Source organism: Clostridia bacterium (assembly GCA_026414765.1).
In the GTDB taxonomy this organism is placed as follows: domain Bacteria; phylum Bacillota; class Clostridia; order Acetivibrionales; family DSM-27016; genus SKW86.
Window position 1 is genome coordinate 57,672 of sequence record JAOAIJ010000039.1, and the last position, 57,671, is coordinate 115,342.

General features: G+C 38.7%; 51 protein-coding genes and 1 riboswitch (2 of these 52 cut by a window edge). Of the genes, 26 read left to right on the forward strand and 25 right to left on the reverse strand.

All coding sequences use genetic code 11. The annotated features are described in order from the left end of the window. The 3 genes in view from N3I35_14265 to N3I35_14275 are tightly spaced (at most 18 nt apart) and all read left to right on the forward strand, a layout consistent with a single transcriptional unit that may run on beyond the window. Positions 1-1,026: the 3' portion of a glycosyltransferase family 39 protein gene (locus N3I35_14265; GenBank protein MCX8131248.1), read on the forward strand. 228 nt of this gene lie to the left of the window's left edge; 1,026 of the gene's 1,254 nt are visible here — the last part of the coding sequence; the start codon falls outside the window, past its left edge; the stop codon is at positions 1,024-1,026. A gap of 18 nt (positions 1,027-1,044) precedes the next feature. Then, positions 1,045-1,737: a glycosyltransferase family 2 protein gene (locus N3I35_14270; GenBank protein ID MCX8131249.1), complete on the forward strand. Its 693-nt coding sequence runs from the start codon at positions 1,045-1,047 to the stop codon at positions 1,735-1,737. 18 nt (positions 1,738-1,755) lie between these two features. Then, on the forward strand, positions 1,756-2,115 hold the full coding sequence (locus tag N3I35_14275; protein ID MCX8131250.1) for a DUF2304 domain-containing protein: 360 nt from the start codon (positions 1,756-1,758) through the stop codon (positions 2,113-2,115). Between the two features lie 2 nt (positions 2,116-2,117). On the opposite strand, the gene N3I35_14280 is transcribed toward N3I35_14275, so the two are convergent. From N3I35_14280 to N3I35_14320, 9 genes are all read right to left on the reverse strand, one after another. Beyond that, on the reverse strand, positions 2,118-3,497 hold the full coding sequence (locus N3I35_14280) for an O-antigen ligase family protein (GenBank protein ID MCX8131251.1): 1,380 nt from the start codon (positions 3,495-3,497) through the stop codon (positions 2,118-2,120). Positions 3,498-3,510: 13 nt separating this feature from the next. Then, positions 3,511-4,038, reverse strand: coding sequence for a hypothetical protein (locus tag N3I35_14285; protein MCX8131252.1), 528 nt, complete (start codon positions 4,036-4,038; stop codon positions 3,511-3,513). Positions 4,039-4,049: 11 nt separating this feature from the next. Further along, positions 4,050-4,541: a DUF4330 domain-containing protein gene (locus tag N3I35_14290; GenBank protein MCX8131253.1), complete on the reverse strand. Its 492-nt coding sequence runs from the start codon at positions 4,539-4,541 to the stop codon at positions 4,050-4,052. A gap of 96 nt (positions 4,542-4,637) precedes the next feature. Continuing rightward, the gene (locus N3I35_14295) at positions 4,638-5,840 is read right to left on the reverse strand and encodes a CDP-glycerol glycerophosphotransferase family protein (GenBank protein MCX8131254.1); all 1,203 of its coding nucleotides are present in this window, start codon (positions 5,838-5,840) and stop codon (positions 4,638-4,640) included. A 28-nt stretch (positions 5,841-5,868) separates the two neighbouring features. Then, the gene (locus N3I35_14300) at positions 5,869-7,383 is read right to left on the reverse strand and encodes an oligosaccharide flippase family protein (protein ID MCX8131255.1); all 1,515 of its coding nucleotides are present in this window, start codon (positions 7,381-7,383) and stop codon (positions 5,869-5,871) included. Between the two features lie 31 nt (positions 7,384-7,414). Continuing rightward, positions 7,415-8,086: a phosphocholine cytidylyltransferase family protein gene (locus tag N3I35_14305; protein ID MCX8131256.1), complete on the reverse strand. Its 672-nt coding sequence runs from the start codon at positions 8,084-8,086 to the stop codon at positions 7,415-7,417. A 34-nt stretch (positions 8,087-8,120) separates the two neighbouring features. Then, entirely contained in the window at positions 8,121-9,086 is a 966-nt protein-coding gene (locus N3I35_14310; protein MCX8131257.1) for a glycosyltransferase family 2 protein, read from the reverse strand. Between the two features lie 147 nt (positions 9,087-9,233). Continuing rightward, positions 9,234-10,334 carry an acyltransferase gene (locus N3I35_14315; protein ID MCX8131258.1) on the reverse strand — a complete coding sequence of 367 codons (1,101 nt, stop codon included), beginning with the start codon at positions 10,332-10,334 and terminating at the stop codon, positions 9,234-9,236. A 170-nt stretch (positions 10,335-10,504) separates the two neighbouring features. Beyond that, entirely contained in the window at positions 10,505-11,581 is a 1,077-nt protein-coding gene (locus N3I35_14320) for a hypothetical protein (GenBank protein MCX8131259.1), read from the reverse strand. Positions 11,582-11,956: 375 nt separating this feature from the next. On the opposite strand from N3I35_14320, the gene N3I35_14325 reads away from it, so the two are divergent. The 8 genes from N3I35_14325 (at position 11,957) to N3I35_14360 (ending at position 19,679) form a co-directional block, all read left to right on the forward strand. Further along, positions 11,957-12,484 (forward strand): acetyltransferase, encoded by a 528-nt coding sequence (locus N3I35_14325; protein ID MCX8131260.1) that lies wholly within the window; start codon positions 11,957-11,959, stop codon positions 12,482-12,484. Positions 12,485-12,512: 28 nt separating this feature from the next. Further along, positions 12,513-13,145: a hypothetical protein gene (locus N3I35_14330; protein MCX8131261.1), complete on the forward strand. Its 633-nt coding sequence runs from the start codon at positions 12,513-12,515 to the stop codon at positions 13,143-13,145. A gap of 74 nt (positions 13,146-13,219) precedes the next feature. Next, on the forward strand, positions 13,220-14,782 hold the full coding sequence (locus N3I35_14335) for an NAD(P)H-hydrate dehydratase (protein ID MCX8131262.1): 1,563 nt from the start codon (positions 13,220-13,222) through the stop codon (positions 14,780-14,782). Positions 14,783-14,858: 76 nt separating this feature from the next. Beyond that, positions 14,859-15,314 carry a CBS domain-containing protein gene (locus N3I35_14340; GenBank protein ID MCX8131263.1) on the forward strand — a complete coding sequence of 152 codons (456 nt, stop codon included), beginning with the start codon at positions 14,859-14,861 and terminating at the stop codon, positions 15,312-15,314. A gap of 96 nt (positions 15,315-15,410) precedes the next feature. Next, on the forward strand, positions 15,411-16,580 hold the full coding sequence (gene alr, locus N3I35_14345) for an alanine racemase (GenBank protein MCX8131264.1): 1,170 nt from the start codon (positions 15,411-15,413) through the stop codon (positions 16,578-16,580). 269 nt (positions 16,581-16,849) lie between these two features. After that, positions 16,850-17,128 carry a ribbon-helix-helix protein, CopG family gene (locus tag N3I35_14350; protein ID MCX8131265.1) on the forward strand — a complete coding sequence of 93 codons (279 nt, stop codon included), beginning with the start codon at positions 16,850-16,852 and terminating at the stop codon, positions 17,126-17,128. Beyond that, the gene (locus tag N3I35_14355; protein MCX8131266.1) at positions 17,128-17,478 is read left to right on the forward strand and encodes a type II toxin-antitoxin system PemK/MazF family toxin; all 351 of its coding nucleotides are present in this window, start codon (positions 17,128-17,130) and stop codon (positions 17,476-17,478) included. The genes N3I35_14350 and N3I35_14355 overlap by 1 nt, the downstream gene beginning before the upstream one ends. 377 nt (positions 17,479-17,855) lie before the next feature. Further along, the gene (locus N3I35_14360) at positions 17,856-19,679 is read left to right on the forward strand and encodes an FAD-dependent oxidoreductase (protein ID MCX8131267.1); all 1,824 of its coding nucleotides are present in this window, start codon (positions 17,856-17,858) and stop codon (positions 19,677-19,679) included. A gap of 27 nt (positions 19,680-19,706) precedes the next feature. On the opposite strand, the gene N3I35_14365 is transcribed toward N3I35_14360, so the two are convergent. From N3I35_14365 to N3I35_14390, 6 genes are read right to left on the reverse strand one after another with little or no spacing between them, the layout of a single operon-like run. Continuing rightward, entirely contained in the window at positions 19,707-20,450 is a 744-nt protein-coding gene (locus N3I35_14365; GenBank protein ID MCX8131268.1) for a WecB/TagA/CpsF family glycosyltransferase, read from the reverse strand. A gap of 16 nt (positions 20,451-20,466) precedes the next feature. After that, entirely contained in the window at positions 20,467-22,695 is a 2,229-nt protein-coding gene (gene csaB, locus N3I35_14370) for a polysaccharide pyruvyl transferase CsaB (protein ID MCX8131269.1), read from the reverse strand. 10 nt (positions 22,696-22,705) lie between these two features. After that, positions 22,706-23,644, reverse strand: a complete 939-nt coding sequence (locus N3I35_14375) for an NAD-dependent epimerase/dehydratase family protein (GenBank protein ID MCX8131270.1) — start codon at positions 23,642-23,644, stop codon at positions 22,706-22,708. 36 nt (positions 23,645-23,680) lie between these two features. Then, entirely contained in the window at positions 23,681-25,060 is a 1,380-nt protein-coding gene (locus tag N3I35_14380) for a polysaccharide deacetylase family protein (GenBank protein ID MCX8131271.1), read from the reverse strand. Next, positions 25,061-25,882, reverse strand: coding sequence for a PHP domain-containing protein (locus N3I35_14385; protein MCX8131272.1), 822 nt, complete (start codon positions 25,880-25,882; stop codon positions 25,061-25,063). Beyond that, entirely contained in the window at positions 25,879-27,090 is a 1,212-nt protein-coding gene (locus N3I35_14390) for an ATP-grasp domain-containing protein (protein MCX8131273.1), read from the reverse strand. Before N3I35_14390 ends, N3I35_14385 begins: the two co-directional genes overlap by 4 nt. A 223-nt stretch (positions 27,091-27,313) precedes the next feature. Here N3I35_14390 and N3I35_14395 point away from each other — a divergent pair, with 223 nt between their 5' ends. From N3I35_14395 to N3I35_14420, 6 genes are all read left to right on the forward strand, one after another. Next, positions 27,314-28,219, forward strand: a complete 906-nt coding sequence (locus N3I35_14395; GenBank protein ID MCX8131274.1) for a YitT family protein — start codon at positions 27,314-27,316, stop codon at positions 28,217-28,219. A 200-nt stretch (positions 28,220-28,419) separates the two neighbouring features. Next, positions 28,420-29,265 (forward strand): transketolase, encoded by an 846-nt coding sequence (locus N3I35_14400; GenBank protein MCX8131275.1) that lies wholly within the window; start codon positions 28,420-28,422, stop codon positions 29,263-29,265. A gap of 1 nt (position 29,266) precedes the next feature. Beyond that, a complete protein-coding gene (locus tag N3I35_14405; protein MCX8131276.1) occupies positions 29,267-30,205 on the forward strand; it encodes a transketolase family protein in 939 nt (312 codons plus the stop codon). Between the two features lie 378 nt (positions 30,206-30,583). Continuing rightward, the gene (locus N3I35_14410) at positions 30,584-31,174 is read left to right on the forward strand and encodes a LemA family protein (GenBank protein ID MCX8131277.1); all 591 of its coding nucleotides are present in this window, start codon (positions 30,584-30,586) and stop codon (positions 31,172-31,174) included. A gap of 22 nt (positions 31,175-31,196) precedes the next feature. Continuing rightward, positions 31,197-32,006, forward strand: coding sequence for a TPM domain-containing protein (locus N3I35_14415; GenBank protein MCX8131278.1), 810 nt, complete (start codon positions 31,197-31,199; stop codon positions 32,004-32,006). Between the two features lie 18 nt (positions 32,007-32,024). Next, positions 32,025-32,504, forward strand: a complete 480-nt coding sequence (locus N3I35_14420; protein ID MCX8131279.1) for an LURP-one-related family protein — start codon at positions 32,025-32,027, stop codon at positions 32,502-32,504. Positions 32,505-32,681: 177 nt separating this feature from the next. On the opposite strand, the gene N3I35_14425 is transcribed toward N3I35_14420, so the two are convergent. Continuing rightward, complete coding sequence (locus N3I35_14425) at positions 32,682-33,719, reverse strand: peptidoglycan-binding protein (GenBank protein ID MCX8131280.1); 1,038 nt, start codon at positions 33,717-33,719, stop codon at positions 32,682-32,684. 438 nt (positions 33,720-34,157) lie between these two features. Continuing rightward, positions 34,158-34,268: riboswitch (NiCo riboswitch) on the forward strand. A gap of 47 nt (positions 34,269-34,315) precedes the next feature. Between N3I35_14425 and N3I35_14430 the strand changes: the two genes are divergently transcribed. From N3I35_14430 to N3I35_14440, 3 genes are all read left to right on the forward strand, one after another. Beyond that, positions 34,316-35,725, forward strand: coding sequence for a cation-efflux pump (locus tag N3I35_14430; protein ID MCX8131281.1), 1,410 nt, complete (start codon positions 34,316-34,318; stop codon positions 35,723-35,725). Positions 35,726-36,317: 592 nt separating this feature from the next. Next, on the forward strand, positions 36,318-37,130 hold the full coding sequence (locus tag N3I35_14435; GenBank protein MCX8131282.1) for a hypothetical protein: 813 nt from the start codon (positions 36,318-36,320) through the stop codon (positions 37,128-37,130). A 534-nt stretch (positions 37,131-37,664) separates the two neighbouring features. Beyond that, positions 37,665-38,261, forward strand: a complete 597-nt coding sequence (locus tag N3I35_14440) for a hypothetical protein (GenBank protein MCX8131283.1) — start codon at positions 37,665-37,667, stop codon at positions 38,259-38,261. 85 nt (positions 38,262-38,346) lie between these two features. Here the strand turns inward: N3I35_14440 and N3I35_14445 are convergent, their stop codons facing one another. The 9 genes from N3I35_14445 to argB form a co-directional block, all read right to left on the reverse strand. Then, positions 38,347-40,929, reverse strand: a complete 2,583-nt coding sequence (locus tag N3I35_14445) for a DUF4825 domain-containing protein (protein MCX8131284.1) — start codon at positions 40,927-40,929, stop codon at positions 38,347-38,349. Between the two features lie 5 nt (positions 40,930-40,934). Then, the gene (locus N3I35_14450) at positions 40,935-41,306 is read right to left on the reverse strand and encodes a BlaI/MecI/CopY family transcriptional regulator (GenBank protein ID MCX8131285.1); all 372 of its coding nucleotides are present in this window, start codon (positions 41,304-41,306) and stop codon (positions 40,935-40,937) included. Between the two features lie 285 nt (positions 41,307-41,591). Continuing rightward, entirely contained in the window at positions 41,592-42,068 is a 477-nt protein-coding gene (locus N3I35_14455) for a GNAT family N-acetyltransferase (GenBank protein MCX8131286.1), read from the reverse strand. 20 nt (positions 42,069-42,088) lie between these two features. After that, a complete protein-coding gene (gene argF / locus N3I35_14460; protein MCX8131287.1) occupies positions 42,089-43,009 on the reverse strand; it encodes an ornithine carbamoyltransferase in 921 nt (306 codons plus the stop codon). Positions 43,010-43,073: 64 nt separating this feature from the next. Further along, positions 43,074-46,295: a carbamoyl-phosphate synthase large subunit gene (gene carB / locus N3I35_14465; GenBank protein MCX8131288.1), complete on the reverse strand. Its 3,222-nt coding sequence runs from the start codon at positions 46,293-46,295 to the stop codon at positions 43,074-43,076. A gap of 13 nt (positions 46,296-46,308) precedes the next feature. Beyond that, a complete protein-coding gene (gene carA / locus N3I35_14470) occupies positions 46,309-47,379 on the reverse strand; it encodes a glutamine-hydrolyzing carbamoyl-phosphate synthase small subunit (protein ID MCX8131289.1) in 1,071 nt (356 codons plus the stop codon). A gap of 2 nt (positions 47,380-47,381) precedes the next feature. Further along, positions 47,382-48,587, reverse strand: a complete 1,206-nt coding sequence (locus N3I35_14475; GenBank protein ID MCX8131290.1) for an aspartate aminotransferase family protein — start codon at positions 48,585-48,587, stop codon at positions 47,382-47,384. 261 nt (positions 48,588-48,848) lie between these two features. Then, positions 48,849-49,508 carry a PilZ domain-containing protein gene (locus tag N3I35_14480; protein MCX8131291.1) on the reverse strand — a complete coding sequence of 220 codons (660 nt, stop codon included), beginning with the start codon at positions 49,506-49,508 and terminating at the stop codon, positions 48,849-48,851. 253 nt (positions 49,509-49,761) lie between these two features. After that, positions 49,762-50,676 (reverse strand): acetylglutamate kinase, encoded by a 915-nt coding sequence (gene argB / locus N3I35_14485; GenBank protein MCX8131292.1) that lies wholly within the window; start codon positions 50,674-50,676, stop codon positions 49,762-49,764. A 484-nt stretch (positions 50,677-51,160) separates the two neighbouring features. Here argB and ugpC point away from each other — a divergent pair, with 484 nt between their 5' ends. The 6 genes from ugpC to N3I35_14515 all read left to right on the forward strand — a co-directional run. Further along, complete coding sequence (ugpC, locus tag N3I35_14490; protein MCX8131293.1) at positions 51,161-52,273, forward strand: sn-glycerol-3-phosphate ABC transporter ATP-binding protein UgpC; 1,113 nt, start codon at positions 51,161-51,163, stop codon at positions 52,271-52,273. Positions 52,274-52,427: 154 nt separating this feature from the next. Continuing rightward, positions 52,428-53,519, forward strand: a complete 1,092-nt coding sequence (locus tag N3I35_14495; protein MCX8131294.1) for a helix-turn-helix domain-containing protein — start codon at positions 52,428-52,430, stop codon at positions 53,517-53,519. Between the two features lie 166 nt (positions 53,520-53,685). After that, positions 53,686-54,393, forward strand: coding sequence for a cell division ATP-binding protein FtsE (gene ftsE, locus N3I35_14500; GenBank protein ID MCX8131295.1), 708 nt, complete (start codon positions 53,686-53,688; stop codon positions 54,391-54,393). Continuing rightward, complete coding sequence (gene ftsX / locus N3I35_14505; GenBank protein MCX8131296.1) at positions 54,362-55,264, forward strand: permease-like cell division protein FtsX; 903 nt, start codon at positions 54,362-54,364, stop codon at positions 55,262-55,264. The genes ftsE and ftsX overlap by 32 nt, the downstream gene beginning before the upstream one ends. A 52-nt stretch (positions 55,265-55,316) precedes the next feature. Continuing rightward, positions 55,317-56,444, forward strand: coding sequence for a peptidoglycan DD-metalloendopeptidase family protein (locus tag N3I35_14510; protein ID MCX8131297.1), 1,128 nt, complete (start codon positions 55,317-55,319; stop codon positions 56,442-56,444). 141 nt (positions 56,445-56,585) lie between these two features. Further along, positions 56,586-57,671: the 5' portion of a S41 family peptidase gene (locus tag N3I35_14515; protein ID MCX8131298.1), read on the forward strand. The gene runs 126 nt beyond the window's last position; the window shows 1,086 of its 1,212 coding nt (coding positions 1-1,086); its start codon is at positions 56,586-56,588; its stop codon lies off the right edge, out of view.

The following is a 57,671-nucleotide window of genomic DNA, read 5'->3' on the forward strand; positions in this document are numbered from 1 at the left end:
TTTGTGACACCTGTATATCCTCTGTTTCTGAGTGGGATATATGCTGTTTTTCATGACCCTTATCTTCAGATAACTATAGCCCGTATGATCCAGGTAGGCGTAAGCGGCCTTATAACTCCGCTTCTGGCGTTTTTACTGGTCCGCCGTCTTTTTAGACGCAATGATATAGCTCTCCTTACCAGCTTGCTTACTGCAATCTATCCTACTTATGCAATGTCCTCCGTAGACATTTTAACAGAGGTGTTTTCCCTGGCTACCATGCTGCTTTACTTCTATCTTACAACAGTTGGACTGCAAACCAGAAAAGCAGCTATGAATGTATTAGCGGGAATAGCCTTTGCATTTCATATTCTCGTACGACCTCCGCTGCTTCCGCTTTTTATACTGCCGTTTATTTATATTTATTTTGCATGGGGTAAAAAAGAGAGAAAGGCAGTATTCAGAGTGTTTTTTCAAACCTGTGGGGGTTTTGTGCTATTAATGCTTCCCTGGTGGATACGGAACATAGTTTCGCTGCACACTTTTATCATAACATCAACTAGTGTAGGGAACCCTTTACTGGCCGGAACATATCCATATATGGAAAATCTTATGTGGGATGTTACGGAGCAAATAAGGGGAAATTCTGAGCGGCAGGCGAAATTGGCCAGAGAGAGAATAATTAATGGCTTTTTGACACAACCTTTACTATATATTAAATGGTATACTCTGGGCAAAATCCAGATTATGTTCGGAACTCCCTGGCAATATTATAAACTTCCGGGTACACAGATTATCCATAATATAATTCATAATACAATAGTTTTTGTAGGTGCTGCCGGTTTGATAGCCAATTCGGTTATCAACAGAGTAAACCGTTTTATTAATATATACGGGCTTTTGTTTTTGGGATTGTATTTGATTTTTATTCCTTTGAGCAGATACGCATACCAGCATATGTTCTTTTTAATGCTGTCTGCTGCATACCTCGTTTGTCAGGTATCAGATGTTGTAAAACATAGATTTGTTCACAAAATAAATAATTAAGTAGGCTGAAGGGGTTTTATGAAGGTTTTGATTATTATTCCTGCATTTAATGAAGAGAAGAGCCTGACTAATCTGTTTAATGAACTGAATAGCAAATGTCCCCGGTATGATGTAGTGGTGGTCAATGATTGCTCTTTGGACAAAACCCGTAAGATTTGCAGGGATAATAATGTTGCGGTTATAGATTTACCGGTTAATCTCGGGATAGGCGGCGCAGTACAGGCCGGCTATAAATACGCCCTGTATAATGATTATGATGTCGCCATACAGGTTGACGGGGACGGGCAGCACAATCCGCAATATATAGATACTCTGGTTGGAGAGATAGGAAAGGGATTTAATTTATGTATAGGTTCGCGTTTTATAGAGAAGGAAGGATTTCAGTCCACATTTACAAGACGTGTGGGGATAAAGTATTTTTCAAAACTCATAAAACTGCTCACAGGCAAGCTGATTACTGATCCTACTTCAGGCTTCAGAGCTTGTGACAGGAAGGTGATAGAGTGCTTTGCCAGAGAATACCCCAGGGATTATCCCGAACCTGAAACCATTGTATTGGCTACGAGAAGAAATTTTAAAATATCGGAAGCACCGGTAATAATGAATGAAAGGGATGGGGGCAGGTCTTCCATTACCAGTATTAAGTCGATATACTATATGATAAAGGTAAGCCTGGCAATAATAGCTGCATCCTTTTCAAAAAGCAGGTAAAGGTACGGAGGGATTGTAATGAATAAGGTTTTACAGGTAATTCTGATTATTTCCTCTACTTTGTTCTTTGTTTTCATTTTTAACATGGTAAGAAATAAGAGACTGGAACTAAAATATGCTTTGACATGGATGCTTACAAGCTTCAGCTTTATTATATTATCCGTATTTCCGGAAGTGCTGTACTTTGTTTCGGCGGTACTCCATATCGAACTGCCGGTAAATACCCTGTTTTTGTCGGTTATATTCTTTCTTCTTGTAATAGTGTTTACATTAACAATTGCATTATCCAGAAATGCTAACAGGGTAAAGACCCTTACACAGGAAATAGGGATTTTGAAACTGAAGATAGAAAAGCTGTCTGAAGTGAATAAAGAGTGATGCTAAACAGCATCACTCTCTTTTAATGTACCTTTATTATTCATGTAAGCCAGAAACATTACAATACCTGCCATTACCCAGAAGTAAACCGCCATCATCGGAACCTCAAACACATTCTCCGCGGCACTGTGGACTAGAACTCCACACATACCTGCAAATGCGCCGTGGGCAATATTTACATACCGTGTATTCTTAAGATTTCTTATAGCTCTGATATTCCAGATAACTAAATTATATATAAGAACCAGAAATGCCGATAGTCCCACTATACCTGTTTCAACTGCTGTCTTAACGTAATAATTGTCCATATAGAAAGCACCCGGGATCTTGTTATTTACTGCTACTGCTCCGCCGAAACGTCCAAGGCCCATACCGAATAACGGATTTTGTTTCAGCATATACAAGCCTTCTATCCATCGCTTGACACGGCCGCCCTTTGAGCTGCTGACCATGTACTCCGGACTAATAAGGTATGCAATCCTGTCGGCTACTGAAGGAACAAGGAAGCTTATTATGACACCTCCTACAGCCATACCTGCCAGTGCCGGTATCAGCATACGCCTGTTTTTTACGAAAACATATACTATAAGTGCAAATATGAAGCCGATCCAGGCTGCTCTTGTAAAGGTAAAGACCAGACAAGCCAGCATTATAAGGGCTATAGCACCAAATAAAACCTTTTTCCCCAGTTTCTTTTCAAAAAACACGAGCGATATGCTTAAGGGTGTCAGAAGCACCATCAGGCTGGCTAGGGCGTTAGGATTACCCGCTATTGAAAACACCCTCGTGCGTACTGCCACTTCAGCCTTATCAACCCAATTTCCCGGCATTTCTACCCCTACTATATATTGATGTACACCATCAAGTCCAAGCAAGCCGCCTACGAATACCAACATGTATACGAGACGTTTAGCACCTGTAGGTGTCCTTAAAAGCTGTACAGTGACAAAAAACCATAGGAGATACTCAAAAACAGCTCTGAAGCCTTCCAAGCCTATTCTCATATCCGGAGAATTTACAAGCAGGAGTAGAATCCCAACCCCTATAAAGAAAATCAGTGGAAATTCCAGAGGTGTCCAGAAATAAGCTTTTTGCTTGCGGTATACCAGCCATTTATAAAACCACAGCATCACACATACAACAAATAGCAGTTCGTCCCAGTTGCCTCCCAGAAACGGAACCTGCATTACATACCTGAGGATAAAGTCAATAATAATATAGAAAGCAAGGAGGTAGGTGACTCTCTGATAATCAAGCAGGATCAGAACCCCCATGGAAACTGCAGCAATAATGCCTACAGGGAGAAGTACATGAGTAAATGCGCCTATTATTCCCAGCAATATTCCTGCTAAACCTATTAATATATAAAGTAACTTTTTCACAAGATATCACATCTCATTCCCAAATATAATGAAGTACTTTGTAAATTCTACTGCTCAGCACCCAGCCCTTTAAAGTCTTAACAGGAATAATCAATAACAGGCATATAATGCCTAAAACAGAAATATATAAAAGTCTTGCTGTATTCCAGGTGCCAAGAATTGAGGTTACCAAAGCATATACGCTAAGAAATGTAACCAGAGCTGTTAATAACAACGCATTCGGATTACTACCCGACTCTGTTTTTAGGGTATCAATCAAAGTTTTGACCTTGCTGGAATTTATTGCTGAAGCCAGCTTTGTATGGATTTTTCCGGCATGAATATCCAGCTTTTTACCCATAAAACTTAAGATTCTATAGAATACAGAGTTTTCTGCAAAAGACTTTCTGTTAAAATATCTGATTATTCCTTTATATATTGTACTGTTTTCAGTCCATCTACCCAAGGTTTCCATAAACCTGTTGAGACAACTTGACCGATAAACAAGAATAGACCATGAAATAAACCTGTATGCCAGGCTGTTTTCAATATAGGATCTCACAGGACACCCTCCTATTTCTCGACAACATCTCTGATAATTCCCGGTACATCTGCATTTTTTGTTTTTACAACAAATTGCTTAGCTATAGCTATATCCTGACTGCCCAGTTTTGTTATGGCAGAACCTGCATCCACAGTCATTTTGATTGTTATAAGGATATCCTTCGATATTGGTTTGGTTGCTATGATATATGATCCGTCCTCTTTTTTTACTTCTTCTATTGCAGGTTTATAGGATACGGATTCGATATACGCATTAACAGTATTTGTAAGTGACAGGAGCTGATCACCCTTTTTGAAGGCTTTAGCTACAGCTTCAGGTCTGGACAGGCACTCAACTGTAACAATAAGTTCTTTTGTTCCTGCATTGGGGGCGATATTAAGTTTGCTGCCCACCGTCTTATAACCAAGTACTCCAATAACCAGTAATAATAATGCTACTACTGCAAGGTCAATTATATTAATAACTCCAAACAGACGACCCTTTTCATCAAGAATTTTCATGTTATTTTCCTCCTGTAAGTATCAATGGTATTAAGAATTTAGTAATTCTATTTTCTTTTACATTTTACAATTCACTCTTTGTTTTGTCCATATCAATCATTTTGTTTTTTCTACGCACTGCATGATTCTTTCTGCCGAGCGGTTGTCCGTATACTGGTTAACCAGGCCGTTTACAAGCTTGCGCTCAGCTTTGTAATATTCTTTGTCCTGTAAACATTTCCTGAGACACTGTACATACTCATCAAAGGTTTTTGTTTTTGGTCCCGGCGTCCAGAAGTCATAATCTTCAAATATTAAGCCTCTGCCGCTTTTGTATGTATTCAGGTCACTGGTGACAAAAACTATCGGGCGGTCAAGGAGCAGATAATCGAAATATATTGAAGAATAATCGGTAACCAGCACATCAAATAATCCAAGAATATCGTACATGCTCACGGTGTTGGTATTAAAGGCATCTGATTTTACCAGCACTGAATTTTGCGGCAGATCCAGTTCAGAACCGCTGTACTGTTTTTCCTCAAACGGATGGAGCTTAATAACAAGCAGTGCATTATGTGATTTGAGCAGCTCATCCAGTTCATTCCTTTGATAATCAGGAAAGTTGAACACATTTTTGTCAAGCTTTTTTCCCTCTACCCTTCCCATACCGGCTCTGAAGGTAGGGCAATACAGTATAAGCTTATCATATGCATCCAGATTTTTACCGCAAACCCTGGAAAGTACAGCTCTGTCTTCAGGTGAGAAAAGCTTGTCATTTCGGGGCTGGCCTGTGATAACAACTTTTCTTGCATCTATATTGAAGCAGCTTGCCAGTGCATATCTCATTATTGGTGAAGTGGATATGAATATATCAGATTTTTTACTTACTGTTTTGAAGCCTTTTATATCTTTTTTTGTACAAAGATTGTCAATATAGCCCATAGATTTCAGAGGCATGCCGTGCCATAGGGTTATTAAAAACTGATTTGAAGACTTGATGGCGATATGCTGACTGTGTGTACAAGCAATATATCTGGAAGTTAAGAGGGCTTTTATCCCCTTCCATGACCAGGAATATTCACAGGTTATGTTTTCTCTGCTCAGCTTCTCAACAAGGCTCTTATCGCTAAAAAGCCATACAGGTTCATATTTTTCGGAGCCGGCAAGGTATTCCCAAAGGCCCTTCGCATTATCTGAGAAGTCGGGAAGGCTGCTGAGGACTATTTTATTATCTTGTTTTGGAACAAACTCATTCAATGTCCTCAAAAGTAAAATCCTGCTTTTATATATAATCCTGTTTAGTAATGTACTAATGCTCATAGTCTCTACTCCATATTACTATTTTACTTTATTTCCTTACAATTAACTGCTTTAGTTTCACTATATCACTTTTTGACAATCCGGCAATTAATACTATAGCATAGCTTGCTAAAACTGCCAGGCCTGCTTCGGCGATAAGGTAAAATCCGTCCAAATCAATAACCTGGTTTAAAGCAAGCGTAAGTACTACACTGAATACGGTTCCAGCTAGTACCTTGATTATGCCGGTATCAAAGGGCAATATGCCAAATTTGATTTTAACATATATTACTTTTACGATGTTGTATATAGCGAGACTTGAGGAAGAGGCAACAGCAGCGCCTGCCATACCATAGGCCGGTATCAGAGCTGCATTTAGCGTGATGCTCAGTACTGCAAGTATTATCTGTGTATACAAATCCATTTTATAGTGCTTGGAGAAACTTATTATGCCGCCGCACATTCCAGTTCCCACATTTATCAGCTGCCCTATTACTACTATGGAAAGAACCACAGCTCCGGAGGCATAGACGGAACCTTCTCCACCGCGGGCGGTACCCAGAAGGGAAAGCAAGGCTTTTGAGTATATAACGATCACTACGGCAACAGGAAGTGTTGCTATCAAAGACCATTTTTGTGTGAACTTGTATACGTTATCCAGCTCTGTGATATTGTTATCGCCGATGTACTTACCCATCAAAGGGTGTCCGATCATGGCGAGAGAGTTTCCGAATATTGCAATAGTTCCTCCTATAAGAACAGCGGTATTATACACCGCAAGCTGTGAATTGTCCGTAAACCAGTTGACCAGGATTCTATCCGCATAGGCAGCCAGCACGCTTGCTATTGCAGACACTGACATAATCAGACCATAAACATCCTGTTCAATGAACTTATTTCTGTTCAGATACTTTTTTAGTACGTTCCTGATTTTTATAGGTTTTATATACCTGTTTTTTGCGATGACATAAAATAGGACAAGATTTATTGCGATCAGCAGATATAAATAATAATGTATATAATTAATGACAGTCAGCCTGAAACGCAGGCAAATAAGGATCAAAAAGAAATTACCGCTTTTCAGTAAAGTATTTACTATGAATGACTGTGCCGATGTTTTATACCAGGCCCTTAGATAACTGCCTAGTATCTGCTGCAATCCGGTATTTACTATATAAAGGGGTATAACATAAAAATAAGTACCTATAAGTTGATTTTTTATAAGTATATTTACAAAAAAAGGTTTGAAAGCATAAATTAAAAGAATACATATGGCAGATACCAATATATTCTTTGTTATCTGATAAATAAAGAGGTCTGATGCTTCAGACTCCTTATCTCTGTTAATCCCGGGTATCACTCTTATGAAAATGTTGTTTATCCCAATGACAGTGATTGTAGATAGTATTGCCGTAGCATTGATAATAGCATTGAATAAACCTACATCTTCTACTGAAAAGGTTTTGGTGATAACCAGTATGCCAAGGAAGTTAAGGCACATTGCCGTAAAAAGTGCTATCAGGTTAAGTATTCCTTCCTTAAAAATCAGTTTATTTGCATTCATTGGTTTTCCTCTGTTTCAGAGCATCTGAATATTATTGTGTAAACAATTCAGTTGCTATCTTCCAGTCTTCTTCAAAGTCTACTTCAATACACTTGAAATTGGATATGTTTACTATGTTAAACTTCTTACCGTTATCTATAAGCATCTCTATACCCTTTTCAAAATAATCGTTATCGGAGCAGTTTTCAAGTGCAGATTTGAAGTTCTCTATATCCTCTTTTGAGATTTTGTTTATTCCTACAGCTTCTCCATGAGCATCTTGTACCTGTTTAGATATAGCTGTCAGCTGGTTTTTGTTATCTGCTTTATACTTGACTTCCTCTTCGCCGCATTTTGAGCTGTTGACAGCTATAGCATTTCCAGCCTGGTTTACCATATGTGCGATTATTTCTTCATCAAATATTACGTCTCCGTTTGTCCACAGTACATCGTCATTCATATCTCTGATAGCGCATAACAGACTTTTGGAGGTATTTGTAACATAATATACCGGGTTATATCTATAAAATACTTCAGGGAAGCTTTCCATTATCAGACCCATCTTAAAGCCTACAACAACATATATTTCATTTATTCCGTTTTTTCGGAGTATTCTTATTTGCCTTCCAAGAATAGTCTCACCATTCGGCAGTTTATTGAGTGATTTCGGGTATGGTTTTCCTAGCCTGGAACCAACCCCTGCTGCTAGTATTACTGCTTTCATATATTGCCTCCTTTTACTTGTATAAGACCTGTAATTATTTTCCTGACCGGGACAATGCTCTCAACAAAACAGGATGGGTAAGCAGTATCTTCTTAATAAGAAGCTTTGTTGAGTGAATTGTCATTACCGGTTTGTAATCTTTGACATATTTATACAATTCATCATTTATGAGGTCGCCAATAACTGCTTTTCGGTTTTTGATTTCTTCATATAGGCAGTGTATGGATACACCTGCAATCCTGTATGTGCTTAAAATATCAATCAGGACTTTCTTATCATAATGCGGTATGCTTATTTGCAGATCCAACCATTCTTTGAGCCTTTTCCAGACCAGGATTTCACGTGTTCTGTCCGGTGAAGCGGTCAGTGAATCGCTCCTCCTTCTGTACAGTGCAAGATAATCTTTAACGGCACATACTTCAACAAAATATGTGACTTTTGAGAAAAATTCTATATCCTCGGCCATACTGCAACCTTCGGTAAAAAATAACCCATTGTTGAGTATAAGATCTTTTTTGATAACCCATGTACTTGTCCAGCCTATTGCCTTATCCAGAAGCAGTTCTTTAAGGATTTTGCCCTCGTAAAACTTGCCCGGCATTTTCTTAAAAGGTTGACCGATGTTGAAAAACTCCCGGTATCCGCAGTAACATGCATCAAGACCTGTTGCATTAAGCATGGATATTTGTGCTTCAAGCTTTGTTTCCAGCCATAGATCGTCACTATCGAGAAATGCGATATATTCGCCAGTAGAATTTCTGATGCCTACATTCCTTGCACTTGAAACACCGCCGTTTTCCTTATATATATATTTTAAATTACTAAACCGGCTTTGCATTTTTTTTACTATATCCGCGCTTTTATCCCTGCTCGAATCGTCTATTACAACTACTTCAATATTCTTATAGGTTTGGTTTAAAACGCTTGTAAGAGTTTCTTCAATATACCTTTCCACATTATACATAGGAATTACGACAGAAACCAAAGGGTTAGACAGCATGTTGTTCCTCTCCGTTAAATGGCCATTTTTGACCATGCTAAGTATAGTTTAGCACTATGATATTCGTATGTCAAACATGTGCAGGATAGGGTCAAGCGGGAACCTGGAGATAACGAAAAGAGATATTCCTTTGCCAAATGACTTGTTCTATAGCTGTGTCGTATGAGAACCCTGGATCTTTGAATGAATACCCGGCGTTTTTTTACCCACACCCCCAAAAAGAGTGGCAAAAGGCGTGAGACTTATTACATAGGTGAATATGAGTGAAAGAGCTAGGGTAAGTAAAAACAAAAGTACCATTCCCGGATTATTTGCTAAAACAGAATTAAGTCCAAAACTGCGGAAGAATGTAATTATCAAGCTTAATACCAACATGTGGCTTAGATATAGTGTATATGATTGTGCAGATATCCAGCATATAGTATTCCTTAGTGCAGGTGTATCCGTTTGAAACCGCTGCAAGACAGAGTAAAAGGCGAAGAAGGATAAGAGACAATACAGCATGGTGCTGGGCTTTATTGAGGAAAACCCGGTTCCGGTAATTCTACTGTCGACCAAAAGAATAAAAAGACCTGCGAACCATAGTGCAATAAGTTGTATCCTGTTGTTCTTTATTCTAACCTTCACTTTTTCTGTGTTTTCTGATAAATACATGCCGAAAATGAAATAAAAAAGCCAGGTAGGGAAAAATATATAATAGGGAATAATGAACTTGGGAAGATGTACTGCTTTTAAAAGAGACATATATACTGCTGTTTGAAAAAACAGTGTTAGTAAAAAGCTGGAAGATATCAAAGCTTTAGGGTATTTTCCTAATAGTACTTTTAAAAATGGGTAAAGTAGGTACATCTGAATTATGATTATGACAAAGTATAGATGAGGGTATGCGGTTCCCCTGATTATATGTGTCAGTGACTCAACTAGAAACCCACTTTTATAGTAAACCGAAGAAAGGTTGCTTCTATTCTCGAAAAGTATATATATAATGCTCCACACCAGATAAGGAATAAGGATTTTCTTAAACCTTTTTGATAAAAAGTTTAGGTAGCTTAATTCTCTGTCTGCATTTGAAAAATGCAGGAGGAAGCCTGACAGCAGAATGAATATAGGAACAGCATAGCGTACGAGTTGGTTGCTGTAATAGGCAAAACTGCTGGTGGAGGAGTATATTGCGGTAACATGTATTATGATTACCGAAATTGCGGCAATTACCCTAATCTGATCGAATTCATATATTCTTCGGTTCATATATTTACTCCGGTAAAAACATTTGACTATGAAAAACCTGTGCTAGACTATATTAGAAAATTTAGCCAGGCAGACTGATTATAGCAAAAGTTTTTGCAGATGTCACTATAATATGTGAAATAGAAAACAGGTCTGTTGTATGTGATATTGTCGGAGATAAAGGGGAACAGTCACTTATATGAGAAGACATATCCGCCATGCCAGTACATTTTGCAGTCTTTTGGCAGGCTGAACTCCAAACCGTTGATGAGATTGAAATAACTCTTTCCACTGCCTTTTGTTGGTTTGAAGGAGAATGCATAAGGTTTGTCGCCAGATATATATTTCATTTTCCCCATGCCGTAGGTTGGGTCTATCCAGACTTCCAGCCTGTGTTTGCCATACGTTGCATTAATAATAAGCTTTTCAGCAGTAGGGTAATATCTATTTGCATGTTCAATTTTCGTAAGTAGCATATTTTCACTAGTGGTTTTGGTTTTCTCGATTCTGAAAGAAATATTTTGATTCCAGGGATTATTCTGAATCTGAAGTCCATAATACTTTTGAATTGATACATCCTCAAGAGCTTCGGTTTCAACGCGGACATCAATTCTACCGTTGTTAATTCCATAGTACACATTTTCAAGCAGAATCTCCCTATGCTGCTGCTTGGTATTATAGCCCTGTATCAGGTTTGTAACATGGATTTCAGCAGTATAGCATGGGATTACACCTTCGACAGCCTGATAACTTGAATCTGTTTTTACCTTTACAGATATAGTCCTTGCAGTAGGATTGCCCGTTTCGTTCCCATTTGAGCCGTGCCATCCCCCTGTGAAAGAGGGGCTGCCTGAATCACCGTTGTTCTTTGCACTTACTATGTAAGGACCTATGAAATCTGTATAGGCTTTCATAAAAGTTACTGTTTTTCTGCTAAAATCCGGATCAACACCGGTTTTCATATTAGGAGCCAGATAGATTGCACTGATAGACATTATTGAGTTTATACCGCACTTTTTGAACTCAATCCACATATCGTCGGTTTCATTGTATTTGAAGACAAATAACAATTTTTCTACCGGTGATTTTTCCAGTTTTGCATACAAATCAAACGATTGAGACCTGGTATCCTCAAACTTTGTTTCAAATGAAGGATTTTCACTAATATGGGAATTATCCTGAATGATGTAATTTATACAGGATGAAAATGACAGGATACAAGATATAAAAATAGTGATTGTCAATAAGATAAGGCTTTTTAGGTACATACTAAAACTCTTCTCCGGCTGAGTACTTATTCTATAATAATTGATTACTCCGAAAACTATTCATGTAGGAAATCATTTGCCTGACCTTTTTATACATTATACGACATAAAATGATACAGGATTTATCATAAATATGCAAGTAGCGGCACTATGGCTGAGCTGGTAATAAAAACAAGTCAATGGTATAATATTAATACAATTTATTGTGTTGTACCGGCTGAATTTTATTCCTGGGACCAGATGTGCGGATGTTGGATATAGCTGAACAACAATTGCCATGTAATCATAGGCCGGAACAAATCAAACCGGCACGGCAGGTTAATCAACCGGCAAAGAGATAATTTGAAAGTACAAAAGGTTCACAATGGAGGATTTATGAAAAGAATAATGTACTACATCTGTCTGATACTGTATTATTTCGTTGCACGGCATCTTCCAGGATCCGATACCGTGTACAGTCTGGGTTCAAAGAAAATCAGAAGGGGCATATGCAAGCAGTTATTCAGAAAAACAGGCAAAAACATAAATATAGAGCACGGTGCTTTTTTTGGATCGGGAAGGGATATAGAAATCGGGGATAATTCCGGGCTTGGCGTGAACTGCAGGGTTTCAGGCCCTTTAAAAATAGGAGATAATGTAATGATGGGGCCTGATGTTATGATATATACACAAAACCACAATTTTGACAGGACTGACATTCCTATGAACAGTCAGGGTAATTCTCCAAAAAGGGATGTGGTGATAGGTAATGATGTCTGGATAGGAGCCAGATCTATCATACTTCCAGGGGTAAAAATAGGGGAAGGGGCTATTGTTGCTGCAGGTGCCGTTGTTACAAAGGATGTAGAACCTTACAGTATTGTAGGAGGAAATCCTGCCAGAATAATAAAGTTTAGAAAATAGAGCAATATTTTGAATCAGGGGGAAGTATATGTTTAAAATGTTTAAAAAAGCTGCCCATGCCAGTAAGCGTAATTTTGACAGAAAAGTTTTGAGAAAAAACGATATCTCCATTTTAATCTTGGACGAAAGATGGAACAAGCTTTTTGTAAATACTGAAAAAACTCCTGAAATCTTCAAATGTGAGGAAAAGCTAAAAGAATTATTAAAGGAACAAGCCAGACTTACGGCTGAAACCAAGGAAATAGCCCTGCGCAAAAAAAACTGTATTGAAAGGATAATGCAGCTTACTACGGAAGCTTACGAAAAGAATAATGAAGAAGCGAAAAATGAAATGCAGGAATGTGAAAAGGAAATAAAAAGAATAAATGAACGTATGATAGAGATAGAAGAGGGATTGGATAATATTCCTGATTTGATAAAAGAAGCAAATCTTGAGCTGCTTGAACACACTGTCAATATAGTATACTTTAAAATGCGTTCGAACCAGCTAAGGGTGAAGGAACTTGAACAGCTGATTGAAGAGGCGCGTAAAAATCTACAGGAATACATAGATGAAAAAGGAACCATATCCGAGGATGACACGGATATATATTCCTACTTTCATGATTTGCTTGGAGGAGAGGAACTGGAAAAACTGGACAAGGAATTCTTTAGCCAGTAACATGCCAGGGCTGGTCGATTTATTCATTGATGAGTAATATGTCGAACGATGTATAGAGTGGAGAGTTGAAGCTTATGAAAGTTGTTACACCAAAACAGATGAGTGATATTGATAATGCAGCCATAACCAAAATCGGTATCCCTGGTGTTGTTTTGATGGAGAATGCAGCATTGAGGGTTGTTGAAGAAATCCTAAAGGAACTTGTGACTGTAAAGGATAGGAAAATCCTCGTTTTTGCCGGAAAAGGAAATAATGGAGGAGATGCTTTTGCAGTTGCCAGGCATTTGTTTAATAAAGGTGCGCTGGTGAAAGTATATATACTGGCTGAAAAGGAAAGTATCACTAAGGATGCGGGGATCAACCTCAGCATCATCGATAAAATGGGAGTTGATACAGCTGAAGTAACTGATGCGAGTGATACGGAAGATATAAAGACAGAGTTGGAGCGTGCGGATATTGTAATAGATGGTATTTTCGGGACAGGCCTGAAGGGAGAAGTAAAAGGTACAGCAAAGAAAATAATTGAACTGATAAACAGCTCAAAAAGGACAGTGATCGCTATAGACACACCTTCAGGTGTTTGTGGAACAACAGGGAATGTCCTGGGTGCAGGTATAAAAGCAGACAAAACTGTAACCTTTGCGCTGCCAAAGCTGGGGCTTATAGTTCATCCTGCGGATGGACACGTGGGAGAATTGGTGGTTGCAGACATAGGAATGCCTGAAAAAGCAATTGCAGACATTGATATCAAAACACATCTGCTTGATAGAAGCTTTATTTCCGGTCTTATACCGAAAAGGGCTGTGGAAAGCAACAAAGGGGATTATGGGAGGGTATTGATTCTGAGCGGTTCTACAGGTATGACGGGAGCCGGAATCTTAAGTGCGGGTGCGGCATTACGTACAGGGGCCGGACTTGTATACCTGGGAGTTCCTGCTTTGCTGGCATCAATTTATGACGCTGCTCTTATAGAAGCTGTTATCGTACCACTGGAGGACGAGGGCAAAGGTATACTTTCTCAAAGCAGTGCGGCACATGTTCTGGGCAAACTTCAGAGAATGTCTGCTGTTGCAGTAGGGCCGGGGCTTTCTACCGGGGAAGGAGTGCATGAGATTGTTCGAAATGTGGTTTGCCACGCCCAAGTACCGGTTATTCTTGATGCAGATGCACTGAATGTGCTTGCAGGAGATATTTCCTTACTTGCTAACCTGAGAGCAGATGCAGTATTGACTCCTCATCCGGGTGAAATGTCCAGGTTGACAGGTATAAGCATAGATGAAATACAGAAAGACCGGATCGGGGTTTCCAGGGAGTTTGCTTGTAAATGGAAGGTGACTCTGGTACTGAAGGGTTCGAAGACAGTAATAGCATTTCCTGATGGGAACATATTCATCAATACCACAGGGAATTCAGGTATGGCCACAGCAGGAACAGGCGATGTATTGACCGGCATAATAGCAAGCTTTGTAGGACAAGGACTGACTGCAGCGAATGCAGCAATTGCTGGGGTATATTTACATGGACTCGCAGGAGATAATGCGGCTAGAATAAAAGGTGAACATGGGCTTGTCGCAGGCGATCTGGTAGAAGAATTACCTTATGCAATCAAGCAATTGTCCGAAGGCGCTGGAAGTTAAGATTATTCCGTTTTCTTTTCTCCGGTTATCCATATCGGATACAGGGCATACTATGAAAAATAAGGGGTGTATGTTTATGAAAGCAAAAGAAATAATGTCTTCTAATGTTGTTACCGTAAAAACCGATGCTACTATCGGGGAAATTGCACACATACTTACTGACAACAATATCAGCGGAGTGCCAGTTGTTAATGAAAAATATGAAATTGTGGGTATTGTAACTGAGAAGGATTTGTTATATAAAGATGTAGAGCCGCATTTTCCACCTGTTGTAGAATTGCTTGGAGGAATGATTTTCCTTAAAAGTGTAAAACACTACAATGAAGAGTTGCGCAAGCTTGTAGCAACCAGGGCTGAAGATATTATGACAAAGCATGTTGTTACTGTAGATGAGGAAACGGTAGTAGAAAGAGTAGCTGAACTGATGACAGAGAAAGATATAAACAGGGTTCCGGTAGTCAGTAAAGGAAAACTTGTGGGTATTATAAGCAGGGCGGATATAGTGAGGTATATAGCTAAAACACTTGAATAGACACCTTCGGTTCCGGCTATAGGTTATTGGCTATGGGTAATTCCCTGTTGACCGGTACCTGCTGTAAAATGCTTGCGACCGACGGGGGGAGGTCAAATGGATTATAAGTTTAACAGGTCATGGGCGGAGGTAAATCTTGATAATATTGCCCATAATGTCCGTGAAATAAGAAGGATCACAAATAAAAAGGCTGAGATAATGGGAGTTGTCAAGGCAGATGCGTACGGCCACGGGGTAATGGAGGTGGCAAGGACACTTTTAGGTAACGGTGTTACCCGGCTGGCGGTGTCTATGCTGGATGAGGCTATCCAGCTGAGAAAAAACGGTATTAGCGTACCCATACTTATACTTAGCTATACAGATCCACGAAGGGCTGAAGAAATAATCCGGCATGATGTTACACAGACGGTATTCAGCCAGGACTTGGCAAAAGCACTTTCTGATGCTGCTGTAAAGCTTGAGAGAAATGTAAAGATCCATATAAAAATTGATACCGGTATGACAAGGGTTGGCTTTATGCCCGGGTATAGTGCCATAAAAAATGTTGTAGAAATCAGTAAACTGCCCGGAATAATAATTGAGGGGCTGTTTACACACTTTGCTTCAGCGGATGAAAGTGACAAAAGCTACACACATATGCAGTTTGAGAAATTTATGAGCATATGCAATGAATTAAGCAGGATCGGACTATATATACCGGTAAAGCATGTAGCAAACAGCGCAGCGATTATAGAGTTTCCCGAGATGCATCTTGATATGGTAAGACCCGGTATAATCCTGTACGGTATGTATCCATCCAGTGAAGTTGATGCGGCAAGAATCCATTTAAAGCCCGCTATGACCCTAAAAGCAAATGTTATACTTGTGAAAGAGGTGGAGAGAGACACGAGTATAAGTTACGGAAGAATATTTACTACACAGAGGGAGAGCAAAATAGCCACAATACCGATAGGATATGCGGATGGATTTACAAGACTTATGACTAACAAGGCAAAGGTACTGATAAATGGCGAATTGGCGCCTGTTGTAGGCAAAATTTGTATGGATCAGTGTATGGCAGATATAACAGATACATGTAAAGAGGTATGTGTCGGAGATGAGGTAGTCATATTCGGCAGGCAGGGCGAACAGGAAATCAAAGTGGAAGATCTGGCTGCAGCTATAGGTACGATAAACTATGAGGTGGTTTGTCTGATAGGTAAAAGAGTACCTAGATTCTATCTTCAGGGCGGTAAGATTTCAAACGTATTGAATTACTTGATTTGAACGGGTTAAAGGTACTGAAACCATTAAAAATAGTACTGGCAATATTTACATGCAGCTTTAATACTATAGTAATAAAATCTTAATTTGACCCATATCTTAAGGAGGTTATATAATCAGTATATATGCCTTAAATAAAAAACACTATTCAATTCATCATTATAATGTGGAAGTATTTGTTTCAAATTTATACATTTTTGTCCTTCATCTTGAGAAGTATAATATATAGATATATTGATTCGCAGCCCGAATGAAGGAATGGGGGTATTATTTTGGCGGAATTAAGAAAAATAATTATTAGTCTTCCGGATAATTTGCTGAAAGAAGTAGATTATATCGTTTCCGAAGCAAAAAGTAACAGAAGTAAATTCGTTCGGGAAGCAATGAAGCTTTATATTAGAGAGATACGAAAGATCGAAATGAGGGATAGGATGAAACGGGGCTATCAGGAGATGGCTGAGATAAACATCAGACTAGCGGAAATGTGCGTGGAAGCAGATAACGATCAGCAAAAAAAATATGAAGAAAGGCTTGAGGAGATGGATAGATAGTGGTGATAAAAAGAGGAGACATTTTTTACGCAGACCTCAGTCCGGTTGTGGGTTCTGAACAAGGAGGCGTCAGGCCTGTACTTATTGTTCAGAATGATACCGGAAACAAGTATAGTCCTACAGTTATAGCAGCGGCTATTACATCACAGATTAATAAGGCTAAACTGCCTACTCATATAGAGATAAGCGCGCAGGAATACGGATTGATGAAGGATTCGGTCATTCTCCTGGAGCAGATAAGAACCATAGATAAGCAGAGATTAAGAGAAAAAATAGGACATCTGGATGATGAACTTATGGATAAGGTTAACGAAGCGTTAAGTATAAGTTTTGGCCTTATAGATGTATAAAAGCATTTTTTTGTTACGGATATACCGGGCGCAATGGATAAAACAAATAATATACCTGACTTACTGTATTAATAGAAAGTACATATGGATAAATTTGAATAGATACATATTGATAAATGCTGTTTAGCTTATTTTGAGAGAAAATTGTACAAGCCCATATTTCTTGTATAGGAGTTCCTAAATGTAAAATTTAAGATAATAGCCTGAGTGAATATAGCGATGAGTACCTGGAGGTTTTGCCTGAAAAACGGTGAAACCTCTTTAACATTATGTTATGAAAAAAGTGAAATAATCCGAATTAGATAATAGAGATCCAACCAACTAGCACAACGGGTTAATTTAGTGAACAGCACATCAAGTTAATTTTCGGGGGTTTTATGAAGAAGGAATTTACTTTCAGGTTGGCAATAGTATGCTTAATAGTAATACTTATATATGAGTTTGGGATAGGCCCGACAATTGGCGGCAATAAGAAGAACAGTGAATGGGCTAAGGGAAAGATTACTGCCGAACAGGGAATGTATGACGTAGTAGTAGTAGGGGAAGAGCCGGAGGGTATAGCTGCAGCTGTTTCCGCTGCAAGAGCCGGAGCCAAAACCCTTCTGGCGGCACAAAGCGACAACCTTGGAGGTGTTATAGCACAAAGCCTTCTTACCGACTTGGAAACAAGTCAGGGCCCGAAAGGGGAACTGCTTAACAAAGGCTTCTATTCCGAGCTTTATAGCAGGCTTGGCAAGAATTTTACAACAGCAAGGTATCTCAGTGTAGTTAACAGTATAACTAATAAAGAGAAGAACCTGGAGATATTATACAGTGTTAAAGTTCAGGCACCTGTTCTTGAAGATAATATTATAAAGGGCGTAAGTACGGTCATAGATGGTAAAAGGCGTGATTTATCAGGTAAAATTTTTATTGATGCTACAAGAGAAGGAGATTTGCTGACTGCCTGTGGAGTGCCTTATTTCAAAGGCTCTGAAGATCTAAATCTAAAGAAAAGCTTTTCGCCTGCATATCTGAATTTTGTAGTGGAAGGAATAAGTTCTTCACAGATTTCACAAGTAAAGAAACTACCTGAGTTTTTTTCTAAAATTCATAAATATCAGATATCACAGATAAATGCAGTAATAAAAAATATTGATATAACTCCTCATGGAAGCAATAAGGCGGTAATCAGAGGTATTGAGGTATGGGGGGTTAATGCAGACGACAAAAAGGCTGTTGACGCTGTTTACAGGGAAGCGGCAAATGAAGCTTCAATTTTTACGGACTTCCTGAAAAAAGAATTTAAAGAGTTTGAGGGAATAAAGTTTTTAGGAGCCGCAAATAGAATGTATATGAGAGAATCCACTCATTTCATAGGGGAATATATGCTTAGTGTAAACGACATACTTGATAACAGGGATTTTAGTGACAAAATTGCAGTCGGCTCACATCCTGTAGATGCGAGCAAGTTCGTCAGAGGAAGCAGCTATATCATCGGCAAGCCTGTTATTTACTCTATTCCCTTAGGTTGTATCGTGCCTCTTAAAGTAGACAATTTGCTTATGGTCGGCAGCAAAGCATCATTTTCGTCCCTGGCTGCGTCCAGCGCAGGAGTTTTGAGCGTAGGAATAGCCATGGGGCAAGCAGCAGGTATAATATCTGTATATTCGATTATAAAGGATATTGCACCAAGAGATCTGGTAAGACAGAAAAATGCGGACATAGAGAAGGAAATCCAAAATCTGTTGAAGGAGCAGGGACTATATCTGCCTAAACAGGAATCAAAATCTAAAAATCAGGACGAATGGTCATATCCTTACATAAGGCAGTTGATTAATCTGGGCTTAATAGCAGGGGGAACGGAAAACGACTTCAGAACGGAAAAGCCTGCAAGTCAAGAAGAGTTTGCAATGCTCCTGCTAAACGGGATATATAGGCTTGCCCCCGAAAAATACTCATTAGAGCTGGACGCAAGAATCAGAAAGTATTTTAAACAAAACAGTCTATCCAAGGAAAAAGCAGGAGAAGTACTGCTGGCACTCTATAATAAAAGCTTCAAAGCAGGATATGCATATATTGAAGCTTGTAAATACGGATATATAGATAATATCATGCAGCAGCGCCTGAAGAAAAACAGTGAAATAAGGATGGAAGATGTTTTTTACTTAAGTTGCTATAACATTAAGAAGTTTACAGGAAAGAGGATATTAGAAGAATAGAGACAGGGGATGGTTCCCTATCTCTGTTTATTTGATTTTATATAATCCCAAACGTGCGAATACGGCGTAAATGACAAATTTGGGCAGCTTTAGCATCCGCTTGAAACGCCAGGGCTCTTTATACAATCTGTATAGCCACTCCAAGCCATTATTCCGGAAAAAGTCCGGAGCAAGACTTGCTTTGCCTGCATATATGTCAAGACTTCCGCCTACACCTATACATATCTTGACATTCAGTATGTCTTTATGCTCATAAATCCACTTTTCCTGCTTCGGAGCGCCAAGTGCGACCAACAAGATATCAGCTTCCGAAGAATTGATCTGATTTACTATATCAGGATCTTCATCCTTTGAGAAATAACCGTTTCTACAGCCTACGACCTCAATCCCGGGATATTGCGATTTAAGCCTTTCAGCAGCTTCTTCAGCTACACCGGGTTTACCCCCGAAAAAGAAATACCTGATTTTTCTGTCTAAGGCAATACTGAAGGAGTTCCTAGTGAGGTCTATCCCGGATACCTTTTCCGGTACCTTCCTGGCCAGGATTTTGGAAGCCAGTACTACCCCGGCTCCGTCAGCTACAAGCATATCGGCTTCATTTAGTATGTTTCTCAGATACAGGTCCTTTTGTGCATCCATTATTATTTCTGCATTTGGAGTATATATAGTATGGAGTTTGTTTTTTGAGATAAATGACTTCACTATATCTACCGCCTGATGCATTGTTACGCTATCAATTTTTATCCCCATTATGTTTTGTGTATTTCTCATATTTTTCTACCCCTTTTTATCTATCCGGAGTGCTTTCTATCAAATCAACAGCGATACGGGCATTTTCAAATGCTTTTTCCTTTAATTGGGAGGTCACTGCATACAGGGTATTTCTTATTGATTCCTTGTTTCCCCATACCTCATTCATCACTGCCGTAAGCCTTTCAAAGCTCAAGTCCTGTACATGCCCTGCTGAAGCCTGATGAAAATATTCCAGAAACCCTTCAACCTTTGTATCGTAAACAAGACCCACTACTGGTATACCCAGATTAGCTGCGTAGATAAGAGAATGCAGCCTCATTCCCACAAGCATTTCCATCCTGCTGATGATACCGATAATGTCATTTACTTCATACCTTCCCCTTATTATATATCCCTTGTACTTCATTTTGGACACTATACTTTCCAAAACCACGAGATCTATAGGCTGCATAGGTATAAACAGGGGAACAGCGCTATATTTCTCTACCGTATAGTCGGCAGCTTTTGCTATGATAGCTTCATCATAAGTGATATTGCTTTCGATTATACGTGCGGAAAAGCCTATGAATGGCCCTGTTTCCTTTATTCCTTCAGACTCCAATATAGCATCTACCTCATTTTTAGGCGCTGCCTCTACAGTCAGGGCGGGATCTGCAGTAACTACTATTCTTGGCTTGCTTACACGCAGATTTTCTAATTCCTGCATTGATAAATCTTCTCTGAGCGTAATTACATCAACCTGATTAAGAACGCTTCGCGTCAATATTTTATTAATGCTCTTGTTTATAGGGCCGATTCCGTTAGCATACACCATGACTTTTGCGCCCATTTTTTTTGCAAGCCAGGTTACTCCAAGGTAGTAAAGCAGAGAACGTGTGCTTGTACCGTCCTGCATCAGATTTCCGCCACCGTTAATAAACAGCTTGGATCGTTTCATTATTGACAGGGCCTTATACAGGTTCAGCCTGTTAATTGAATCGACATTATTATGCTTACCGGTTTCTACCGGACTCTTTGACAAAACGACGATTTTAACATCATCTTTATAAGTTTTCAAATTATTTATGATAGCCATAAGTATTGCATCGTCGCCGCTGTTCTTAAAGCCGTAATACCCTGACAGAATTACATCGTAGCTGTTTTTTGCCTGTTTTGTTCTTGAAATCGTATCATATATCCGGAGCTGGGTTTTGCACATACTGCTCATTGAGAATATGTCCTTTGCCTTAACGTAAATCCTTTCACCTATCTCTCTTCTTTTTGCAGTGTTCCTCGATAGCTCCACTATATATTCTGAAAGCTTCAGATAGTCCCCCGGTGCAAATAAGAATCCGTTTTCCCCACTGTCGATAAGATCGGGAATGCCGCCTACCCTGCTGCTTACAGTAGCTTTTTTCAGTAAAGCGCCCTCAAGTATGGAGTATGGAAACCCTTCACTTACGGAAGAAAGCACATTTATATCAATAGCATTCAGGAAGTTGAATGATTCCTTTATATAGCCAAGGAAGAAAATATTACCGGTTAGGCCTTCGGAAGTTACCATTTGTTCCAGTGCTTTCCTCTCATCTCCATCTCCTGCTATTAAGAATTTTATGTTTGAGTTTTTTTCTATTACTTCTTTTGCCGCCTGGATGAATATTTTTACTCCCTTAACAGGGGTGAGCCGTGCAAGTATGCCTACGAGTACATCATCCTTGCCGACGGGCAGGCCAAACTTGCCGACAAATTCTTCTCTTGAGCAGACGACAGGCTGATTGTCAAAATCAATCCCATTAGGGATTGTAAATAATTTGCTTGGCATAAATTTTCTTTCAATAAGCGTCTCTTTAATATTCTTCGAAACACAGGTATAATAATCTATAAAGCGAAGAGCAACGGTATTTATAATACCGAAGCTGTACCTTCTTACAGCGCTATGCATATAGTCAAGTTTATAGTCACTGTGGACTGTTGTTACAACAGGGAGTCTGGTAAACATTTTGGCAAGTACAGCAATCATGTTTGCCTTTGCTCCGTGTGAATGTATTATCTGGTAGTTTTCTTTCCTTATTAAGCTGACAACATGCTTTATATCAGTGAATATATTTCCGGTGCGGATTATTTCCGTATTAATACCCATATCCTGGGCCTCTTCAGCAAATGCCCCAGGACGGAAGCTTACCAGCTTTACATCTATATGTTTTCCAAGATTCTTAACCAGAGACACGACATGGGTTTTTGCTCCCCCAATATCTCCGCCGCCGGTTAAATGAAGTACTTTCATATATATCTCCTCACTGTTTTTTCATCCACTGGACCAAATTTTGCAATCCCTCATATACCTTTACTTTTGGCATATACCCTAATATCTTTCCGGCGTTTGATATATCAGCCGCAGAAAATCTTACATCACCTATTCTTTCCTTTTCATACTTAACGGAAAAGCTGGTCCCCAGAATTTTATTGAGCATTTCTACCAGCTCCTTCAGTGTAATGCTTTCACCACAGCCGATATTAATTATTTCAGGTTTTCCTGGCCATTTGCATTTACAGGCAAGCAAGTTTGCTTCAACTATGTTGTCAATATAGACAAAATCCCGTGTTGTGAGGCCGTCTCCGAAAATAACCGGTTGTATGCCATTCAGCATTTGGGATGTAAAAATTGAAATGACACCTGAATAGAAAGATTTCGGATCCTGTTTCGGGCCAAAAACGTTAAAATATCTCAACGAAAATACTTCCAGTCCATATACGTTAAAGAATGCTTTGCCGTAGTATTCCTGAGTGAGCTTTGCCACCGCGTAAGGGGAAATAGGATCAGGCAGCATGTCCTCTTTGTTTGGTACCCCTGAAGAGTTACCGTAAGCAGCAGCAGAAACAGCCTGGACAATTCTTTTTACAGTCTTGCTTTCAACAGAAGCTTTAAATAAGTTTAAAGTAGCGGTTACTATACTTTCATTTACTGAAACCGGGTCTTCTATTGATAGTACAACGGATGGCAGTGCTGCATGGTGCATTATGTAATCGACTCCGGTTACTGCTTTTTGAGCTGTTTTATAATCAGATATGTCACCGCATATGAATTCTATATCATTTATAAATTCCCGAATATTTTCAAATTTTCCTGTTGAGAGATTATCTACAACTCTTACCTTATGACCATCATTCAGTAGTCTTTCAACAATATTGGAGCCTATAAAGCCTGCTCCACCTGTAACAAGATACTTATCCATAGTTGTCTCTCCTTGTAATCGAGCGTTCTCTTCACATTATACGTAAAGTTTATTGTAAACAGCTTTGTTTGTCAATCCTGCGAGGCAGCTCATAACATCACGGCGTTTCAGATATCCGTTATGGAACGAAGGTGTCCAATCAATATCCTCACCATCGGATATGCAATTCAGAAACTTTTCAAACCCTTTGACAGATACAGGTTCATTAACCATGAAGTCACCCTTTGACCCCCAGGTTTTTCTAAACCATGACTGCTTTGATGCCAGCATAATTACCTTATAGTACGGATGTTCTTTAGAGTTTTGATCATACTGCTCTCTGTGTATTTTGTTCAGAACTTCCGGAGGTGTAAGCATTACTGCAAGTTCCCCGTTTGTCAAAATTCTGTCAGGCTGGAAAGTGTTGTTCTTATATCCGATACAGTGTCCCAGGATTGCAAGATGTTGTACATATTCAAATGCAGGGTCCTTATCTCCAATATCTGAAAATGGTGATATCTTTAATAGCTCTGATGCGGTTATAATCTTGTAGCCCGCCTGTGACAGAAGGCGAAGGTGCTCATCAAGGGCATCAGCCACCGGAGTCTGACGGGACATGTTACAGCCGTCCTTCTGGAATATTATTTGCCCGTTTAGTATGTCAGGGTCACTAAGCAGTGCCTGCTCCAGGGGCTTTACCATCATATCTACATCAGTTTTATAGTTTCCGCTTGAAGGCTTCCAGCCCCCGCCATCAAAGCTTGCAGCCAAATACTGATACCCCATGTACTTATACACATCATATGAACTATGACCTCCGAGTATCCGGTCTATGTAATGCGGGGGGCGTGACAGCTTCATTTCATAGTTTAATTCTGTCAGTACATAATCATGTAAAACCGATAAGTCGTCTATAACTTCCTGCAGATTTTTATAATATGCTCTGCGTCCATATACTATCTTCATAGGGCCAAAAAGCACATGCCTGTAGCCATGGTTTGACAACTCATGGCCTTCGGATATCATGCGCCTTGCCGTTTCAAGCTGGTTTTTTACTCCTCCGGAACTATCTTTTTTGAAATCCGGATAATGGTCAAATTTCATTCCTCCCCAGGAAAAATAATTGACTTTTCCGGCTTTATCGGGATAGTTGTATTCGGTAGTTCCTATTACATCGAAAGTACCCTTTGCGTCATATCTGCCGAGTATATCAAGGAGTATGTCTGTTAGGCCCTCATGTGCATACTCTATTTTTGTCAATGGATTAGGAGGCAGCGCACTGGGACCGTCATCAAAAGTCATAGCAACATATCGGCCTTTGCTTGACGGAGCAACCCGCTCTATCCGCCTGACAGGGCTTAAATAAAGGCCAGCCAGTTCTTTCTGACGGAGCTTCCTTTTGTGATTTATTTTACGCGCTATATCATAAAGAAACATCTAATTTCCGCCTTTCCTGCTTTCTATATCTATCCATCCTTCACAGGCTTTTTTCCCAAAACCTGAAATACGTGAGCATTCAAGAACGAGGGAATAAATCATTTTTAAAATGGGCTTTACAGTCAGAATATATTTCGATGACTTAATGCCCTTATATATCTGGCTTGCGGGCTCATAAAGCCTATGAGTTGCAGAACCCCAAACCCTCCCGGTGCCGTCCATCAAAGATGATTTTATTTTCTGAAGTATTTCAGTACTATTAGTTTCATTCAAAATATCGCATTCCCAGTATGCATTGCCGACTTCTCCAAGCCAGTGGGAGTCACTTCCGGCTGAAAACGGTTTTTTATAGGTACTTAGTGCTTCTAGTGCCTGGGGATTGGCATGGACATTTCTGCATAGGGAAGCTCTACTGTTATAGACTTCTATGCCGTCGATATGGTTCCATATTTCAGAATCATGTTTTTTTGAGTATTTATAGGGATGTGCAACAAAAACAAGAGCATTCTGGTCATGGGCTGCGATAGTTAATTCCTTCCAGTTAAAGCGGCCGCGGGAATCTCTTGCGAGACCTTGATTTTCAAGCCCTTTGTTAAGGAAATAAACAAGAAAGTGGCCCTGATCCGTTGAGTATTCTACTCCTGGTATAATAATCATGTCTTTAGGAGCAATCATTAAAGCTTCTTCGCTGCCGTTAAAGCTGTTGTGATCAGTGATTGAAATCCCCTGTAAACCACGGTTCTTTGCCTTTTCTATTATGTTTTTTACACTGCTGCAGGAGTCGTGAGAGTGTCTTGAATGTATATGAAGATCAAATTTCATTGCTTTTTCCTCTTTCCTTTCCTCAATAGCTGCATCACATAATAAAAAGACGGGCGCCAGTCCCTTAGCTCTAATACGCCATCAGATATTCTCGGGTTTAGTAATTGCAATACAAAGCTTGCCAGAAATCTCAGCTTATTACTTGAAAGCTTCAAATACCCGGGTAGGGACATAATATCCTGAAATAAAAAACGCATTTTTTTGCCAAGCTTGTAACGGCTTGGGTGCCATTCATATAACCGGGTTTCAGCTTTTTCACCCATGGAAGCACGGTAGTATGCATAGGGTATGTCACATTTTGCTGCAACAGAGAGTGGGAGGCTTCCCCAGAACCGCGGATTTATTTCCATCAAGCGGATGTCTCCTTCAGGATCTCCTTTGAACTCCACCATAGCAACTCCCTGCCATTTCAATGCCTTCAGAAGTGTTACAGCATAGCTGACCAGTCTGTCGTTCCAGATGCTTTCACATAAACAACTTGGTCCACCTGTAACAGGATATTCACGCAGTCGTTTATGACAGAAAATTTCCAGAGGATCACTGTTTTTGTCGAAAACCACTGAAACACCGTACCCACTGCCGTTAATATATTTTTGTACAATAGGACAGGATTGTATGCTATGCATTTCTTCAAACACTTTTATAAAGCGGTCAGGGGATTTTACAATACTATATCTCTTTTCTGGTTTGAATTTAAGGATTTCTCCTTCTCTATATTTGATAACAACCGGATATGCAAGTCTTGCAGCAAGCTCTTCAATTGTTTCATTTTCGTACAGAGTAGTGGTTTCAGGGCATGGTATACCTTTACAGGCTGCTATCTCGAGCAGCTTGCCGGTATCATTCGCGATTTCTATGCTTTCTGGTGAAGGGACAATAAAGCTTAAATAAGGTTCAAGAACATCCTTATGCTTTGAAACAGCCGTAAGACTATCCAACCCGACAGGGATGAGCACAGGCTTTACAAATTGAGAATCTGTGGAGACTGAAGCTAGATTTATTATTTTGTTAATAAAAGCTGTGTTTTCATATGGAGCGCCCGGTAAAAATTCCTTTTTCCGTGTGTATCTGGAAAAAAAGCCTAAGGCTGATTTATATGGAGTAGTATCATATTCGACTGCAGTTACGGGAATGCCTTTTTTCCCAAGTGAACGAATTATGGCAAGGCTCATACGGTATCTGACATCTGTTACAATAACGCTATTCAATAGGTACAACTCCCTTGTGGTTTGAAGATATATCAAATATGGTCTGTTCTATATCAAAATAAAAAATTTCTGGCATAAAAACTGCGTTACCCATATATATTGTTTAGATTTTATCATTTTTCTTTTTTAGTGGCAATATTCATGGTATTTTGGTTTCATCAGGATTATTTTTGCTTACATGGGGAAAATAAAGTTAACGCGCAGTATATTCATGAGGTGTAATATGGGTATTGCAAAAAAAACATTAAGAGGGTGGAGGGACTATTTATGGATTATTATTGGCTCTTTTTTAACTGCCATATCCATAAATGTGTTCATGGTTCCTTATAAGATTGCACCCGGGGGAGTGAGTGGAGCTGCCACAGTTGTTTACTATCTGACAGGCGGTAAAATGCCGGTGGGTATTACCATGCTTATTTTAAACATTCCCCTTTTCATCGCAGGGATAAAATTCATAGGCAAAAGATTTGCATTCAGGACATTGTTCAGTACCTTGCTTCTGTCGTTAATAATAGACACTACGGAACCTTTTACGAATTTATTCGTTGAAAATTTTCTGGCGAAATTCGGACAGGATGCTTCACAACCGGATCTTTTGTTATACTCCATATTTGGAGGCGGGTTTATGGGACTGGGCTTGGGTCTTGTTTTTAAATCAGGCGCAACCACAGGGGGAAGCGACCTTGCATCCAGGATAGTCAATCATTTTATTCCTAACTTTACAATGGGACAAATCCTGCTGTTCGTTGATACAAGTGTAATAATTTTTGCGGCTGTCGCATTCAGAAGTTTTATTCTTGCACTTTATGCCATAGTAACGTTGTATGTTTCCTCGCAGGTTATAGATGCGATACTTGAAGGTGTAAATTTTGCCAAGGCTGTATTTATTATTTCTGATAAATCAGAGGAGATAGCAGACAAGATCCTGGTTGATCTGGACAGGGGAGTTACCGCACTGAAGGGAACCGGAATGTATACAAGAAATGATAAAAATGTTTTGCTATGCGTACTTCACAGGGGACAGCTTTCCCTTTTAAAGGAAATTGTAAGGGAGGTTGACAGCAAAGCCTTTATTATACTGACAGATATAAGGGAAGTGCTGGGTGAAGGCTTTAAGACCTATGACTGATATTGTGGCAATATGTAAATTTTTTTTGGCAAAATATCAACTTTTTTATCGAAAAACTGACATAATGTGGACTTATTAAATATGCTATAGTATACTAATGTATGGCGATGTGCATTTAAGTGTAATCGCCATATTTTATCAGAAAAGGGATAATATTTTATCGCCATAATATAAAGAACTATTTTTAAAGGAGTGTAATAATGGAAAAGCAAAAGCTTAAGGAACTGAAGTTGAAAGCGGTGCAAATCCGCAAGCATATCCTTACAGAAGTACATAATGCTGCTTCAGGACATCCAGGGGGATCACTTTCATGTGCTGATATACTGACTGTTTTATACTTTGCTGAAATGCGTGTAGATCCTTCAAACCCCAAATGGGAGGATAGAGATAGATTCGTTTTATCAAAAGGACATTGCTCACCCGCTCTGTATGCTGTATTGGCAGAAAAGGGGTTTTTTCCAAAAGAGGAGCTGGCAAGGTTCAGGAATATAGACAGCTACCTTGAGGGGCATCCGAGTATGAGATATGTGCCTGGTGTAGATATGTCTACAGGATCTCTTGGACAGGGAATCTCTGCTGCTGTAGGTATGGCTATTGCCGGAAAACTGGACAAGAAAGAATACGGCGTTTTTGCAGTGCTTGGTGACGGGGAGATCCAGGAAGGTCAGGTATGGGAAGCTTGCATGGCGGCAGCTCATTATAAACTGAATAACCTTACCGCATTCTTAGACTATAATCAATTGCAGATAGATGGGAAGATTTCGGAAGTAATGTCTCCTGAACCGGTTGCAGATAAGTTCAGAGCCTTTGGCTGGAATGTGATAAATGCCGACGGACATGATTTTGAACAGCTTTCCAGTGCGATAGCACAGGCAAGGGAAGTAAAGGACAAACCTACCATGATAATTGCCAATACCGTTAAGGGTAAGGGAGTTTCCTATATGGAAAATCAGGCGGGCTGGCATGGGAATGCACCTAATAAAGAGCAGTACGATCAAGCAATGGCAGAACTGAATGAACTTCTGACGAAGTTGGAGGTGGAGTAATATGATGCAGAAAATTGCAACGAGAGAAGCGTATGGAAATGCATTGGCTGAATTCGGCAGTGATAATAGAATAGTTGTAATGGATGCGGATCTTTCCAAGTCTACAAAAACAGAGAATTTTAAAAAGATATATCCTGAAAGATTTATTAATATGGGAATAGCCGAGGGCAATATGATTTCTACTGCTGCAGGTATTGCTACCTGTGGGAAGATAGTTTTCGCCAGTACTTTTGCAATATTCGTTTCTGAAAGGGCATGTGAGCAGATAAGGAATTCAGTTTGCTATCCAAACCTAAATGTGAAAATCGGGGCAAGCCATTCCGGTATAACAGTAGGCGAGGATGGTGCATCACATCAGTGCCTGGAGGATATAGCCATAATGAGGGCTTTACCTAATATGGTTGTGGTAAGTCCTGCCGATGCTACAGAAGCGAGACTGGCAGTCAAGGCTGCTATTGAATACGATGGTCCTGTGTATTTGAGATTGGGGCGTTCAGGTGTACCCGTTATTTTTGATGATAGCTATAAGTTCGAACTGGGTAAGGGCGTTACTGTTGCGGAGGGTGAGGACGTAACAATAGTTGCAACGGGAATTATGGTCCACTCTGCTTTGGAGGCCAGGGAAATACTTAAAAATGAAGGAATCAGTGCGAGGATAGTCAATATACATACTATAAAGCCTATAGATAAGGATATTATCATTAAAGCTGCGAAGGAGACAGGTGCTTTAGTGACAGCAGAAGAGCACAGTATTATTGGAGGGCTTGGAAGTGCAGTAGCCGAAGTTTTGGTGGACAACTATCCTGTACCTGTAAAAATGGTTGGTGTTTCGGACAGGTTCGGAAAGTCAGGTAAACCTGATGAGCTACTGAAGATGTATGGTCTGACATCAACAGATATTGTTGAAAAAGTTAAGGCAGTTGTTAAGATGAAACGTTAATGCGTAGATAATGTAAAATGGAGAAAACGAAAGATAATTGAAGCTTTATTTGTTTTAGATCGGTAAAGTATATACGGGTAGGATTTTTAACCAAATCTTACCCGTATTTTATTTTGACAATTATATAGCGTAGATGTATACTGCATAGTGTAGAGTAACACACTATGATAAATGACGCGTTATACTAAATGTTGTTAAAGTTTGTTTTAGAAAAGGAAAGGTTTCTGATATTTTTACTTGTGGCCGGCAAAAGTTTAAGTAGAGAAATCTGTTATCCGATTAAAGTCAGCTGGTAATTATACTGATTGCTTTAATTTTTTGTTAATGAATGAAATATCTATTAAGTAGTGAGAAATTATTTGAGAGGATGACACTTGTATGAACTATAATTATAACGCTTATCCATGGGGAAGATGGATTAAATTGGGAATAGCCGTATTGATTGTTCTGATTTTGCTGGTAAGCACTGTCTCGACATACAACAATCTTGCAGCTGCCGACCAGAAGGTAAAGAGCAACTGGAGCCAGGTGGAGAATGTAATGCAGAGAAGAGCTGATGTGATAAACAATCTTGTCGAAACGGTGAAAGGATATGTAAAACATGAGGAAAAGGTTTTCGGTGATATTGCTTCGGCGAGGTCAATACTCATGAATGGCAACGCTGATATGCAAACCAAACTGGAAGCCGACAAGAGGATATCGGATGCAGCAAAGAGCGTACTACTGCTGGTGGAGAATTACCCCAACCTGAAAGCAAATGAGCAGTTCGGAAATTTACAGATGGAAATAGAGAGAAGTGAAAACAGGGTTTCTATTGCAAGGAGAGACTTTATAGGCGCTGTCGAGGCTTATAATTTAAAGCTTGCACGATTCCCGGGGAATGTATTTGCAAAAGTATTGGGATTTTCTGAAAAGGACTACTTTGAGGCTTCTCCTGAAAGTAAAGAAGCACCAAAGGTCAAATTTTAAATGGTGCTTGTTGGGGTGATATATGAATATAAAAAGAATATATATAGCGATCATAATATTTGTAATTATAGCAGTAGTCCAAGCGCCGGTCATGGCTGCAGATGAGTACCCTTCGCCTACAACCGGCTTTTTTGTAAACGATTTTGCAAATGTGATTAAATCTGATACAGAGTATAGTATAATAGACTTAGGAAGGCAGCTTGAAGATAAAACAGGAGCTCAGGTAGTAGTCGTTACAATTGACACCCTGGGAGGGAAAAACATTGCCGATTATGCTCTGGAGTTGGGACGGGAATGGGGAATAGGGAAGAAGGAAGAAAACAACGGAGTATTATTACTTAATGCTGTACAGGAAAGAGAAATAGATATAGAAGTAGGATACGGACTGGAAGGAGCAATTCCAGATGTCAGAGCAAGAGAAATCATAAGGGATATCATTAAGCCATATCTTAAAGACGGAAATTATGACAGCGGTCTGCTAAACGGATATATAGCAGTGATTAACGATGTAGCAAAAGAATACGGTATAGCACTGGATATGGATGGTGCGGATACGCAGCTGGAACCGCAGAGACAAAAAAGCCTGCCGGATCAGAAGCAATCCAGGGGACTAAGGATGGCTCCGCTTCTTATAAGCTTACTTTTGATCGTAGACGGAGTATTATTCAGATTCAGAATAACATCGACTCTGATAAAGATCTTTTTTTGGAGTAATATTTTCAGAGGAGGACGCGGCGGCGGATGGGGAGGTTCTGGCGGTGGTGGCTCCTGGGGCGGTTCATCAGGCGGCGGAGGAAGCTTTGGGGGCGGTGGCAGCAGTGATAAGTATTAATTAATAAGGGGGATAATAATGAGATATATCGTAAGACAAAAGATTTTTTCATTGGGTGACAGTTTCACTATAAAGGATGAATTCGGAAATGATTTGTTTGTAGTAAGAAGCCAGCTATTATCTTTTGGTAAAAAACTACGAATATTTGATTTGTCAGGCAATGAATTATGCTATATTGAGCAGAAAGTCTTCAGATTCATGCCTGAGTATGATATTTATATAGGTGGAGAGCATATAGCAAACGTTAAGAAGAAATTTGCATTTTTTAGAAATGATTTTGAAATAACTAGTCCAGTGAGCCGATACTACGTAGAAGGAGACTTTTGGGCCCATGAGTTTGGCCTGTTTAAGGATGGGCAGCAGATAGCGGGTATATCAAAACAGTTTTTCTCATTTGCCGATACTTACGGAGTAGACATAGATGATCGTCAGGATCAGGTAGGGACGTTAGCTTTGGCCATAGTTGTGGATATGGTGTGTCACGACCACGATAATTAAATAAAACGATAGCAGTTCTTTTGCTCCAAAACAGGATTTGCGGACCCCAAAGGGTCCCCAAATCCTGCATAATGAAGATGGTGAAGCAAATAAATACCCAAATTCTGACCGGTGGTATTGCTTGTTTAGGGTGTGTGTAAAGTGTTTTACCCCACTCTAAACAGGCTTTTAGTTGTATCAGTATGTCGGCAGATTTCTTGCCCCCATAGGATTCTGCAAGTCTGATCTGCGTTGATAAATGCCATATGCGCCGTCTGGCACATAGGTGTATGTATTATTGGAATAATTTGTGAGAGTATCCCATCCACCGCTGACAGTACCTTGATACACTTCAAGGTGCAGCATACATGACCGTTCGCTGGTATTGTTCCTTATCAGATACCCAAGCTCAGTACCCCTGGATACGGAAGTGGTTTTTCCCGCTTTATAATTGTCTATAAGTGTTTGTGACGGCTGCATTTCGCAATAACGCGCTATAGTATTATCGGAATTCCTTACAATGACTTGTCCGGTGCCTATATCAAAATCGCCTGCATAGATTACAGTTCCACTGGTCATTGAATATACCTTTGTACCTGGATCGGCAACAAAATCTATGCCTGCATGTGTTCTGGTTGAACTGTTCCTGCTCCTGCCAAATGCCCTTACGCCTTCAAGGGGATCCAGGAATGAAGCATCTTTCAGTGGCCTTAGCCAGGATGATCTGCTGGTGAAGAAATCACTGATCGGACCGCTGTTGCCCATGATATACTGCCAAGTTCTTGGACCGACAATGGCATCGGGCTCCAGACCGATTTTTGCCTGCAAGTTCTTTACTGCACTGCTTGTCCCAGGGCCAAAGGCACCATCTACTGTAATGCTGTAACCATACTTGTTTTTCAACTGGTACTGTAAAGCTTTTACTGCTGAATTGTTGGAATTGGTTTGTACGGTTACAACCAGTTTTGTCCAGGTGTTTGTGCCGACGATCCCATCAGGGTATAAACCTTTGCTTGTCTGAAAGTTTTTGACTGCTGTTTCTGTTCCAGGGCCAAAGGCGCCGTCTACTGTGATATTGTAGCCATGGTAGACCAGCAGATATTGCAGCGAGTATACATTGGTACCGTTGTTTCCATTTTTCAGAACAGGCCATGCAGGCGCGGGTGCTGCGATACTTGTACATAAAAATGTCAATAATAGCGACAGAGTAACTATAATTGATATGACCTTTTTCATAATATATACCTCCTTAGTGTTTTGGTTTGTTTTTTGGAACATCAGCATGATTTGAAATCATTTCACAATTCTTTGCAGCTGCAATAATTTGGTTATTTCTTACGAACCATTTTATAGGTACTATATTGGAAAAAGTTTGAAAAAATACTGAAAAAAAACTGAAAAAATACTGAATGAAGATATAGAATATGATACAGAAAGAAGATCTGTGCAAAAAATAGAAGTGGATGGAGATTAGGAAAATTTGATTTGACCCGAGTTGAATTAAGCAGCTTCTTACACTCGTAGTATTTAGTCCGAGTAATAAAAATTTATCTGTCACAATAAGGTTAACTAAAAATACATGCCTGATATAAAAATATAGTATTGACAGGAACAAGCTGTTCAAGTTATACTTTTATTACCAATTATCTTGTGTTGGCAGATAAAAGTTAATACTTTGTATAATATGAGCAGGCGATGAACGTAAATTTACGTTTGTGGGGCTGGGCCAAATGGTGGATTTAAAATCCTTCAGGCAGCGGAGTAACAAGTACCCGTGGGACATATAAAATTGTCTTGCGGGTTTTTTATTGTCTATGTATCAGGAGGTTAGTATGAGCGGGGAAAAGCAAAGAGTAGCATTTACTTCAGTTATTGCGGCTGTTTTTCTTACAGTAATAAAAATCGTAATAGGTGCTGCGACAGGTAGTTTAGGTATTATGGCGGAGGCAGCACATTCGGCGCTGGATATGGGCGCGGCAGTAGTAACTTTTTTTGCTGTCAGAATGGCTGATAAGCCTGCAGATATGGAGCATAACTATGGACATGGAAAGATAGAAAGCTTTTCTGCACTTATTGAAACTGCATTATTACTTATTACATGCGGATGGATTATGTATGAAGCTGCAGAAAGACTTTTGCTCGGCAAAGCTGCACCTATTGACACAATTGAAGCTACCTGGGGAGTAGGGATAATGGTGCTCTCCATAGTAATAAACATATCAAGGGCTAGGGCACTCAAGAAAGTTGCAAAAAAATATGGAAGTCAGGCCCTTGAAGCAGATGCCCTGCATTTTGACAGTGATGTCTGGAGCTCGCTTGTTGTAATAGGCGGATTAATATGTGTTGCCGCGGGTGATTACTTCGGCATTGCAGCCTTGGATTTTGGTGATCCGGTTGCAGCCTTAGGGGTATCGGTGCTGGTTATTGTGGTAAGTATGAAGTTAGGGAAACGGACAATAGATGTGTTGCTGGATACAGCGCCTAAAGGTATGGTTAATACCATACTGCATGAGGTAAATGATATTAAGGGAATTCTGGATGTAGCAAGTGTAAGGGTCAGACCTTCGGGGCCAAACTACTTTATAGATATAAACGTAGGTATAAACAGAAACGAAAGCCATAGGGTAGTACACTGTATTGTAGATGAAGTAAGAGAGAGACTTCAGAATAAGATTCCTAACAGCGACATAGTAATAGGTACATTTCCGGTTGATATGGCAGGGGCTGAAGACAGGGAGGTATACCATGCTGTAAAACGTATTGTTGACAAGTTTCCTGTTTGTACAAATATTCATAATATTCATATATATGAGGTTTCAGGAAAGAAGTATATCTCTGTCCACATAGAAGTCAGGGAGACTATGAGTTTGAAGGATTCCCATGAGCTTTCCCATGATATAAGCAAAAAGATCCAGGAGAGCATTGAAAATATTGAAGATGTAAGTGTAAATTTTGAATATGTAAAACAGCGGCATATTGTAGCAGAAGATATTACCGAAAGCAGTAAAAACCTGATAGAGGAGATAGAGTGTTTGCTAAATAAAGCTCCTGACAAGTTAAACTGCCATGATATAAGGGTATACAGAGGAGGAGACAGGATCACCATATTTTTACACTGTGAGATGTGCAGCAGCTATACTACCGAAAAAACAGAAGTCATTACAAAAAACATATCAAATAAAATACGGAAGACATTTGATAACATTGAAAGTGTACACATCCATGTGGAACCTATTGATTGAATTGATAGCTACTAGGTGTCGGTTCTCAAAAAGTTTCAAAAAGTATTATAGAAAATCACGATCTTTGTCGATTGATACAAAGTCCCCTCCCATAAATTCTAATGGCACAAAGCTAATTCCGATGTCGGAGAACATCCTTTTCCTTATTTGCAAGAACCTTATGCTGACAAGATTGTAAACTATGGTACTTGTGGAATCCTTATCTACTAAAAAAATATAATTATCTGAGTTCTTTATGGTTCATAAAAGTTTATATTTTGAGATATAGGCAGTCTAAAAACATTTTTCAGAGGATTTATAATCCGAATAATGATAATAAGGATTTGAAAGAAGTAGGCCGAACATGATTGATATTGAAATGATTATATATGGGGAGAGTAGTGAGAAAAAAGCTGGGCGCATATCCGCTGCATATCCGGCCCAGCTTTTTTTATTCCAATAAAGATTTATTATTTGGTTATATATTGAAATAGTTTCTTACAAGAGGTAAAATAAAATCATCCATATTTTGGAAGGCAAATTCATACACCAGGTCGAGTATACAAAACTGGTATTGAAAAGTAAACTAAGATAATAAATGAGGAAGCCTTAAATGAAAAATGGATTTAGGAAACAGTTAATAAGTATTGATATATGGATTTTAATATTAGCGGTAATTTGCTTATCTATCATAATAATCAATGGAATGTCCTTTAGATTTTTTCCCCTTTTAAACTCATTAGATATAAATACACAAAACTATATCAAAAATAAAATAAATGAGTTTGCTATGGGATATATTGTAAGCTATTTTTTCTATTTACTTGTTGTGAAATATCCGGAAAAAAGAAATGATGCTTATGTAAAAAGTTCAATAGCAATTTTTGTTGAAAATATTGTAAATTATTCTTCAAGTATACTCTATATTCTTCATGACGACCTAACTGAAAATCATAATGCAATATCCATGTTTAATTTACGGAAAGATGATATCGAAAGATTATGCAGGTTATTTAACTCTGAAAAAAAGCATCATATTGATCTACTGTATAATAAAATACGAGCTATTAATGAATCATCTAATCGAATATTCCAGTTTGTACCATATGTAGATACTGAACTTATACATTTAATAAACAAAATTTTGAACTCAAGTATGCATTATGCAATTGAAAGGTATTTTAATATCTCTGTAGACGGGAAAAAATTAGAAATAGAGGAATTTTCAACTTTTAATCTCTGGACAAAGTCATATTATGAAAATGTCTTACAATTGGAATCTTACTTCAGAAACTGCCTAGACTGGAAGCTGAAATTGGCCAAAAGACTTAAATGGAAACTGAAAGTTAAGAAGGGTAAAGAAAGATTCATTAACCAACTCGGGAATATTAGGAATTTGATAAGGATTAAGAAGAATAAAACTTAACGAAGAAAACAGGGTATATCCAATTTTACCCTTTAATTTCTAAGGACCTCTATGTTCAAAAAGGTTTTATTGATATTTACTGACCAGAAAACCTTCATAGTAAGTAGTGAGTAAAATAGACAGGGACACTTTAGATATATAAAAATTCATGGGAAGTAACTATGTATTATTCGACAATTTTATAGGCATTACGGGAACTTAAGTGTAAAATTTTTTCATACATTATGAGATTTAGGAGTTTTTTTCAAACTTTATAAGAACCTACAGGTGTTGTGAGTTCTCAAATAGTTTGAAAATACTATAACTTAATCAGTGAGATGGGGAGACTTTATAGTATTCTATGAAGTATCTACCTATTTCTTGAGTGAAGGTGTTTGTCGAATGGCAACATAAAATGGGATAAAGTGAACCTTATCCGTTGGTTATTCATACTATATATTAAGGAATTGTTTGCTGATTTACAGAACTTTACCGGTTGCATCAATCAGCAAGTATTTTTGTATCAATAACCTAATTACGATAAGGAGTGATCACATGCCGCAAGTTGCTAATCTGGTTGACGGTGAGTTGCCTGAATGGGTTTGCAATTCAATATATTCAAAATTAGAAAATCCCGGTTTGCTGGATAAAAAGAATATAATTATACAAAAATGTTTTGACCCTATAACTGCAAAATCCATGATAATAGCTTATGCAAATGCAAATAAGTACGATGGAGCTTTTAGCATTTTTGAGGATACTGATGGTAAGTACAAAGAAATTTTCGGAACCCGGGTAAAGCTTATTGTATCTGTCCAAATCCGGCATCCTAATATAATTCTGGCTAGTATGGACGAATCGGGTACTGGTGCTTCAAGCGTCAATTTCCACGTGATAAAAAATACAAGTAAGGGATATAAAAATGTATGGCAGGGGTTAGCTAATTTTTATGATCAAAGCTATTTTCCGCAGCACTGCTTTGAAGTTACAGCAGGCATCAGCTTTTCGGATAACGGGGAACTGATACATTCTATATTGAAAAGAATATATATGCAAGGCAACCAGGCTAATCCTGTGAGTGTAGAAAAGTTATTTGATATTTATGTATATAATGAAAGCAATGCGCAGTATCAATTTGTAAAAAGGTTGTGACACATATACCCGGACATCTACTTCTCTTGATAATGAAAGGGTTACGGGAGGAGGCTTTCCTCAGGTAACCCTTTGATGAAAGTGTTTATTTTTGATTTAAGGGATAAATTTTATTTCCGATAATCTTATACTGATATTCCTTTACAACAGCTCCATCTTCCCTGGTTTTCTTAAAGGATATCAAGTCATAGCCGTCACTGGTTTTGCTCTGGGAAGTCTCATAAATATATCTCATACCATTTTCTACTGATTCTTTAGTGCCCAGCCAATATGGAAATTTATTGAGCTCTGCGTCAAACTTGGTATATTCGGTAAAAATCTTATTGGATGCCTCAACGTCAATCTTTGGAAGGGTTTTTTCCGTATATGCTTCACTGACCGTCGCTTTTCTGTTTATACTCTGGAGATATTTTTTTGCTTGTTCTTCCTGCTGCTTTGCAAGGTCAGGATAATATTTATGCTCTGAAATAACACTATCCCAAAGCTTTCGGGGAAACATGTCTTTCTTCGATTTAAGATTGTAAGAGCCATCCATAGGCTCCTTATACTCCAGCAGTGTGTACTCACCTTTTTCATTCCTGGAGAAAGTCAGTACTGTTGCAATAGCTCCACTGCCGCTTACCTTTGTAAAAATTCCGTTTTCAAATCCAAAAGCTCCATAGCTTGCAATTGTATAGACTTTTGTTTTTCCGTTTTTCTCTTCCATGTCAAATATAATATGTCCTTCCGTAGAAGTTTCTCCGGATACATATCCCTCGCCTTTGGCTTTGATAGCAATGCTTACAGCCTCTTCAACAGTTTTAGGATTTTGGGGCTCGTTTGGTGTGGTATCTGCTATAATTACATCATCGGACGGCACAACAGTATAAGAATAAGTTGGGGTATCAAGTTTAATAGTCAATTGCTTTTGCGTCAATTTAACATTTTTATAATAAATTGCAGCTTTTACGATAATTCCGTCCTGAGCTTTATCTGTTTCATCTGCCGAAGGTCCCCAGTATATTGGCGCAGACAATGGCAATTTAGCGTTTTGTCCATATTCAGTAATCTTCCCGCTGGTGCTGTCCCATGTCATTAACCTGCCACTTGTTGCTGAGTATTCAACCATGTCTGCCGTACCTCTGAACTGTGCCAGTATGCGGATACCCGGTGTACTTGACATCGTCAATGCGTACTTTTCGGGATATGCTGCAAAATTCATTGAAAAACCATATAGTAAAGTTTTTAGTGCATTTGTGTCCTTTGCATATTCTCTCAGATCTTTATTATAGCTTTTTTGCAGGTGCTCCCTATTATACCGATAACTTTTTTCTTTTCCGGAAAAGCTTGAAATGAAATTGATTTCATCTACATTATCTATTAACGCGAACATTGCAGTGGCATTTTTCCTAAAAGTAGATTCGATTAATCCTGTATCCAGACTGGAAGTATTTAAGTCATATTGTACTGAGATTCCATATGGCCTGCTACCGGTTTTAAGGGAAACCTCCCTGCGCATATTCGCAAGCGGCAGACTGTTGAGCAGATTTACAACTTTACTGTTGTCTCCTACATAGGCAGTCTTAAATTTCAGTAGTGTAGCAGCATTGTACTCATCTGATAGAACAGTGTTTTCTTTCTGATCCAGTGCAGAATCATCTTTTGTAAGGCTGCTGGTAAGTAAAACACCGCTTAATATGGTAATGCAGAGTATACCGATTACAAGGACAGTTCTTCTTCTGCTCTTAAAAAAGCTTGTCATTTTTATCATTTTTATTCTTTTTTCAATATTTTTTTTATCATCAATCATACCGATTAGCCTAGGTGCAAGCCTTGTATAGCTGAAAGTTTCAACTACTGACAGAAGAGCTTTTCCATATTCCTTTTGCTCTGTAGATTTCAATAGTGTAAGCACCTGTTCGTCAGCAGCTACTTCCATATCCAGACGTATTCTTTTAAAACAGTACCATATTACCGGATTAAACCAGTGGATTAATTGAAGTAAAAGTAAAAGGTGGTTTGCAATCAAATCCTTCCTTTTATAATGAGCAAGTTCGTGTAATAGAACGTATGAAATCTCTCTGTGGCTAAGATCTAAAATTGCAGGAGTTATCAGGATTTTCGGGCTAAACACTCCTAAAAGTGACGGAGTACGGATTATGTTTTGGATAACAATGCGGAGATCTTTTTTTACTCCCATTTTTTCCTTACATTCTTCAAGAATGTGGGTTATGGATTCCGGTACCGGAATCATGGAAGCTTTTATCCGTTTATTCAATGAGTGGTTTGTAAATAGCAGCCAGCATAGCATCAACATTGCGCCGGCAAGCCAGATATATGGGGTGGCTGTTTCAGCCTTTGCGGCGAGGAAAAGTAATGAATCCCGCGTTGTAAAAGACGGCAGGGTATATGAGTTTTCCTGACGGATGGAGATAGATGATTGGCGGTACTCCTCATACATTTTGGTAAAACTTGTTTGCTGCGGTATTTCGGGTATAGTATTGAATAGGCTTACAGCACTTTCCGGACCGAAGGGGATAAGTAGCTTCAGCATAAGAATTATCCATACTATATAATGCCATTTCGGACTGATTCTGTTTTTTAGTATCGCTTTAAGTATTATTATGACTGCTCCTACAACGCTTGCGTATAAGGATGTGGATAAAACCAGTAAAAACATGGATTCCATTATTCTTACACCTCCTCGTCAAGCAGCTTCTTAAGCTCATTTATTTCTTCTTTTGAAAGTCTTTTTTCTTTTACATAACTTGTTAGCATTAAGTTCAGAGATCCGTTGTATAACCTTTGGAGAAAGGATTTGCTTGCATAGCTTTTATAGTCATCCTCAGATACGTTTGGTGAGTATAAATAAGATTTTCCGTCTATTTTTTTTGCGGTAACCGCTTCTTTCGCTACCAGACGTGCTATGAGTGTATGTATGGTTTTAGGCTTCCAATCGGAAGTCTCTGCAAGTTTCTCAACTATTTGGGTACTTGTGGCATCATGAAGCTCCCATAATATTTTCATTACTTCAAATTCCGCGTCAGATATTTGTGGAATGGACATTAATAAATCACTCCTAACTATGGACTACATTTGTAAGAATAATTATATACTACACTTGTAAGAAATATTTGTCAATAGGTATGGAAGACTGTGATGATTATTCTCACGTGCAGCAAAAAATCCTCGCATGCCAGCAATTTGCTGATTTGTGAGGATTTTATCATGTGCTTGCTCTTGGATTTACTTGGTCACTATGATTAAAATTTTTGCTTTCCGATAGGCTAGAACTTTTTGTAAAAGTAGAGTTTATTTTGCTAGTTACAGCAGATTATCTCTCATAGATTCTTATTCATACTCTTTGACCAGCAAAGCCCTTACGTAGCCTCTGTCCTTACTGGTTGAATCTATATAGAAACCCCTTCCATAATAAAAACGTACCAGATCCCTGTATTTTGAAGCTGTATGGAGACTTACCTTTGTAATGCCTTTTGTTTTCAGTATCTTGTCTACAAGATTCATCAATGATTTTCCTATCCCAATATTATGATACTGGAGACATACTCCGAACCTGCTTATATAAGCTGTATTGTCAGGATTTAGCTGCAGTCTGATCGTACCAACGGGTACATCGTCTATAAGGGCAATATAGACCAGCTTTGTTTCTATATCATTCCGTATGGCATCCACTGATTCTTCCAAGGCTTCCATACTGCCGACCAGACCCGTATCATGCATGTATTTCTTAAAAGCTTCCTGCATAATGCTCTGAATAGCTTCTGCATCTTCTGTAACAGCTCTTCTGATTAAAAACGAATAATTCATTTCGCACTTACCTCTAAATCTTATTTATTCATAAGAAGTGCCATGATAGCCTTCTGTACATGCAGTCTGTTTTCTGCCTCATCGAAAATGACAGATTGAGGCCCATCCAGAATTTCTTCGGTTACTTCATAGCCCCTGTAAGCAGGCAAGCAATGAAGGAATATGGCATCTTCCTTGGCATGTGATAATAACTCACTGTTTACCTGGTAAGGCATGAATAATTTTACCCGCTGTTCCTTCTCAGCTTCCTGACCCATACTAACCCATGTATCTGTATATATTACATCAGCATCCTTTACAGCTTCTACAGGGTCTTGCGTTAGGATAATCTCCGAGCCTGAAAGTTTTGAATCCTCATGTGCTTCAAAAGTTATGTTTCTATCGCACTCATAACCTTTTGGCGTTGCAACGGCTATATCCATTCCGACCTTAGCGCAGCCATGCAGTAAAGAGTTTGCCACGTTATTGCCATCTCCTACATATGCAAGCTTCAGTCCTTTCAGTGTACCCTTATGTTCATATACGGTAAACAAATCAGCCAATATCTGACATGGGTGCATTAAATCAGTCAAACCGTTTATTACTGGGATGTTCCCGAATTTGGCCAGCTCTTCCACATCACTGTGTTTATATGTTCGGATCATTATTCCGTCAATATATCTGGATAAAACCTGAGCTGTATCATAAATGGTTTCCCCACGGCCCAACTGAATGTCATTGGAGCTAAGGAAAAGGGAATAGCCCCCTAACTGATACATACCCACCTCAAAAGATACCCTTGTTCTGGTAGAAGATTTGGTAAATATCATGCCAAGGGTCTTACCTTTCAGAATATGATGCTGGATACCTTCTTTTGTTTGTCTTTTGAGTTTTTCAGCAAGTTTGAATATTTCTTCAAAATCTTCGATAGTCAGATCATAAAGACTGATTAAGTGCTTCATAGTAGTCAACCTCCACATTAACATAGCAAATTTTCTAAAACTCTAATATCAATCTAATTTTTATTTACTGTATGCAGCCCGAGTAAGCAGAATAATCATCCAAAGAATATATTTCTGTTTCTCTTTGATGTATTATGTGATCTATTACCTGAAGGGCTGCTTTGGTAGTATCCAGTGAAGTTATACAGGGAACATTGTATTCGATAGCAGTCCTTCTCAGAAGAAATCCGAGTCTGGAAGCAATCTTCCCCTTTGTTGGAGTATTTATTATAAACTGTACCTTATCATTCTTGATATAATCTATAATATCATCACTTGATACAGCATCAACTTCTACACCTGCTCCTGATAGGAAATTATAGGTATCTTCAGTTGCCATGAGTCTGAAATTCAGTTCTGAAAGCCTGTGAGCTATATCAATACATTCGTCCTTATCCCTGTCAGCTACTGAGAGCAGAACACTTCCGCCAAGCGGGATCTTGAGGCCGGAAGCGACAAATGCTTTATACAAGGCACTGAGGAAATCCTTGTCTACGCCCATAACTTCGCCTGTAGACTTCATTTCAGGTCCAAGGAACGTATCAACTGTGGCCAGTTTTGAGAAAGAAAATACGGGAGCTTTTACAGCTGTAAATTCCGTCTCTTTTGCAAGTCCCGGTTTATAGCCAAGGTCTTTGAGTTTTTTACCCATTATGAGCTTTGTAGCAACATTTACCATAGGTATCCCTGTTATTTTACTCATAACCGGAACTGTACGGCTTGCACGTGGGTTAACTTCAATTACATAAACCTTGTTGTTTTCATCAAGTACAAATTGTATATTGAATAATCCTTTAACATTTAAAGCTTTAGCAAGCTTCATTGTATAATCCACAACAGTATCTTTCGTTTTTTTATCGAGAGTTCTCGGGGGGTATATGGCTATACTGTCGCCTGAGTGTACTCCGGCTCTTTCCACATGTTCCATTATACCTGGGATAAGCACCTCGGTACCGTCGCATATTCCATCTACTTCAACTTCCTTACCTGTAATATACTTATCTATCAATATCGGATGTTTGGTAGATATATCAACAGCAAGGCTCATATATTCCTCAAGAGCCGAATCATTATACACGATTTCCATAGCTCTGCCGCCTAGCACGTAAGAAGGTCTTACAAGCACCGGATACCCGATTTTGGCTGCAACTTCTTTAGCTTGATCAAATGAGAAAACTGTATTTCCGGGAGGGATAGGAATATCAAGTTCTTCAAGCAACTTAAGAAATTTATCCCTGTCCTCGGCTATGTCGATGTCTTCTACATTGGTACCCAGAATTTTTACACCTTCCTTGTGCAGAGGACCTGCAAGGTTGATAGCTGTCTGCCCTCCAAACTGAACAATAACCCCAATCGGTTTTTCTTTTCTTATAATATCCAATACGCATTCCTTGGTAAGGGGTTCAAAATAGAGCTTATCTGATGTATCGAAATCTGTGCTGACAGTTTCGGGATTGTTGTTTATGATAATCGACTCAAGGTTGAGTTCTTTAAGCGCTCTTACAGAGTGAACGCTGCAGTAGTCAAATTCTATTCCCTGCCCGATTCTTATAGGGCCTGAGCCGATAACAAGAACCTTTTCGTTTTCCGATACGATAACATCATCTTTTTCTTCATAGGTAGAGTAATAGTAAGGTGTAACGGCTTCAAACTCACCTGCACAAGTATCAACAATTTTATATACGGGATTTATGGGATACTTATCTCTCAGCTCCAGTATACTTTCAAGGGAAACATTAGCCAGATTTGCAATATATGAATCACCAAAGCCTATTTTCTTTGCCCTTGAGTATAAGTCATAGTCGAGCCATGCAATACCTGCACGTTTGATTTCTTCCGCAAGCTTTACTATTTTTTTGAGCTTTCTAATAAAGAACTCATCTATTTTGGTGATATTGACGATTTCTCCGGCAGTAACACCTTTCTGAAGAGCCTTGCATATAGCAAAAATCCTCTGGTCATTAGGTTTTTTTATTGATTCAATGAGCTCTTCCTTTGTTTTATTTTCAAATAGACTTAAACCCAACTGATAGTTGAATTTTATATCAAGTGAATCTATAGCTTTCAGCAGTGATTCTTCAAAAGTTCTGCCGATAGCCATTACTTCTCCGGTCGCCTTCATCTGTGTACCCAGACTTCTGTCTGCAGTAGTGAATTTATCGAAGGGCCACCTTGGAACCTTTGTGACAACATAGTCGAGTGAAGGTTCAAAGCATGCATAGGTGTTCTGAGTTACCGAGTTTTTTATCTCATCAAGGTTAAGGCCTATAGCAATCTTTGCTGCAACCCTTGCAATAGGGTAGCCTGTAGCCTTTGAAGCAAGGGCGCTGGAACGGCTTACCCTTGGGTTAACTTCGATAACGACATATTCAAGACTTAAAGGATTTAGGGCGTATTGGATATTACACCCACCTTTTATATCAAGAGCACGTATGACTTTAATAGAAGCAGAACGGAGCATCTGATATTCTATATCTGACAGAGTCTGACTCGGTGCAACAACTATACTGTCTCCCGTATGAACACCTACCGGGTCGAAGTTTTCCATATTACATATGATAATACAGTTATCTGCGCCGTCTCTGACTACTTCATATTCTATTTCCTTCCATCCCGCAACACTCTGTTCAAGCAAAACCTGATTAATCATACTGAGCTTCAGACCTTTACCGCAAATGTACCTGAACTCATCCATATCATTTGCTATGCCTCCGCCTGTTCCACCTAGAGTGTAGGCCGGACGTATTATAATGGGAAAGCCGACCTCTTCGGCAAAGGCGACAGCATCGGTCAGGGTTGTTACTATAGTACTGTGAGGAACCTTTTCACCTATTTCCTGCATAGTACGTTTAAATAATTCTCTGTCTTCGGCTTTTTTTATTGACTGAAGTGAAGTTCCCAAAAGCTCCACGTTCATCTCTTCGAGGATGCCGTCATTAGCTAGTTCTACTGCCATATTAAGGCCTGTTTGGCCGCCGAGGGATGCAAGTATTCCGTCAGGTTTTTCCTTTTTAATTATTTGTTTCACAAACTCTAGAGAAATAGGCTCTATATAAACTTTATCCGCAACTTCGGCATCGGTCATAATGGTAGCGGGGTTACTGTTTACAAGTACTACTTCGATTCCTTCTTCTTTAAGGGATTTGCAGGCCTGCGTTCCTGAATAATCAAACTCTGCAGCCTGACCGATTATTATGGGACCTGAACCTATCACAAGTACTTTTTTAATATTTTCAATTTTTGGCATAAAGAACCTCCACCTATTTCACCTGTTTTTCCATCATCCTGATGAAGTCATCAAAGATGTATGCTGAGTCCTGAGGCCCTGGTGCTGCTTCAGGATGGTACTGAACACTTATGATAGGCATGAACTTATGCCTGAAACCTTCTACAGTGCCATCATTTACATTCAGATGTGTTATTGTTATATCCGGACTAAAATCTTTTTTTAGTGCGTAGTTGTGATTCTGTGACGTTATATAGCAGCGGCCTGTGGTAAAGTCTTTCACAGGGTGGTTGCCGCCGTGGTGCCCGAACTTTAATTTATAGGTGTCTCCGCCTAAAGACAGACCCAGCAGCTGATGTCCCAGACATATCCCCAGCATTGGCTTCCTGCCGAGAATTTTTTGTATGTTGGATTTTATCATAGGGAGATCCATAGGATCACCGGGGCCGTTGGACAGTAATATCCCATCCGGATTATAGCCCATGATTTCTTCAACGGATGAAAATGCAGGGAGTATAAATATATCACAATCCCTTTTTTCAAGAGATCTGACGATATTGTATTTTACTCCGAAATCAAGAAGTACAACTCTTTTGCCCGTACCAGGTTTGTGTATGGGAGTTTTGGTGGTCACTTCCATTACAAGATTTCTTTTTGCATCCTTCTTCTGTTTTAGTTTTTCCAGCAGTATGTCTATATTTCCGCACTCTGTAGAGATAATCCCATACATGCTTCCAAATTTCCTTATATGCTGAGTGAGTGCTCGGGTGTCAATTCCCTTTATCCCGATAATGTAGTTTTTTGTAAAGTATTCTTCGGGATTTACACTGTATCTCCAGTTACTGGGAGCATCGCATAACTCTTTTACGATAAAGCCCTGTATATGAGGTTTATAGGATTCATCGTCAAATTCATTGAAACCGTAGTTTCCTATCAAGGGATAAGTCATAGTAACAATTTGACCGTTATAGGACGGGTCTGTGGATATTTCCTGATATCCTGTCATACAGGTATTGAATACAACCTCACCTATAGTTTCGCCGTGATGACCAAAGGCCTCACCGGAAAAATATGTTCCATCTTCTAAAACTAAAACAGATTTCATATTTATTGATCCCCTATTTCAAATAATATTTTATCAAGTACATCTATTATTCCGTCGATATCCTTTTCTGTAACGATAAGAGGGGGAAGTATCCTTAAAACATTACTTCCTACATTGCCTAACAGATAACCCTCTATCATGCATTTATCCTTTATTTCCTTGGCTTTGTCAATGGAAAGTTCTACTCCGATCATTAACCCCTTGCCCCTGACCTCGGAAATTGAGCTATGTTTTGCTTTCAGGCCAAGAAGTTTCTCCATGAAATAGTTGCCTGCCTTATGTGCATTGTCTATTAAGTTATCGTTTAGCATTGCATCCATAACTGCCAAACCTGCCGCACACGCTAGCGGATTTCCCCCGAAGGTGGACCCGTGGTCTCCTGGCTCAAAGCTGTCAGCAACTGATTTTTTAGCACAGATGGCGCCTATTGGAACTCCTCCGCCAAGAGCTTTAGCTAAAGTAAATATATCCGGCTCTATACCAAAGTGCTCATAGCCGAAAAGTTTACCTGTTCTGCCTATACCGCACTGTACTTCATCAAAAATCAGAAGTAAGCCGTTTTTGTCACACAACTTTTTTACACCTTTCATATATTCGGGTGTAAGGGGATGAACACCGCTTTCACCTTGTATGGGTTCAAGCATTATTGCACAAGTCTTGCTGCAAATTGCTTTTTCGAGTGAAGCAAGATCGTTTATCGGCACATTGACAAAGCTTGGTGTAAGGGGATAATAGGGTTTCTGATATTTTGGTTGTCCGGTGGCGGCAACGGTAGCAAGGGTTCTGCCGTGAAAAGAGTTTGTGAGTGTTATTATTTCGTGCTTTTCCGGCTGTCCCTTTTTATAGAAGTGAATCCTTGCAAGCTTTATGGCACCTTCGTTTGCTTCCGCTCCACTGTTTGAAAAAAAGACTTTGTCCGCACAGGAATTTTCTACAATTACTTTTGCAAGCTTTGACTGTGGTTCAATATAATAAAGGTTGGAACAGTGTATGAGCTTTTCGGCTTGCTCCTTTATTGCATTCACAAGCTTTGGATGCGCATGTCCCAGTGAACTCACAGCTATTCCTGAAAAAAAGTCGGAGTACTTTCTGCCTTCAGTATCCCAGAGGTTGATGCCTTTTCCATATGTAAAGCATACAGGTGTTCTGCTGCCAAAAGTATTCATGAAGTATTCCTGATCCATTTTCATTATGTCTAATAAATCCATGTTAACCTCCCAAAAGTCTGACTTATAGATGCTTGGCATTATTTGAACTATATTGAATAGTATTTATAATTATACATTCAGATGCATAAAAATGCAATATTAATATTTCTATGGTTTCCAGGTAGACATGCACATCTATATATTTTATACGCTGGAAAATAAGCAGTAATTTCCCATATATTAAATAAAGCTGCTGACATTAGTCAACAGCATTTACTTAACAAGGTTTTCAATATATGTTTGACATTTGGAAAACGTTGTCTATATAAGTCCTCTGATATTTTCAAAGAAATTCACTTGCAGGGCAGCTATATCCTCATCCAGTTCAGCGAGATAGTTTGAAAGTATAATACTGTTTTCTTCGGTCATATCTACAAACTGCATGCTATAGCTGAACTGTCCGTTTTTAACACTTTTCCTTATTACTTTGCCCCTGCCGGATATTGTCTGATTCCCGGGCAGATAAACAGATACTTCCGATTCTTCGCCATAATCAAATTCATGTTTTGATAAGAAAGCAATACCGCCAAGGCATATATTTGTAACAATAGAAAAATTCTTTGTATCTTCCCATAATGGCTTTATGCTTGCTGGCAGGTAAATGTCGTATCTGGGAAATGCTCTGGTATTGACAAGCTCTTCAACTTTATGTATGGTCATAAGGACGTGTGATGGATACTCCGGACATATGTCTGATATGCTTCCTTCAAACAGGTATTCAAAAAATTCATTTGTAAGCTTTAATGTAATTTTCAGATCTTTTGCAATAATGTTTTCCAGATAGCTTTCTAAAAGGCAAATATATGCTTTGTCCTCTTCGCATTTGTAAATGATGTTCTTATACCATGCAGCACTTGATCCAAGTCTGGTACTAACGATCAAGCCTTCTTTTAAAATGGATGATGAAAAATTAGGATTCAAGAGCATTAGCCCCCACTCTTTATTATGAGATTGTAAATTAAGGTTTTGAAACGCCATGGTAGAGTTAGGGTATTTTTTCTCAAACCAGTTCATTTCAAATCTTAACTATATATAAATAATATTCTGCAAAATGATATAAATTCCTTCAAAAATTTGCTAGTTTTTGATGAATTTTAAAAAAAATTTTTGTATAAAAACATACCAGCCCTTATAATGGAACAAAGCCCGGATTTCCGGGCTTTGTTCCATCTTATTATATCTGTTCCTGACTATGGTATAATACTTTTTCCTTCATTATCATGGTACCTATACCTTTATAGGTGAAAATTTCAAGCAATATGCAGTGGGGAATTCTGCCGTCGATTATGTGTGTGCGTCCGACACCTTTTTCCAAAGCTTCTATACAACCCAATACTTTTGGTATCATACCACCGTCGATAACCTTTTTATCTATAAGGTCATGGACTTCCTTTGCTGTAAGCGCTGTCAGAATGTCGCTGCTGTCTTTGGACATTTTTACACCTTCAACATCGGTCAACAGCATCAGCTTCTCTGCCTTTAATGCTGCTGCTATTTCACCTGCTACCGTATCTGCATTTATATTGTAGCTTTCACCATTAGGGCCTACTCCTATTGGGGCTACTACAGGAATATATTCGTCTCTGGCTATCAAGTCAAGAACTTTTGAATTAATTCTGGTGATTTTCCCTACATGGCCAAGGTCAACTTCTTTTCCGTCAACAGTAGTTTTATACTGTTCACATTCTATCAACCTTCCGTCTATACCGCAAAGGCCTATCGCATTACCGCCTTTCTGATTTAGAAGAGAAACTATTTCCTTGTTGGTTTTTCCGACAAGAACCATTTGGGCTACTTCCATTGTTGCTGCATCCGTTACTCTGAGACCATTTACAAACTGGCTTTTTATGTCGAATTTTTCCAGGGCCTTATTGATCTCAGGGCCTCCTCCGTGGACTACTACAGGATTCATACCTATATACTTCAGCAGAGTTATGTCTTCCATTACGGAATTTTTAAGCTCATCATTTATCATTGCATTGCCGCCATACTTTATCACAATTGTCTTTCCATAAAGCTTTTGTATATAAGGTAAAGCTTCAATCAGGATTTCTGCCTTTTTAATAATTGGTTCCATAAAACTATTCATTATTATAATCCTCCATTTACCTGAATAAACGTGCGACTGCAGGCAAAATCCCAAGGTGATAGCAGATGCCTTAAGTATTGCCTGCAGTTGTACGGTTTCAGCCAGCTGAAATTTTAATTTTGCGTGTTGTGTGAGCTAAATAATAATATGGGTAAACTAGGGCTCATAGCACAGTAGTTTTCCATATATTTTCAAGCATACACATAAGTTTATTATTTATTCGGTGTTATAATTATACAAAATCATGTATAAAAATTCAATACATTATTTCCAAATTTATGTCTCTGCCGCTATTCTGACGATAACATATATAAAACCGGCATTCCAGGATATGTTCCATATGGTATTTTTAGGCCATTTATGCAAAGTTACTAAATACAAAAAAATAATTTTGTTAAAAAATGTACTAGTTGCTATATCAGATAAGTGATATATTATAGATGTGTATATTAGTTGTGTCGTATAATTATTAGGAGGGGAAAAGATGGCTAGCTTAAAATTAAAGAATATCTACAAAAAATATGATGGTGGAGTTATCGCTGTTAACGATTTCAATTTGGACATTGATGACAAGGAGTTCATCATTTTGGTTGGTCCTTCAGGATGCGGTAAAACTACTACATTAAGAATGATAGCCGGTTTGGAAGAAATATCTGAGGGTGAACTTTACATAGGAGACAAACTTGTAAACGATGTTCAGCCAAAAGACAGAGACATAGCAATGGTTTTCCAAAACTATGCGTTGTATCCTCATATGACTGTATTTGATAACATGGCATTTGGTTTGAAACTCAGAAAGACACCTAAGGATGAAATAAAGAGAAGAGTTATGGAAGCTGCAAAAATTCTCGATATCCAACACTTGCTTGATAGAAAACCAAAAGCTTTGTCAGGTGGTCAGAGACAGAGGGTTGCGTTAGGGCGTGCCATGGTTCGTGAGCCTAAAGTATTCTTACTGGACGAACCTTTATCAAACCTCGATGCAAAATTAAGGGTTCAGATGAGAACTGAAATAAGCAAGTTGCACCTGAACTTACAGACAACTTTTATATACGTAACGCATGACCAGACAGAAGCTATGACAATGGGTACAAGAATCGTTGTTATGAAAGACGGTTACATTCAGCAGGTTGATACTCCTACAGCTCTTTATGACAGACCTTGCAATATGTTCGTTGCAGGATTTATAGGAACTCCTCAAATGAACTTCATTAACGCACAGCTTGTAAAGCGTGGCGATGAAATGCATTTGTTATTCGGAAAAGACGATATCAAGCTTCCTGAAGGAAAGGCTAAAAAGCTTGAAGGAACAGATTATATAGGTAAAGAAGTTGTTTTAGGTATAAGGCCTGAAGCTATTCATGATGAAGCAGTATTTTTGGAATCAATGTCAGACAGTGTTGTTGAAGCTGAGATTACACTTGTTGAAATTCTTGGTTCCGAAACAAACCTGTATATGACAATAGACGGAGTTGAATTTACTGCTAAAGTTAATGCCAGAACAAAAGTTAGAGCAGGAGATAAGATTAAAGTAGCTTTTGATGCAAATAAGATTCACCTGTTTGATAAGGAAACAGAAAGAACAATTATTAACTAAACAAGCTTAAATTAATATAAAAATGAGGATTGTCTCAAAAGAGGCAATCCTCATTTTTATATTAATTTTACAGCATGTTGCCAATAGTGTATAATTATTTTGGAGGTTAATCAAATAACTCCATGCTTTTTCAAAACAGGTAGGGGGAATATCGTTGTCAAAAAAGCTGTTTCAAAATCTGGTTCTTCAGATTAGGGAAGTTATTGATTGGGAATTTGGTATAACAGACGATACCGGTACTATTATTGCATGTTCGGACGAAGATAAGGTTGGACAAGCTTTCTCTTTTATTAATGAAGTGCTGGAAGATAAAAATGATATCATAAATTTCAACGGTTTTCACTTAAAGAAAATTTTTATTAAAGGAAAGCTTGAGTTTATATCATTTATTGCATCAGACCATAAGGAAAGTGAAAAATATCTTTTTCTGATTTCAATGAACATATTGAATATAAAAAATTTTTATGATGAAAAGTTTGATAAAGGCAGCTTTTTGAAGAGCATACTGACAGGGAGCGTTTTACCGGGAGATATTTCTGTAAAATCCCGTGAACTCCATATTACGCATAATATACCCAGAGTAGTTATACTGATAAATATTGAGAAGTCCGCAGAAGTATTTGCCCATGAGATTGTTCAGGAGTTATTCCCAAACAAGTCCAAGGACTTCATCATATTACTTGACAATGAAAATGTTGTATTGATAAAAGAGTTGAAAAATGCCGAGGACACCCGGGAGATCGAGAAAACTGCTCAAACGATTATTGATACACTGAGTACCGAATCCATGGTAAAAGCGATGATCGGTATAGGTACTGTTGTTGATAGTATCACTGATATAGGGCGCTCTTTCAAGGAAGCCCATACTGCTCTGGAAGTCGGAGGAATATTTGAGAGTAACAAATCAGTAATAAACTATAACAATCTTGGAATAGGAAGGCTTATTTATCAACTTCCTGAAAGCTTGTGCAGACTGTTCCTGAAGGAAGTTTTTAAGAGCGGATCTTTTGAATCCCTTGATTCTGAGTACATTTTGACTATTCAAAAGTTTTTTGAAAACAACCTGAATGTAAGCGAAACATCCAGACAGATGTTTGTTCATAGAAATACGCTTGTGTACAGACTGGATAAAATACAGAAGGTGACGGGTCTAGACATCACAAAGTTTGATGATGCGATAATCCTTAAATTTGCTATGCTTGTAAAGAAATATCTTGATAAAAATCATAATGAAGATACGGATTGATTTATTACACTACTGAATTTTTGTTAATGGAATAAATCATATTTTGTCAGAACAGACAAGAATTTGTTTAAAGTTTAAGAGGATTTTTTATATTAATTGTCGAAAATTTATCTTATGTTTTACCTTAATAAATTATTACTTTGTTTAGTTGACTGGGGTGTGTGGAGTGGTCGAGCTGAAAAACATAGCTAAAAAGTATCCGAATGGTACTGTTGCTTTAAGAGATGTAAGTATTAAAATAAATAAAGGTGAGTTTGTTTTTATTGTAGGTTCAAGTGGATCAGGAAAATCGTCATTGATAAAACTGATTCTCAAGGAAGAAAATCCTACTGAGGGAGAGGTCATTGTCAACGGTTTTGATGTGTCCTCCATGAACAGGAAGGAAATTCCTTATCTAAGAAGGAGTTTGGGAGTGGTTTTTCAAGACTTCAGACTGCTGCCTAATAAAACTGTATATGAAAATGTTGCCTTTGCAATGCAGATAACAGAAGCCCTTCCTAAGGAAATTAGGCGTCAGGTGCCTATGGCTCTGGCACTTGTAGGCATAAGCAGAAAGGCAAATGTATATCCGAATCAGCTTTCCGGCGGTGAACAGCAAAGGGTTGCCCTGGCAAGAGCACTGGTCAATAATCCGTCACTTTTGGTGGCAGACGAGCCTACAGGAAACCTGGATCCGGAAACCTCCTGGGAAATTATGAAGCTGTTAAACGAAATAAATCAGAGGGGTACAACAGTTATCATTGCAACTCATGAGAAAAGTATTGTAGATGCCATGAAAAAGAGGGTTATTGCTCTCGATAAAGGTATTTTAGTAAGGGATCAACAGAAAGGATTATACGGAGATGAAGATAAGAACTACCAAATATATAATTAAGGAAGGTATGCTTAATGCATACAGAAACAAACTTATGTCTCTGGCTTCATTAAGTATAGTTACTGCTTCTCTTGTCATTTTCGGAGTATTTTTTCTTTTTTCTATAAATTTGAATCATAATATTGCTGGGCTGAAGGAGCAGCCTGAGATAGAAGTATTCTGCCTGCCTGAGTTGGATGATACCCAGACAAAGCAGATTGAAGATGATATAAAGAATAATGCAGATATTCAATCATATACTGCAGTGACTAAAAAAGAAAATTTCGATAAAATGAAAAAAAGTATGCTTAACGGTAAAGAAAGCGTATTAACCGGCCTGGATGAGAGTTTCATGCCTGTTTCGTATATCGTCAAACTTAAGGACCCGCAAAAAAGTGAGAAAATTGTAAGTTATTATAAGGCTTTGAGCGGAGTGGAAAATGTAAAATATCCTCAGCAGGTGATTGAAATCATTACAAAACTTACTTACTGGGTACCTCTGATATGCGCTTTCCTTCTGATAATACTTCTAATCGTTTCGATGTTTATTATTTCTAATACTATAAAGCTAACGGTATTTGCCAGGAGAAGAGAGATAAACATCATGAAATATATAGGAGCGACTGACTGGTTTATACGCTGGCCTTTTATCATAGAAGGTGTTATAATAGGTTTAATAGGTGCATTATTTGCCTTTTTATTGACTAGCTATTTTTACAATGTTCTGGAAAATATGTTAAGCGACAATCTTTTTAAAATGGGTATCGACTTATTCAGAATGGTTAGTATAAAAGATGTTGCTCCTAACATAATCCTTATTTATTCTTTAATCGGAGCCTGCGTAGGTTCGATAGGAAGTTTCATATCAATTCGTAAATACTTGCATGTATGATGCTTTTTATATTATGTAAGGTTAACAATGTTATTTGTCGGAGGTTTAACTAATGAAAAAAGTAGTAGTATTCGGACTTGTTGTTACTATTACATTAGGCTGTGTGCTGCAGGTTCAGGCAGACAAGCTATCCCAGTACAAAAAACAGAGGAGTTCGGTAAACAATCAGCTTAATAAGATAACCAGCGATAAGAAGAAAGTAAAGCAGCAGATAGAGACTAAGAAGGACGAAAAAGAGTATCTTGAAAATGTACAGCAAAAGAAGGAAAAGGAATATGCCCAGTTGAAAAACGAGGAAAATGAACTGGAGCAGATAGCCAGACAACTGGAAGAGGAATTGAATGCAGCAGAGGAGGAATACGATAGCCAGAGGGAATTGCTTAAAACAAGGCTGAGAGTAATGTACGAGAATTCCAACGTATCCTACTGGCAGACGCTGATTGAATCAAAAAGCATTATAGACTTTTTTGAACGCTTGCAACTGATATCTTTAGTATCTAAAAATGATAAACGTCTCATGGAAGAACTAGATGTAGCCCGTCAGGATGTCGAACTGAAGAAACAGAAAAAGGAAGAAGCCAGGCTGGCAGTACTGGAGAAGGCTAGAAGTAAAGAAAAGGCTATAACAGATTTGAAGGTTTCCAGAGCTGATGTCGAGCAGGATTTAAAAAAATACGAAATTACACTGGAAGAGCTGGAAAAACAGGAAGATGAACTGAACAAACTGTCAAAACAGCTTAATTCCAAGATTCAGAGCCTTATGAGCAAGGGTAAGTATACCGGAGGAGTAATGAAATGGCCCTGCCCCAGCTCATCCAGGATTACATCTGAGTACGGAAACAGGTATCATCCGGTGCTGAAAAAGCGGAAATTACATACAGGAATTGATATAGGTGCTAAAAAGGGAAGTTCTATAGTAGCGGCAGCAAAAGGAAAGGTCATTAAGGCAGGATGGGAAACCGGATACGGTAATACAGTAGTAATTGACCATGGCGGAAATATAGCTACACTATACGCTCATTGCAGTAAGATACTTGTCAGTGTCGGTGATGAAGTGGAAACAGGACAAACTATTGCCAAGGTTGGTTCTACGGGTTGGTCAACTGGACCACATCTGCATTTTGAGGTTATAAAGAACGGCAGTTGCACAAATCCTGTGCCATTTTTAAAAGGAAAATAGTCAAACTATATATATGATTATTAAACCCGGATAAAATCCGGGTTTAATAATGTCTAAGCAAGCATAAAATATTATAAATTAAGAGATGTAAATAGTACTACTTTCTATTTCTTAATCCGAAATTTAGGGGGAGTGTTAATTTTGTATAAAAATAGAAGTAATCTTATTACTTTAATCACATTGGTGGTTGTGACTTCCATAGTTTCCTTCACAATATCCGCATTTGTCTTTATCGGATGGAATAAGCTGAATCCTGACAGTATATCTTTTGATACAAAGGTAGTCAGCAAGGAGAATATTACTAAATTCAATCAAGTCAGAGATATACTGAAGTCTCAATACTATAAGGGCGTAGATGAAAACATAATGCTTGAAGGGGCGATTGCGGGGATGGCAGAGTCTCTGGGTGACAGGTATACTGCATATTACCCTAAGGAAAAGTGGCAGGTTTTTGAGCAGGAGCTTGAAGGAAGTTTTGTTGGTATAGGTGTTACTGTAAAAATGGATAGTGATGGCCTTCTTACTATCATGGATATATATGAAGATTCTCCTGCACAAAAATCAGGTGTTTTGCCTGGGGATAAAGTTGTGAAGGTAGATGGCACTGATGTAACAAAAATGGAGGAAGATGCAATTATTAAGCTTATAAGAGGAAAAGAAGGCACAAAAGTGAAAATTACAATATTTAGAGAATCTGAAACGCGGTTTGTTGATATTGATATCACAAGACAGAAGATTAAAGAGGAGAATATTAAAAGTAAATTAATATCAAACAATATAGGTTACATCAAACTGGTGAAGTTTGACAGTGAGATTGCCAAATACTTTGAAAAAAGCCTTAATAAGCTGATAGATAAGGGAATAAAAGGATTAATCATAGATGTGAGGGATAACCCGGGTGGGTATTACAGGCAGGTTGTAGATGTGGCTGACTTGCTTTTGCCCAAATGTACCATTGTTTACACTGAAGATAAATATAGAAAGAAGGAGTTTGAATATTCAGACTCCAACCAAATAAAATTGCCAATAGTAGTCCTTGTGAACGGTAATAGTGCGAGCGCGTCGGAAATTCTTGCCGGTGCTATAAAAGATAATAAGAGAGGAATTCTTGTGGGAACAAAAACATACGGCAAGGGTTTGGTTCAGGCATCTTTTACACTGGATGACGGGTCTGGGATAAAACTAACGGTGCAAAGGTACTTTACACCCTCGGGGGTATGCATACAG

Coding starts and splice junctions, on each gene's coding strand:
- N3I35_14270 (MCX8131249.1), top strand. CDS start 1,045: ATGAAGGTTTTGATTATTATTCCTGCATTTAATGAAGAGAAGAGCCTG.
- N3I35_14365 (MCX8131268.1), bottom strand. CDS start 20,450: ATGAGAAATACACAAAACATAATGGGGATAAAAATTGATAGCGTAACA.
- N3I35_14435 (MCX8131282.1), top strand. CDS start 36,318: ATGAAAAATGGATTTAGGAAACAGTTAATAAGTATTGATATATGGATT.
- N3I35_14375 (MCX8131270.1), bottom strand. CDS start 23,644: ATGGATAAGTATCTTGTTACAGGTGGAGCAGGCTTTATAGGCTCCAAT.
- carA (MCX8131289.1), bottom strand. CDS start 47,379: ATGAAATCTGTTTTAGTTTTAGAAGATGGAACATATTTTTCCGGTGAG.
- N3I35_14450 (MCX8131285.1), bottom strand. CDS start 41,306: ATGTCCATTCCACAAATATCTGACGCGGAATTTGAAGTAATGAAAATA.
- alr (MCX8131264.1), top strand. CDS start 15,411: ATGGATTATAAGTTTAACAGGTCATGGGCGGAGGTAAATCTTGATAAT.
- N3I35_14405 (MCX8131276.1), top strand. CDS start 29,267: ATGATGCAGAAAATTGCAACGAGAGAAGCGTATGGAAATGCATTGGCT.
- N3I35_14455 (MCX8131286.1), bottom strand. CDS start 42,068: ATGAATTATTCGTTTTTAATCAGAAGAGCTGTTACAGAAGATGCAGAA.
- N3I35_14290 (MCX8131253.1), bottom strand. CDS start 4,541: ATGAAAATTCTTGATGAAAAGGGTCGTCTGTTTGGAGTTATTAATATA.
- N3I35_14440 (MCX8131283.1), top strand. CDS start 37,665: ATGCCGCAAGTTGCTAATCTGGTTGACGGTGAGTTGCCTGAATGGGTT.
- N3I35_14330 (MCX8131261.1), top strand. CDS start 12,513: ATGTTTAAAATGTTTAAAAAAGCTGCCCATGCCAGTAAGCGTAATTTT.
- argF (MCX8131287.1), bottom strand. CDS start 43,009: ATGAAGCACTTAATCAGTCTTTATGATCTGACTATCGAAGATTTTGAA.
- N3I35_14325 (MCX8131260.1), top strand. CDS start 11,957: ATGAAAAGAATAATGTACTACATCTGTCTGATACTGTATTATTTCGTT.
- N3I35_14315 (MCX8131258.1), bottom strand. CDS start 10,334: ATGAACCGAAGAATATATGAATTCGATCAGATTAGGGTAATTGCCGCA.
- N3I35_14395 (MCX8131274.1), top strand. CDS start 27,314: ATGGGTATTGCAAAAAAAACATTAAGAGGGTGGAGGGACTATTTATGG.
- N3I35_14320 (MCX8131259.1), bottom strand. CDS start 11,581: ATGTACCTAAAAAGCCTTATCTTATTGACAATCACTATTTTTATATCT.
- N3I35_14300 (MCX8131255.1), bottom strand. CDS start 7,383: ATGAATGCAAATAAACTGATTTTTAAGGAAGGAATACTTAACCTGATA.
- ftsX (MCX8131296.1), top strand. CDS start 54,362: ATGAAGATAAGAACTACCAAATATATAATTAAGGAAGGTATGCTTAAT.
- N3I35_14425 (MCX8131280.1), bottom strand. CDS start 33,719: ATGAAAAAGGTCATATCAATTATAGTTACTCTGTCGCTATTATTGACA.
- argB (MCX8131292.1), bottom strand. CDS start 50,676: ATGAATAGTTTTATGGAACCAATTATTAAAAAGGCAGAAATCCTGATT.
- carB (MCX8131288.1), bottom strand. CDS start 46,295: ATGCCAAAAATTGAAAATATTAAAAAAGTACTTGTGATAGGTTCAGGT.
- N3I35_14360 (MCX8131267.1), top strand. CDS start 17,856: ATGAAGAAGGAATTTACTTTCAGGTTGGCAATAGTATGCTTAATAGTA.
- N3I35_14400 (MCX8131275.1), top strand. CDS start 28,420: ATGGAAAAGCAAAAGCTTAAGGAACTGAAGTTGAAAGCGGTGCAAATC.
- N3I35_14305 (MCX8131256.1), bottom strand. CDS start 8,086: ATGAAAGCAGTAATACTAGCAGCAGGGGTTGGTTCCAGGCTAGGAAAA.
- N3I35_14445 (MCX8131284.1), bottom strand. CDS start 40,929: ATGGAATCCATGTTTTTACTGGTTTTATCCACATCCTTATACGCAAGC.
- N3I35_14340 (MCX8131263.1), top strand. CDS start 14,859: ATGAAAGCAAAAGAAATAATGTCTTCTAATGTTGTTACCGTAAAAACC.
- ugpC (MCX8131293.1), top strand. CDS start 51,161: ATGGCTAGCTTAAAATTAAAGAATATCTACAAAAAATATGATGGTGGA.
- N3I35_14410 (MCX8131277.1), top strand. CDS start 30,584: ATGAACTATAATTATAACGCTTATCCATGGGGAAGATGGATTAAATTG.
- N3I35_14385 (MCX8131272.1), bottom strand. CDS start 25,882: ATGAAATTTGATCTTCATATACATTCAAGACACTCTCACGACTCCTGC.
- N3I35_14380 (MCX8131271.1), bottom strand. CDS start 25,060: ATGTTTCTTTATGATATAGCGCGTAAAATAAATCACAAAAGGAAGCTC.
- N3I35_14475 (MCX8131290.1), bottom strand. CDS start 48,587: ATGGATTTATTAGACATAATGAAAATGGATCAGGAATACTTCATGAAT.
- N3I35_14510 (MCX8131297.1), top strand. CDS start 55,317: ATGAAAAAAGTAGTAGTATTCGGACTTGTTGTTACTATTACATTAGGC.
- N3I35_14275 (MCX8131250.1), top strand. CDS start 1,756: ATGAATAAGGTTTTACAGGTAATTCTGATTATTTCCTCTACTTTGTTC.
- N3I35_14310 (MCX8131257.1), bottom strand. CDS start 9,086: ATGCTGTCTAACCCTTTGGTTTCTGTCGTAATTCCTATGTATAATGTG.
- N3I35_14295 (MCX8131254.1), bottom strand. CDS start 5,840: ATGAGCATTAGTACATTACTAAACAGGATTATATATAAAAGCAGGATT.
- N3I35_14415 (MCX8131278.1), top strand. CDS start 31,197: ATGAATATAAAAAGAATATATATAGCGATCATAATATTTGTAATTATA.
- csaB (MCX8131269.1), bottom strand. CDS start 22,695: ATGAAAGTACTTCATTTAACCGGCGGCGGAGATATTGGGGGAGCAAAA.
- N3I35_14335 (MCX8131262.1), top strand. CDS start 13,220: ATGAAAGTTGTTACACCAAAACAGATGAGTGATATTGATAATGCAGCC.
- N3I35_14420 (MCX8131279.1), top strand. CDS start 32,025: ATGAGATATATCGTAAGACAAAAGATTTTTTCATTGGGTGACAGTTTC.
- N3I35_14430 (MCX8131281.1), top strand. CDS start 34,316: ATGAGCGGGGAAAAGCAAAGAGTAGCATTTACTTCAGTTATTGCGGCT.